This is a genomic window from Mesorhizobium sp. M0437 (assembly GCF_040321335.1).
Taxonomy (GTDB): domain Bacteria; phylum Pseudomonadota; class Alphaproteobacteria; order Rhizobiales; family Rhizobiaceae; genus Mesorhizobium.
In genome coordinates this window covers 1-56831 of sequence record NZ_JAMYRK010000001.1, presented here as the reverse complement: position 1 = coordinate 56831, position 56831 = coordinate 1, and the positions used below count along the sequence as shown (strand labels likewise).

Here is a 56831-nt window from a genome sequence, read left to right as displayed (position 1 = left end):
GCCTGATAGGCGTCCGCCATTTCCCGCAGCGCTGCCTGCGACAGCGGCCCGGCCTGCCGCGCAATGCCGTCCCGCGCGTTCGATGTATCGCGTTTGCCGAGGCGATCTTTATAGGGCGCGACGGTGGCGAATATCTGCTCGCTGAGGCTGTCGGGGAAGAACATCTGGCCGGTCATCACCGAGCGGTCGTCGGGGAAGATCTTGAAATGGATGTGGGTGGTGCGGCCACGATACCAGCCGGGATAGATGGTGGCGAAAGAAGCGATGCCGCTTTCATCGGTTCTCTGCCAGCCGCGGAGAAAGCTCTGGCCGGACGTGTCGATATCCTGCCCGTCGCCCTGTCCGGGATATCCGGAATAGGCGCCCTGGGCATCGCAATGCCAGATATCGACGCGTGCGCCGGGAAGCGGGCGGCAGGCGGCGTCGACGATTTGCAGCCGCACATTGAGGGCGATGCCCTTCTTGCCCTCGGTGATGTCGGCGCGTTCGAGCTTCGGGTCGAAATAGAACGGCCCTTCGGTGACCTCGGGCGTGATGGCGCAGACGCCGGCACCGGCCTCGAACAAAGCAAGCCCGGCATAGGGCGAAACCTGCCCGGCCCTTGCACCGGCGGGCAGGAATATGCCGCCAGCGGTAACCGCAACGAGACCGAGCGCCTGCCGACGGCTTAGTGGCAAGGACTTGTCGGACATCTGGCGCCTCTTCAACGCGAACAGCTCCGTAAATGACCCCGCCTATCTAGGGCCCGCTGTCAGGCGGCGCCAATGAAAGTTCGGTAATGTGAGGAAAGTTCGGCAATACCAGCCCCTCTTTGGCCCACCGGTTTGCCTCGTGCAAAAGCCGAGCACACATCCTATATGGAGCCGACAATCCCTATTCGAGGCACAATATGAGCGACGCACAGACGCAGATCCCCGTAACCGTCCTCACCGGCTATCTCGGCGCCGGCAAGACGACACTGCTCAACCGCATCCTTTCGGAAAACCATGGCAAGCGCTACGCCGTCATCGTCAATGAATTCGGCGAGATCGGCATCGACAACGAGCTGATCGTGGAATCCGACGAGGAAATCTACGAGATGAACAATGGCTGCGTCTGCTGCACCGTGCGCGGCGACCTGATCCGCGTCGTCGAAGGCCTGATGCGCAGGCCTGGCCGCTTCGACGCCATCCTCGTCGAGACCACAGGCCTCGCCGATCCCGTGCCGGTGGCGCAGACCTTCTTCATGGACGACGACGTGCGTTCGAAGACCAGGCTCGATGCGGTGGTGGCGCTGGTCGACGCCAAGCACTTGCCGCTGCGCCTCAAGGATTCCCGCGAGGCCGAGGACCAGATCGCCTTTGCCGATGTCGTCGTGCTCAACAAGACCGATCTGGTCACCCCCGAAGAGCTGAGCAAGGTGGAGGCGACGATCCGCGCCATCAACCCGGCGGCACGAATCCATCGCACCACGCGCGCCAGCGTGGCGCTGTCCGAGGTGCTCGATCGCGGTGCGTTCGACCTGTCCCGGGCGCTGGAGAACGATCCGCACTTCCTCGAGGCGCATGACGATCACGACCATCATGATCATGATCATGATCATGACCACCATCACCATGATCACGACGGCCATGATCACCACGATCATGACGGGCATCATCATGCGCACCCTTCCGACATCCATGACGTGACTGTGCAGTCGGTGTCGCTGCGCGGCGGCGAGATGGACCCGAAAAAGTTCTTCCCGTGGATCGAGAAGGTCACCCAAATGGAAGGCCCGAACATCCTGCGGCTGAAAGGGATCATTGCGCTGAAAGGCGATGACGAGCGCTATGTCATCCAGGGTGTGCACATGATCATCGAGGGCGACCACCAGCGCGCCTGGAAGGACAACGAGAAGCACGAGAGCCGGCTGGTGTTCATCGGCCGCGAACTCGACGCCGAGCGACTGAAGACAAGCTTCGAGGCCTGCCAGGCCGCTTGATTTAGCTGCCCTTTCTTCCTTCTGGGAGAAGTGCAGCCTAAACGCTGGCGGTCTCTCCTCACCACGATCCGAAGCACGGGTTGAGACCCGCAGCTCAACCCCTTAAGGGTGAGGCAGCAGAAATCTCGAACGGAATGATCTCTCATGCCGACAGTCGCCCCGCTCGATCTCGAAGGCCACTGCCTCGCCGCCGTGTTTCTCGGCGACGTGCCGCATTTTGCGCTGGCCGACGGCACAATCCATCGGCTCGACCACGGCCACAAGACGGTGCAGGCCAATGACGGAATGCTCGCCGCCTTCCATGATGCGGCAAACGACCGACTGATCACCGGTGGTGAGGACGGCAGGATCTTTGCCGTGACCCCAGGCGGCAATACAACGGAATTGGCGACCGCAGGCAAAAAATGGATAACCAGCGTCGCCGCCGGGCCGCAAGGCGCTGTTGCCTATGCTTCGGGCAAGATTGCCTATGTGCGCTTTGCCGACGGTAAAACCAGGGAATTCTCGCATCCGCGCTCAGTCGAGGGGCTTGCCTTCTCGCCCAAGGGCATGCGCTTCGGCGTTGCCCGCTACAATGGCGCGACGCTGCACTTCCCGGCTGCCGACGGCAGGCCGGTCGAGCTCGAATGGGCCGGCGCCCACACCGGCATCACCTTCTCGCCGGACGGCGGCTTCCTCGTCACCACCATGCAGGAAAACGCGCTACATGGCTGGAAGCTCGCCGACGGCAAGCACATGCGCATGTCCGGCTACCCCGGCAAGGTCAAAAGCCTGTCGTGGAGCGCCAAGGGCAAATGGCTGGCGAGTTCCGGCGCGCCGGCGGCGATCGTCTGGCCGTTTTCGGGCAAGGACGGGCCGATGGGCAAGGCGCCGCTGGAACTCGGCACGCGCGGCAATGCGATGGTCACCTCCGTCGCCTGTCACCCGAGCCAGGACGTCGTTGCTATCGGCTATGATGACGGGATGGTGATGGCGGTGCGCTTCGCCGACGCCAAGGAAGTGCTGTTGCGCCGGCCCGGCAAGGGCGCCGTCACTTCGATGATGTGGGACAAGGAAGAGCGCCGCGTCGCCTTTGGCAGCGCTGCTGGCGACTGCGGCGTCATCGATATTTCGGCGTAGCCTGTTACTTACTCGGCTCCGCAAGATACTTTGCCGGTCAATTCAGCCTGCTTGCCGTCCTTTTCGGCCTCAGCCGTTCCATCATAGATTGAGAGCAAATAGCGGCCGTCATAGACGCCTTCGTCGCTGGCCTTGGTCAGGATCGCCAGTTCGACGTAGCCGTAGGCGTTTTCGACCTGCCGTTCGTGGTTGACGAGCAGCCGCAATTCCTTGTTGTCGAGCCAATATTGCGTGAGGTTCTGATCCTCGAACACCGTCTTGCGCAGACTGTCGGCAGCCGGCCTGCCCAGAATCTCGAGCTCGCCGCTAAAATTGAAGGTCGGCCCATGCCTCTGGTGACCCCGGCACCGATCTGAAATTTGACGGCTGCATCCTCGGCGGAACACCAGATGCCGCCGGACGCCAGAGCCGCACCAACCGACGACAGCAACGTTGCTGCGCAGACGATCGCCCGCGCCATCTTATGCCCTCCAGCCGAAGTACCATTGGCGCCCGAAGGCGGCTCGCGGTCAAGCGCCTGATTTCATTCAAATGACCGCAGACCCAACACAGGGCAGCCGCCCGGCCAATTGCGGTAGCGGCCGCCGATTGTCTAATGTGCGACTGAGAGGGCCGCCATGAACGTCATGAGCCATGCAAAGACTTCCATCGGCGGCATCGGCCCGGCCCGGATCGCCGAGTTACGCGCGACCGAGGCAGAAGTCTTCTGCCGGGCGCGGCCGAAATCGATGGCGAAAATCGGCAATGGCCTGCCCGGCTTCTTCGGCGGCGTGCCGATGCATTGGATGAACGACTGGCCGACGCCGTTCCCGATCCTTGTCGATAGTGCCAGGGGCGCCATCATCAGAGATATCGACGGCAACCGGCTCGACGATTTCTGCCTTGGCGACACCGGCTCGATGTTCGGTCATTCGCCGCCGCCGGTCGCACGCGCCATCCGCAGGCAGGCCGGACGCGGCCTGACCTACATGCTGCCTGCCGAGAACGCCCTCGCCATCGGGCCGCTGCTGCAGCAGCGTTTCGGCTTGCCATTCTGGCAGATCGCGACGACGGCGACCGATGCCAACCGCTTCGCGCTGCGGGTTGCCCGCGCCGTTACCGGCCGGGAGAAGATACTGGTCTTCAACGGCTGCTATCATGGCTCGGTCGACGAGACGATGGTGCGGCTGGTCGCCGGGAAAGCGGTGAATCGACCGGGACTGGCCGGCGAGTTCCGCGACCTGACGCGGGCGACTGATGTCGTCGAGTTCAACGATCTGCCGGCGCTCGACGCGGCACTCCGGGGCAACGATGTCGCCTGCGTCATCGCCGAGCCGGTGCTGACCAATTCCTGCATGGTGCTGCCCGAAGCCGGCTTTCATGATGGCTTGCGGCGTCTCACCCGTGCGACCGGCACGCTGCTTCTAATCGACGAGACGCATACAATCTCGACCGGTCCCGGCGGCTATACAAGCAAATACGGGCTGGAGCCGGACCTGTTCGTGCTAGGCAAGCCGATTGCCGGCGGCGTACCGGCGAGCGTCTGGGGCATGAGCGAAGACGTTGCGGCCCGCTATGCCGCTTATATCAGCCGGAAAGAGCCCGGCTACTCCGGCATGGGGACAACGCTGTCGGCCAATCCGCTGCAATTCGCAGCGATGCGCGCCACGCTCGAATATGTCATGACCGACGAGAACTACAGCCATATGGACAATCTGGCGCGGCGGCTCGACGCCGGGCTGACCGCCGTCATCGATCGCTATCGTCTGCCCTGGCATGTTGCTCGCGTCGGTGCCCGTGTCGAGTTCATCTGCGCGCCGGGCCCGCTGAGGAACGGCGGCGAAGCGGAGGCTGCGCACGTGCCGGAGCTCGAGGCGGCAATCCATGTCGCGCTGGTCAATCGCGGCGTGCTGATCGCACCCTTCCACAACATGATGCTGATCTCTCCTGCGACCAGCGCCGCCCAGGTGAACCGGCTGATCACTGCCTTCGACGCGGTTGCGGCAAAGCTTACGGCGTGAGACAAGCTTGCGGCATGAAACAAGCGCCCAAGCAAAGTTTGAACCTGGTCACGGCATCCCCTTCGGGCTCGACGCCCGCCGAGGCGCTGGCCTTTCTCGACGCTCATCCCGAGATCGAAGCGTTCGACATCGTGCTGACCGACGCCAATGGCGTCGGGCGCGGCAAGATCGTGCGCCGGCATGAGTTGATGAGCATCTTCGAGGGGGGCCGGCACATGCCGATCTCGATCCTCGGCCTCGACATCACCGGCGAGGATGTTCACGAGACCGGGCTGATCTGGACGACGGGCGACGGCGACCTGCGGGCGTGGCCGATCCCCGGCACACTGGTGCCGCTGTTCGGCACCCAGCCGCCGCGCGGTCAGGTGCTGATGGCGATGTACCATCTCGATGGCCAGCCGATGTCGTCCGACCCGCGGCTGGCACTCGCCCGCCAGGTAGACATCCTCGCGGCCCAGGGCCTGCATCCGGCCGGCGCCTTCGAGCTCGAATTCTTCCTGCTCGCCAACGAGCGCGACGCCGAAGGCAAGGTGCAGCCGGCGCACGCGGTGCTTGACGGACGCCGCTCGGCCAAGACTGAGGTCTATTCCGTCGACCATCTGCACGGCATGGAGCCGCTGTTTTCCGACATCTACGCCGCAGCCAAGGTGCAAGGCATCCCGGCCGAGACGGTCATCTCGGAATATGCGCCCGGCCAGTACGAGCTGACGCTCAACTACCGCAAGGATGTGATGCGGGCGGCCGACGATCTCGTCATGCTCAAGCGACTGGTGCGGGCGCAGGCGCGCCGTCATGGTGTCACCGCTTGCTTCATGGCCAAGCCGATCGAGAAATATGCCGGCTCGGGCATGCATTTTCACGTCTCGCTGCTAGACGATGCCGGCAAGAATGTCTTTGCCGAAACCGGCGGCGAAAGCTGGTCGCTGCCGCTGCTGCGCGGCCTCGGCGGACTGATCCAGACGATGGCGGAATCGATGCTGGTCTTCGCGCCGCACGCCAATTCATGGCGGCGCTTCGTCTCGCAATCCTATGCGCCGGTGGCGCCGACCTGGGGCGTCAACAACCGTTCGGTGGCACTGCGTGTGCCGGCCGGCGATGCCAGGAACCGCCGCATCGAGCACCGGCCATCGGGCGTCGACGCGAATCCTTACCTGGTGGCGGCAACGGTGCTGGCCGGTGTCGTCAAAGGCCTCGACGAAGGCCTCGATCCCGGTCCCGAAACCACCGGCAATGGCTACGAATCAGCCGTCACGCGCACGACGATGCCGGTCGACTGGCGTGCCGCGATCGAGGCGGCAAGGGCGTCGACCTTCCTCAAGGGCGCATTGGGCGAAGACCTGCACCGGACGTTCGTGGCGATCAAGCAGTCGGAATATCTGCGCGTGGCGCGCACGGTCAGCGAACTGGATTATCACCTCTATCTGCACGAGGTGTAGGGCATCACATCGTCGGCCATCCGCCGGTGAAGGCCCATGCGGAATAATTTCAGCGGAACCTTCGGCGGGCTTTGCTCATTGCGTGTCTGATTGCAGGAGCGAGCAAGGCCGCCTTAGTCATGATCGCCAGGATGCAGACAACCCCGACGCCGCACCATGCCAAAGTGCAGGCAAGACGCTTGCCTGCAAGCAAGTCTCCGGAAACGACAGAAATCGACGCCAGGACGATTCCTGAACTGCGCGAAACGGCCAAGATCTGCCGCCGCTGTCCGCTATGGCACGACGCCACGCAGACCGTGTTCGGTGAAGGCCCTGATAAAGCCAAGGTGATCTTCGTCGGCGAACAGCCGGGCGACCAGGAGGACCTGGCGGGCAAGCCCTTCGTCGGTCCGGCGGGCAAGGTGTTCGACGCCATCCTGGACGATGCCGGCGTCGATCGGCTGAAAGTCTACGTCACCAACGCAGTCAAGCATTTCAAGTTCGAGCCGCGCGGCAAGCGGCGCATCCACTCCAAGCCGAACGCCGGCGAGGTGCAGGCTTGTCGCTGGTGGCTCGACAAGGAAATCGATCTGATCAAGCCCAATCTGGCGGTGGCGCTCGGCGCAACGGCGGCGCAGGCGCTGCTCGGCAAGGTGGTGCCGATCATGAAGATGCGCGGGGCCGTCGTGGAGCGTGACGATGGCTTGCGTGTCTTCGTCACCATCCACCCGTCTTTCATCCTGCGCATTCGCGAGCCGGCGGACAGGCAGGCAGAACGCGACCGGTTCCTGCAGGATATGAGAGCGGTGAAAAAGCTGATGGCCGCCTGAGCTATTTGATCAATATCGCCCTGAGATCGTTGACGTTTGTGCCGGTCGGACCGGGTACGAAAAGGTCATCTACGGCATTGAATGCCGTCCAGGCGTTGTTGCCGGCAAGCATGGCCTTGGCATCGATGCCCGCCTTATGCATCCGCGACACTGTCGAGCCGTCGGCGAAGGCGCCGGCATTGTCTTCCGAACCGTCTATGCCGTCGGTGTCGGCGGCCAGTGCGTGGACGCCCGCCAGGCCGCTGATCCCAATGGCGAAGGCGAGCAGGAATTCCGAGTTGCGGCCGCCTTTGCCTTTCGCGCGCAAGGTCACGGTCGTCTCGCCGCCCGACAGGATCAGCACCGGTTTTGCGAATGGCCGGTTGCGCGTCGCCACTTCGCGCGCGATTGCAGCGTGGACGCCGCCGACCTCACGCGCCTCGCCCTCGATGGAATCGGAGAGAATGACCGCTTCGATACCTTGGTACCTGGCTTCGGCCGCAGCCGCTTCCAGCGATACGCCGGCCGAGGCGATCAGATGTACCTCGTTGCGCGAAAAACGCGGATCATCGACGCGCGGTGCATCGGCGGCCGGCGAATTGATGTGCGCCATCACTGAAGCCGGTAGTTTCATGTCATAGGCGGCGATCGACGCTAATGCATCTTCGCGGCTGCCGGAATCGGGAACGGTCGGGCCGGAAGCGACCAGCGCCGGGTTATCGGCCGGAATGTCGGAGACCACCAGCGACACCACCTTGGCTGGATAGGCAGCGGCTGCCAGCCTGCCGCCCTTGATCGTGGAAACATGTTTACGGATGGTGTTCATTGCGGCGATCGGCGCGCCGGAGGCGAGCAGCGCCTCGTTGACGGCGATCTCATTGGCCAGCGTCAGACCTTCGGCAGGTGACGGCAGCAGCGCCGAGCCGCCGCCCGAAATGAGCGCCACGACGAGGTCGTCCGCAGTCAGTCCCTGGACCTTTTCGAGCAGCCGCCGGGAAGCTTCTAGCCCCGCGGCATCCGGCACCGGATGCGCCGCCTCGATGATCTCGATGCGCCGGCAGGCCGCGCCATAGCCGTAGCGGGTGACGACCAGCCCTTCGATCGGCCCGTCCCACACTTTCTCGAAAGCCGCCGCCATCTGCGCCGAGCCTTTTCCTGCACCGATGACGATCGTCCGCCCCTTCGGCCTTGCGGGCAAATGATCCTTGATCGTCCTCTGGGGATCGGCGGCGGCAACGGCGGCGTTGAAGATCGAAATGAGAAAGGACTTGGGATCGAGCGCGGTCATACTGAGCGACCACGGACGCTGTGCGAGCTTCTGCGGCGTTTGCGCTGCCCCTCACCCTTACCCTCTCCCCGTATAGAGACGGGGAGAGGGGATCGCCAGCGTTGGAGCGTTGCCCTTCTCCCCGTCACTACGCGGGGGGAAGGTGCCGGCAGGCGGATGAGGGGCAGCGCCAACGTCACGATGTTGCTTCCGGCGGCAGGACCAACTCCTGGCTATCGACGCCCAAGTAGCTACACAGCGTATCGACGACAACTCCGTGGTCCTCGCGCTCCGGTAGACCGGAGACGGCGATCACGCCGATGACGCCAGCGCCCTTGACAGTGATGGGAAAGCCGCCACCGGCCAGCACATAGTCGGCAATGTCCAGCCCTTCGCCGGGCTTGAAGCTGCGGTCGGGGCGCTGCTGCTCCAGCACCATGCGGTAGGTGCTTTTCAGGAACCGCCGCACGACGTTGATCTTGCGCCGCGCCCAGTCCGGATTGGAGGCGTTCGAGCCGGGCATTGCCGCATAGAACAGCGGCCGGTCGAAAGTTCTGATATCGACGATGATCGGCAGGTTTTCCTTGAGAGCCCGGTCGCGGATCGCCGAGCCGATCTCGAAAGCGACGGCTTCATCGAAGGCCGAAAAGACAAGCGTGGCTTCCTGTTTCTTGATCAGAGCGATGTCGTCCGCAACGGCCATGTCGTTCCCCTGTCGATCTCGCCTGTTGCTTTGGCGGATGGCTGCCGCCCGGTCAAGCCGGCCGCATACGACGGCTAAACCGCTATATCCGCCTTGGCCGCCCGGCCGGCGACATAGACCTCGCGCACGGCGCGGTCGTCGCCTAGCGTCTGCAGCAGAAACAACTCCTCGGCGAGCGTGTCCGCCGTCTCCACCCGCAGCCGCATCGCCGGCGTGGCGCGGGCGTCGAGCACGATGATATCGGCGTCGCTGCCTTCCTCCAGGGTGCCGATCTTTTCCGCAAGCGACAGCGCCTCGGCATTGCCGCGGGTCAGCTGCCAGAAGGACTGGAACGGATTGAGCTTCTCGCCGTTCAGCGCGATCACCTTGTAGCCCTCGTCCATGGTGCGCAGCATCGAATAGTTGGTGCCACCGCCGACATCGGTGGCTGCGGCGATGCGAAGCGGCTTCTCGCGGCGGCTATAGCGCTGATAATCGAACAGGCCCGAGCCGAGAAACAGGTTGGAGGTCGGGCAGAACACCGCCACCGAGCCGCTATCCGAAAGCGCATCCGCCTCGCGCTCCGACAGGTGGATGCAATGGCCGAACAGGCTTCTGCGCCCGAGCAGCCCATAGTGTTCGTAGATGTCGGTGTAGTCCCGCGTCTGCGGGTACAATTGCTGCGTGAAGGCGATCTCGGCGTGGTTTTCCGACAGATGCGTCTGCATGTGCAGATCAGGATATTCGCGGCAGAGCGCGCCCGCCATCTCCAATTGCTCGGGCGACGAGGTGATGGCGAAGCGCGGCGTGATGGCATAGTGCTGGCGCCCCTTGCCGTGCCACTCATCGATCAACGCCTTGCTGTCGTCATAGCCCGATTGCGGCGTGTCGAGCACGCCGTCCGGCGCGTTGCGGTCCATCATCACCTTGCCGGCGATGTTGAGCATGTTGCGGTCGTGCGACTCGGCAAAGAACGCCTCGGCAGATTCCTTGTGTACCGAGCAATAGGCCGCGACTGTCGTGGTGCCATGCCGCAATACTTCATCCAGGAACAGCCTGGCGATACGGCGGCCATGCTGGGCGTTCTGGAATTTTGTCTCTTCCGGAAAAGTGTAGGTGTTCAGCCAGTCGAGCAGCTCGGCGCCGAAGGAAGCGATGACCTGCATCTGCGGAAAATGCGCGTGCGCATCGATGAACCCGGGTAGCAGCAGATGCGGCCTGTGGTCGATTTTTTTTGTTCCCTCGCCCGCCTTTTTCTCGACCTCGGCATAGGCGCCCGCGGCAACGATCCTTCCGTCGCGCATCAGCAGGCCGCCATCTTGCTCGTAGCGCCAGGCGGAATGGTCGTCGATGGTTTCTGGCCAGCGCAAAAACGACAGCGTGCGGCCGCGCAGCAGCGTGCTGGTCATGCTATTTCCCCGCGCCTTCGAACCAGGCTACCAGCAGTGCCCGTTCCTTGTCGGTGATCTGGGTGACGTTGGCGGGCGGCATGGCGTGGCTGCGTCCGGCCTGCAGGTAGATCTCGCCGGCGTGCTCGGCGATGCCGGCATCGGTATCGAGCATCACGCCCTTAGGCGCGTGGTAAATGCCCTCGTAGGACGGCTCCGCCGCATGGCACATCGAACAGCGGCCAAGCACTGTATCACGCACGGCGGGAAAATGCGCCGAGGCGACGTAGACCTGTGCCGCCGAGGACGTTTTGACCTCGCCGGTCAGCAGCTTCGGTGCCGTCGACAGCCAGATGATGACGACGAACAGGACGGCGGCGGCCAGCCAGGTCCAGGTAGGATTGCCTTTGCGCGCATGCCTGGTGTTGAAATAGTGCCGGATCAGCACGCCGATGATGAACACCAGCGAGGCGATGACCCAGTTGAACTCTGTCCCGAACGCCAGCGGATAATGGTTCGACAGCATCAGGAACAAAACCGGCAGCGTCAGGTAATTGTTGTGCAGCGAGCGCTGCTTGGCGATCTTGCCGTATTTCGGATCGGGCTTACGGCCGGCGATCAGGTCGGCGACGACGATCTTCTGGTTGGGGATGATGACCATGAAAACGTTGGCCGACATGATCGTCGCGGTAATGGCGCCGAGATGCAGGAAGGCGGCGCGGCCGGTGAACAGGTGGGTCAGTCCCCAGGCCATGAATACCAGCACCCCATACAGCACCAGCATCAGGCCGGTGTCGCTGTTGCCGAGCGGCGAACGGCACAAGAGATCGTAGACCACCCAGCCGACGCCGATCGTCGCCAGCGACAGCAAGATGCCTGTAGGCACCGACATAGCAAGGACATTCGGATCGATCAGGAACAGGTCCGCCCCGGCATAGTAGACGACGCACAGCATGGCGAAGCCCGACAGCCAGGTGGCGTAGGATTCCCACTTGAACCAGGTCAGATGCTCGGGCATCTCAGCCGGCGCCACCAGATATTTCTGCACATGGTAGAAGCCGCCGCCATGCACCTGCCATTCCTCGCCGAAGGCTCCGGCAGGCATGCCCGGACGCTGGCGCAGCCCGAGATCGAGCGCGACGAAATAAAAGGACGATCCAATCCAGGCGATACCGGTGACGACGTGCAGCCAGCGCACGGCGAAACTCAGCCAATCCCAGAATATCGCGAAATCCATCATGAAAAAATCGTCCCTGCCGATCCACTGACTTTACGGACTGGAGCGCAAACGGAAAGGGCCGAGCTGCACGATGACTTTCAAAAAAAATTGGAAAATACTAGGCTGATCATACGCAGCCACATGAGAGCCACGGAAGCCGCATGGCCTATCTCGACAACATCGCCGTTTTCGTCCGCGTCGTCGAGCTCGGCAATTTGTCGGCGGCTGGGCGCGACATGCGCATTTCGCCCGCGGTCGCCTCTAACCGGATCAAGGAGCTCGAGAAGCACCTGGGCGTCAGGCTGTTCAACCGCACGACGCGACAATTGATGCCGACCGAGCACGGCACCGTGTTCTACTCTGGCGCCAAGCAGGTGCTGGAGGCGGTCACCGAGGCGGAAGCGGCGGTCAGCGCGCTATCCGGCCAGCCGCGCGGCACCATAAAGGTGACAGCGCCGCTCGGCCTCGGGCGGCGGCTGGTAGCATCCGGAATCCCGGATTTCCACGACAGGTACCCAGATATCGAGGTGCGGCTCCGGCTTTCCGATCACAATGTCGATATCATGAAGGAAGGCATCGACGTTGCGTTCCGGCTGGGCATCATCGAGGATTCCAGCCTCAGGATGCGCGGCATCATGGACTGCGAACGCGTGCTGGTAGCGGCTCCGCAATATCTGGACGTGCGCGGCGAGCCGACCGAGCCGCAGGAGTTGATCGGCAAGAAACACGATTGCCTGATGCTGCGCTATTCCGGCGCGCGCGAATATGTCTGGACACTGCAGACGCCGAATGGGCCGCAAAAGTTCGAGGTGCACGGCCCCTACGATACCGATGATGGCGACGTGCTGACCGGCTGGGCGCTGTCCGGCCGCGGCATCATCAACAAGCCGCGCTTCGAGGTCGAGCCGTTTATCCGCGACCAGCGGCTGAAGGTGATCCTGAGCAACACGCCGCCGACGCCGGTGCAGTTCGCCGCCGTCTACCCGCACAAGAAGCTGCAGGATCCGAAGGTGCGGCTGCTGCTCGATTTCATGGCCGAGCGCTGCCAGCGGCTGATCAGGGATATTCTGGCCGGCAAATGATCGTCGGCTGGCCGGTTGCTTTGCGTCCAGCCGGCGAGATAATTCTCAAGGAATCTCGCTCAACAGGGAAAAGCGATGGCCAACGGCGCCACAATGTGTCTCGCCGTTTCACTGTCTCCGGAAGCCGCCCCTTCCCATCCGCCCGACGCCGCCCCGGACTTCAGTCTGCTGACGCGGTTCGTGCAAGAAGCCGAAGCGGCCGGTCTGGACATGGTGTTGCTGGGCGATTCCGCACCGGTTGCAGGCTGGCCGAACCGGCAAATGCGCTTCGAAGCAACCACCTTGCTGGCGGCGCTGGCGACGGTGACAAGCAGGATCGGCCTCGTCGCCGCCGCGTCGACGGTCGCCCACCAGCCCTATAATCTCGCGCGCCGTTTCGCCTCGCTCGATATCATCAGCCATGGCCGCACCGGCTGGAACGCGAGCATGATGCCCGACCCGCGCGAGGCGGCCAATTTCAGCCGGCCGGAAGGGTTTTCCTGCGACGATTTCCGCCTGCGCGCTGATGAATTCATCGGCATCGTGCAAGGCTTGTGGAAAGGCTGGGACGCAGACGCGCTGCTGTTCGACAAAGTTGGCGGCCGCTTCTTCGATCCCGAGAAGATGCACCTTCTCGACCACAGGGGCGAATACTTTTCCGTGCGCGGGCCGCTCAACGTGGCGCGGTCGCCGCAGGACACGCCGGTGCTGGTCATGTCCGGCCTGTCCGAGCCCGCCATGTATATCGCCGCCCGCACCGCCGATGTCGTCCTGCTGGATGAGCCATCGATCGAGCCGGCGAAGGCTGGCGATCTGAAGCGCCGTGCGCTTGCCTTCGGGCGCAGGCCGGAGGCGCTGAAAGTGCTGATGAACGTTGTCGTGGTTGCCGAAATAGCCGCCGCCCCGGACCTGTTTGCGGATCGGCTCGAAGAGTGCTTTCGCTCCACAGCTTGTGACGGTTTTAACATTCTCATGCCGCGGATGGTAGCGCTCGACAATTTCGTTGATTGCGTGCTGCCGGGCCTTCGCCGCCGCGGCCTTGTCCGGTCCGGCTACAGCGCGGCGACACTGCGCGCCCATCTCGGACTTGCCGGGGAGGATCGGCAATGAGTACCGGTCTACGGCAGATGAAGCTCGGCGCCTTCCTGTGGGCGACAGGCCACCACATCGCCGCCTGGCGCCATCGGCAGGCGCATGTCACGGCCGGCATCGACATCGATCACTACATCCAGCTGGCGCGGACGGCGGAAGCGGCGAAGTTCGACATGATCTTCTGCGAGGACGCCGCCGGCGTGCGTGAGGCCAATGTCGATATCGCCAGCCAGACCTCACGCTCGATCGGCTTCGAGCCGATCAGCCTGCTTGCCGCGCTCGCGGTGCAGACGGAGCGCATCGGCCTCGTCTCAACGGCGTCGACGAGCTATAACGAGCCTTACGGGCTGGCGCGAACCTTCCTGTCGCTCGACCACCTGAGCGGCGGCCGTGCCGGCTGGAACCTTGTCACTTCCGCCAGCCAGATCGAGGCCGCCAATTTCGGCTCGACCGGTCTGCGCCCGCATGCCGACCGCTACGAACGCGCGCGCGAATTCGCTGCCGTGGTTGCTGGCCTTTGGCAAGGCCAGGGCGGACACGAAGGCAGAAGCTTTTCGGTGCGCGACCCGCTCGATCTGCCGCGCTCGCCCCAAGGTGCGCCGGTCATGGTTCAGGCGGGAGCGTCGGACGAAGGCCGCGATCTCGCCGCCCGGACCGCCGATGTGGTGTTCACTGCGGCGCAGACATTCGAGGAGGGGAAGGCTTTCTACGACGACCTCAGGGGACGGCTGGCGGCCTATGGGCGCGAGCCGGACGACCTCAAGATCATGCCTGGCGTCGCGCCGGTGGTTGCGGCAAGCGAAGCGGAAGCCCGGGCAAAACATGACGAACTGCAGGAGCTGATACCGGACGATATCGGTGCCGCGCTGCTTTCCAGCTATCTCAGCATATCCGATCTCGCGCGCTATCCCATCGACGGACCGCTGCCCGAGCTGCCGGCCAGCGAAGGCATGCAGAGCCGGCAGGCGCTCGTCATCGAGCAATCCCGCCGCGACAAGCTGTCCATTCGCCAGCTTGCCCGTCATTTCGCCGGCGCGCGCGGTCATTGGCGCGTCGTCGGAACTCCGGCCCAGATCGCCGACCAGCTCGAGGCACGCTTCGAGGGCGGCGCCGCAGACGGTTTCAACGTCATGCCATCCTATTTTCCCGGCCAACTCGAAGCCTTTGCCACGCTTGTCGTGCCAGAGCTGCAGCGGCGCGGGCTTTTCCGGAAGGATTATGAAGGCAGCACGCTGCGCGACCATCTGGGCTTGAAAACGCCGGCGTAAACGACGCGCGGAACGAAAGTCGGAGATCGCCGTTTTGGGATGCTGTGCCGCGGCGATGAGGGCGTCTGCGCGCATATTCGATTGACCATCCCAAACTTCGCCCTCTTTTCAAACCAAGCGGACGCAACCGCCACAGGAGCCGATCATGGATGCCATCGCCACCCGCAACGACCTGCAATCCAATGCCAAGAAAGAGTGTATCGATCTTCTCAATGCCCGCCTCGCCGACGCCATCGATCTGGCCTTGATCACCAAGCAGGCGCACTGGAACGTCAAGGGACCGCAATTCATCGCCATCCACGAGATGCTCGACACGTTCCGCGAGGAGCTCGACGGCCATGTCGACACCATTGCCGAGCGCGCCGTACAGCTCGGCGGGACGGCGCTCGGCACATCGCAAGAGGTGTCGAAGGCGACTATGCTCAAGGCCTATCCGACCGACATCCACAAGACCCGGGATCATCTGGCGGCGCTGATCGACCGCTATGCCGCAACCGCCAAGCGGGCACGCGCGGCGATCGACGAGGCGGCCGGCGCGGGCGATGCCGACACCGCCGACATCTTCACCGCCTATTCACGCTCGCTCGACAAATTGCTGTGGTTCCTTGAGGCGCACACGCAGGAGAACGAATAGCCAAAACGTCAGCCAGCCATCGCCTTGCGGTGAGGGGCTTTGGACTGAGCGGACGGTGCCGCCGCATGGCCGGCCAACGCCGTCATAATCTCGGCCGCGGCGAGCGCTGCAATGACTTGCGGGCGCTTGTCTTTCACCGCATCGCCGCCGATCGGCGAGACGAGGCGGGCAAATTCCGCCTCGCTTCCGTCCGCCGACTTAAGGAACCAGTTCCGGAAGGTCGCCTTCTTGGTCCTGGAGCCGATCATGCCGACATAGGCGGCATCGCGGCGTTTCAGCGCCTCGGCGACGATCAGGAAGTCCAGCGCATGGTCATGTGTCAGGACGACGAAGGCGGATCCAGCCGGGGCTTCGCGCACCATCGCCTCAGGCATCGGCGTCAGCTTGGTTTCGACCGCTTCCGGCATGCCTTTGAGCGCCTCGGCTCGCGTCTCGACAACGACGACATGCACCGGCAGCAAGGCCATCGCGGAGGCCAGCGCCTGGCCGACATGGCCGCCGCCGAGGATGTAGACATGCGGTCGCTGCGCTTCCTCGGTTTCCGCCGCCGCAACCAGCTTGGCTTCACGCGCGGGGTCGACTAGCTGGATCAGCAGCTCGACCCTGCCGCCGCAGCACTGCCCGATGTCTGGGCCGAGCGCGATGTCGAGGGTGGCGCGGATATCCCTCCCCCTTGAGGGGAGGGTGGCGGCGAAGCCGCCGGGTGGGGTCGCCGCGGCAGTGCTCGACGCGCTGGCGGTACCTTCTGAAACGACCCCCTCTGGCCGCTCCGCGGCCATCTCCCCCTCAAGGGGGGAGAAAAGCATCTGTCGCGCTTTGTCGATCGCCATGTATTCGAGCTGGCCGCCGCCGATCGTACCGAAAGTGGCCGATCCTGAGACGAGCATGAAGGCACCCGTCTCGCGCGGCGTCGAACCTTTTGTCCGGGCCACCTCAACGAAGGCGACCCGGCCGGCGCCGGCAAGAAAGGCTTTCAGGCTCTGCACTTTCGCGTTCATCATTTGCGTTCCCTATCGGGAAATATAGAGTTTTTCGGCCTGAATTGCACGTTTTCCGGGATTCAAGTGCCGGTTTTGGCTTCCCGCTTCAGCCGTTCGATCGCCATCAGCACACGCTCCGGCGTGGCCGGCGGGTCGAGGCGCGGGCAGATCTTGTGGCTGGCAACGCTCGCCACTGCGTCCGACAGCGCATGCAGCACCGACATTGCGAGCGGAAAGGGCGGCTCGCCGACCGCCTTGGAGCGGTACACCGTCGGCTCGCCTGCTTGCGCCCAGTCGGCCAAAGTCACATTAAAAATCTTCGGCCGGTCCGACGCGAGCGGGATCTTGTAGGTCGATGGCGCATGGGTGCGCAGCCGCCCCTTGTCGTCCCACCACAGTTCCTCCGTTGTCAGCCAGCCCATGCCCTGGATGAAGCCGCCCTCGATCTGGCCGAGGTCGATGGCGCGGTTCAGCGAGCGGCCGGTTTCGTGCAGGATGTCGGTGCGCTCGACGATATATTCGCCGGTCAGCGTGTCGACAGACACTTCCGAGCACGCGGCGCCGTAAGCGAAATAGTAGAAGGGATGGCCCTCGCCCTTGTCGCGGTCCCAATGGATTTTCGGCGTCTTGTAGAAACCCGCCGCAGAAAGCTGGATGCGCGCCATATAAGCCTGCCTGACGAGATCGGCGAAGGCGATCTCCTGGTTGCCGATGCGCACGCGGTTGGGCAGGAACAGCACCTGGTCGCGCGGCACCTGGTATCTCTCGACGGCAAAATTGGTCAACCGGTCCTTGATCTGGCGGGCGGCATTCTGCGCCGCCATGCCGTTGAGGTCGGAGCCGGAAGACGCGGCGGTGGCCGAGGTATTCGGCACCTTGCCGGTCGTCGTCGCGGTGATCTTGACCTGATCGAGGTCGATCTGGAACTCTTCCGCCACAACCTGCGCCACCTTGACATAGAGGCCCTGCCCCATCTCGGTGCCGCCGTGGTTCAGATGCACCGAACCATCGGTATAGACATGCACCAGCGCGCCGGCCTGGTTGTAATGGGTGGCGGTGAACGAGATGCCGAACTTGACCGGCGTCAGCGCCAGTCCGCGCTTGATGAAGCGGCTGTTGGCATTGAAAGCATCGATGGTGCGGCGGCGCCTCGCATAGTCGGAACTCGCCTCCAGCTCGGCGACGATGCGGTGGATGATGTTGTCCTCGACCGTCTGGTGGTAGGGAGTGATGTTGCGGTCGCTGGTGCCGTAGAAATTCTTCTTGCGGATTTCGAGCGGGTCCTTGCCGACGGCAAACGCGACTTCGTCGATGACGCGCTCGGCGCCGACCATGCCTTGCGGGCCGCCGAACCCGCGAAAGGCGGTGTTCGATACCGTATTGGTGTAGAGCGGCGCCGATTGCGCGTGCACCGCCGGCCAGAAATAGGTGTTGTCGCAATGGAACAGCGCGCGGTCAGTGACCGGGCCGGAGAGGTCGGCCGAGAAGCCGCAGCGCGCCGCGAACATGAAATCTACGCCCAGAATATTGCCTTCGTCGTCGAAGCCGACCTCGTAGTCGACGAGGAAATCGTGGCGTTTGCCGGTGGCGATCATGTCGTCGTCGCGGTCAGGCCGGATTTTCACGGCCCGATGATGTTTCTTCGCGGCGATAGCGGCCAATGCCGCAAACTGATTGCCTTGCGTTTCCTTACCGCCGAAAGCGCCGCCCATCCGGCGGATTTCCACCGTCACCGCATGGCTCGGCACACCCAGCGCATGGCTGACCATGTGCTGGATTTCGCTCGGGTGCTGGGTCGAGGAATAGATGGTGACGTCGTGGTCCTCGCCGGGGATGGCCAAGGCGATATGACCTTCGAGATAGAAATGCTCCTGGCCGCCTATGCGCATTTTTCCCTTCAGCCGGCGCGGCGCCGCATTGATCGCAGCCGCTGCATCACCGCGCCTCAGCGTCAGCGGCGGCGTGACCAGCTTATCTTTCCGGGGATCGAGCTCACCGACATCGGCGACGAACGGCAATTCCTTGTATTCGACCTTGGCCAGCCTCGTTGCACGGCGCGCCTGCTCGCGGGTTTCGGCAATGACGCAGAAGATCGGTTGGCCAAAGAATTGCACCTTGCCGTCGGCCAGCACCGGCTCGTCGTGACGGCCGGTCGGCGAAATGTCGTTCTCGCCTGGCACGTCGCTCGCCGTCAGCACGTCGATGACGCCGGGTGCGGCGCGCACCGCCGACAGGTCCATGCTGGTGATGGTGGCATGCGTCGCCGTCGAAAGCCCAAGGCAGCCGTGCAGCGTGCCGGCCGGTTCCGGCATGTCGTCGATATAGACGGCCGTGCCACTGACATGCTTGTGCGCGGAATCATGGCGCTGGTCGGTGGCGACGCCGCCGGCGATTTTTTGCGCCTTCAGGTTTGGCGTGGCGTGCTTGTTCATCATGCCGCCTCGTGCCGTGATACCTGGATCGGCGCCCGGGTGCCGGTGGTTTCGGCAAAGAAGCGCAGCAGCAGGTTGCGCGCCGCCAGCGCCCGGTATTCGGCGCTTGCCCGCATGTCGGTTAGCGGCGTGAAATCGCCGGCATACGCGGCCATCGCCGCCTCGACCGTCGCTTCCGTCCAGGGCTTGCCAAGCAATGCCTTTTCGACGCCAAAGGCTCGCTTCGGCGTTGCCGCCATGCCGCCATAGGCGATGCGCACATCCGCCACCGTGCCATGCTCGGCGAGCTTCAGGAAAAACGCGCCTAGCGCTGCTGTGATATCTTCGTCGCGGCGCTTGGTGATCTTGTAGACGGCAAATTTCGTCTCGCTGCCCGGCACCGGAACATGCACGGCCTCGACGAATTCGCCGGGCTGCCGGTCCTGCTTGCCATAGGCGATGAAAAACTCCTCGAGCGGGATCGTTCGACGCTTGTCGCCGCGGCGCAGCGTCAGGCGGGCACCGAGTGCGATCAGCGGCGGCGGCGTGTCGCCGATCGGCGAACCGTTGGCGATATTGCCGCCGATGGTGCCCATGTTGCGCACCTGATCGCCGCCGATGCGGTCGAACAGCGGGCCGAGCGCCGGGATGCGTTTCGCCAGCGTCGAGAAGGCTTCGCTATAGGTGACACCGGCGCCGATCGAGATGACGCCCTTGTCCTCGGAAATCCCGCACAGACCATCGAGATTGCCGATGAAAACCGCCGGCGCAATATCGCGCATGTGCTTGGTCACCCAAAGGCCGACATCGGTCGAACCCGCGACGATAGTGGCGCCCGGCTCCTTGACGAGTACGCTGGCCAGATCGTCGGCATTGGCCGGCACGATCAGCCGCTTGTTGCCGGAGCCGATCTCAATGCGCGAACCGTCCTTCATCGCTTCGAGCTTGGCCGTGACTGCCTTGCGCTCCGCCGCCAACGGATCCTTTGCCGCCGTGCCGTAGCTGGAGATGGCACGTGCGGCGCGCATGATCGCCTCGTAGCCGGTGCAGCGGCAGAGATTGCCTTGCAGCGCCTTTTCGATGGCGGCGTCCGACGGCTCCGGCGCCCGCATCCACAGAGCATAAAGCGACATGACGAAACCCGGTGTACAGAAGCCGCATTGCGAGCCGTGGAAATCGACCATGGCCTGCTGCACGGGATGCAGTTTTCCTGCGTCGCCGCGCAGATGCTCGACGGTCACGATATGCGTGCCGTCTAGCGAGCCAAGGAAGCGGATGCAGGCATTGACGCTTTCATAGACCAGTGTTCCACCGGAGAGCCTGCCGACCAGCACCGTGCAGGCGCCACAGTCGCCCTCGGCGCAACCTTCCTTGGTGCCGCGCAGCGAGCGGTCGAGCCGCAGCCAGTCGAGCAGGGTCTGGTCGGGTGCAATCGTGCCGAGCGCGACGTCCTCGCCATTGAGGATGAAGCGGATTTCGTTGCGTGTCTTGATCCCTGCCATCTCAGCTTCCCCGGTAGGTCGAATAGCCGTACGGCGACAGAAGCAGCGGCACATGATAGTGCATCGGCTCGGCCATACCGAAGCGGATCGGCACATGGTCGAGGAAGGCCGGTTCCGCCAGTTTTGTCCCTTGCCCGCGCAGATAATCGCCGGCCGCAAAGACCAGCTCGTATTCGCCGGTGCGGAATTCCGCGCCGGCAAGCAGCGGAGCATCGCAACGGCCGTCATGATTGGTGACGACCGTTTTCAGATGCGTCCGGGCCTGACCGTCAAGATGATAGAGCTCGATCGACAGACCGGCCGCCGGTTTGCCGGCCGCAGTGTCGAGGACGTGGGTCGTCAGGCGCCCGCCTTCGGCTTTCGACGTTTCCGCCACTGGCTGCTCCATTCCCTGAACGGTCGAACACTATTCATGAATTGTGCGCCAATTAAAGGCGATGCATAAGTCCCGGTCGAGCGGAGCGCGACAAAAACACTTTCAAAAATTTCGGGGGAATGCGCCGGCACTCCTTTCGACTATCCTGATCACAATTTCCGGCAGGAGCGAGAATGCGTTACGAACGAGACATGCGCGGCTACGGAGCCAATCCGCCGGATCCGAAATGGCCCGGCGGGGCGCATGTCGCGGTGCAGTTCGTCGTCAATTACGAAGAGGGCGGCGAGAATTGCGTCCTGCACGGCGACAAGGCTTCGGAGGCTTTCCTGTCGGAGATCGTCGGCGCCGCGCCCTGGCCCGGCCAGCGCCATTGGAACATGGAATCGATCTACGAATACGGCGCCCGAGCCGGCTTCTGGCGATTGCTGCGCCTGTTCAGCGAGGCACAGGTGCCGATCACCTGCTATGGCGTCGCCACGGCCCTGGCGCGTTCGCCCGACCAGGTTGCGGCGATGCAGGAGGCCGGCTGGGAGATCGCCTCGCACGGGCTGAAATGGATCGACTACCGCGACCATACCCCGGAAGACGAGCGCCGCGACATGGAGGCGGCGATCCGGCTGCATTATGAGGTGACAGGAGCGCGGCCGACCGGCTGGTACACCGGCCGCACCTCGATCAACACGGTGCGGCTGGCGGCGGAAGAGGGCGGCTTCGACTATGTGTCGGATACCTATGACGACGAGCTGCCCTACTGGTTCGAGCAAGTGGTGCCGGATGGCACGGCGAAACCGCAGCTGATCATACCCTACACGCTCGACGCCAACGACATGCGCTTTGCCACGCCGCAGGGCTTCAATTCGGGCGACCAGTTTTTTGCCTATCTCAGGGATAGTTTCGATACGCTCTATGCCGAGGGCAAGGCAGGGCGGCCGCGTATGATGAACATCGGCCTGCACTGCCGCCTGGTCGGCCGCCCGGGCCGGGTCGCGGCACTGAAGCGCTTCATCGACTACGTCAAATCGCATGACAAGGTCTGGCTGGCACGACGCATCGACATTGCAAAACACTGGCAGGAGACGCATCCGTTCCGGTTGCCGGCGCTGCGCCCGTCGAAAATGGAATTCGAGGCCTTCGTCCACACATTCGGCGGCGTCTTCGAGCATTCGCCGTGGGTTGCCGAGCGCGCTTATGAGCTGGAGCTCGGCCCGGCCCATGACAGTGCCGGCGGCCTGCACAACGCGCTCTGCCGCGTGTTTCGCGCGGCCAGCGAGGCCGAGCGGTTTGCCGTGCTCAATGCCCACCCCGATCTTGCCGGAAAACTGGCACAGGCCAAGCGGCTGACGGCGGAATCGTCGAGGGAACAGGCTTCGGCAGGGCTCGACGCGCTGACCGAGAAGGAGCGCGAGCTGTTCGCAAAACTCAATGCCGCCTACGTCACCAGTTTCGGTTTCCCCTTCATTATTGCGGTGAAAGCAAAGACCAAGGCGGAGATCCTGGCCGAGTTCGAGGCGCGTATCGGCAACAGCCACGACGTCGAATTCGAAACCGCCTGCAGACAGGTCGAGTGCATCGCGCTGCTTCGTCTCAAGGACATGCTTCCGCAATAGGCTTTGGCTGCCGCCATATGCCCTGGCTTCCGCAACAGGCTTGAATTTATGGATATGATGAAAATGGCCGAGCGAACCTATTATGCGCCGCAGGGCGGACATCCCGGCCAGAGTGAATTGCTGACCGGCCGCGCTGTGTTCACACAGGCCTATGCCGTGATCCCCAAAGGCGTGATGCAGGACATTGTCACCAGTGCTTTGCCGTTCTGGGATGGGACACGCGTCTGGGTGCTGTCGCGGCCGCTGTCGGGTTTTGCCGAGACGTTTTCGCAATATATCGTCGAGCTCGCGCCCGGCGGCGGCAGCGACCGCCCCGAGCTTGACGCCGCCGCCGAAGGTGCCCTGTTCGTAGTCGAAGGCGAGCTATGCGTTTCGCTTGCCGACAAGAAACATAGCTTAAGGCCGGGCGGCTTTGCCTACCTGCCGCCGGCGAGCGGGTGGACGGTGCGCAATGAAAGCGGTGCCGCCGTCCGCTTTCACTGGATCCGCAAGACTTATGACGCAGTCGACGGCATCGACCAGCCGCAAGCGTTCTTCGCCAACGAACAGGAAATCGCGCCGACGCCAATGCCGGGTACCGAAGGCCGATGGACGACGACGCGCTTCGTCGATCCGGCCGACATGCGCCACGACATGCATGTCACCATCGTCACGCTCGAGCCTGGCGCGGTCATTCCCTTCGCCGAGACGCACGTCATGGAACACGGGCTCTATGTGCTGGAGGGCAAGGCGGTCTACCGTCTCAACCAGGATTGGGTCGAAGTCGAAGCCGGCGACTATATGTGGCTGCGCGCCTTCTGCCCGCAGGCTTGTTATGCCGGCGGGCCGGGCAAATTCCGCTATCTCCTCTATAAGGACGTCAACCGCCACGCCAAGCTTGGCAGCGCCGGCGTCGTGAGACCCACACCATGACCCGCATCGTCGCGCGGCCGCTGACCCGCGAGAATTTCGCCGAATTCGGCGACGTCATCGATATGGGCGGCGACAACCATTATCCGATCAATGGCGGCAAGGCTGAGCGCTACCATGACCTCGCCACGGCGGAAGCACGAGGGCCGAATGCGCGCGTGCTGATCTCGATGGTGCGTGGCACGCCCTATGAGCTGCCGTTGAAGCTTACCATGGTGGAGCGCCATCCGTTTGGCAGCCAGGCCTTCATCCCGCTGTCACCACGGCCGTTCCTGGTCGTCGTCTGCCATGACGGCGAAGAGGGCCCGGGCGAGCCGCATGCCTTCATCACCGCGCCCGGGCAAGGCATCAACTATCCGCGCAATCTGTGGCACGGAGTGCTGACGCCGATCGGCGATGTCCAGGATTTTGTGGTCGTCGACCGCGGCGGCGACGGCTCCAATCTCGAAGAGTGCCATTTCTCGCACGCCTACGAGATCGATCTTCCCGACGGGATTAGATGATGACCGACATTTCGCTGATCGACCGACTGCTCGACGTCATCGAGCACGACATCGTGCCGAAGACCGTCGAAGGCGTCGCGCACGGCAATAAGCTGTTCGGCGCGGCCATTCTGCGCAAGGACGACCGCTCGCTGGTGCTTGCCGAAACCAACAACGAGACCGAAAACCCGCTCTGGCACGGCGAGGTGCATTGCCTGAAGCGCTTCTACGAAATGCCTAAAGCCGAACGCGTCGACACCAAGGACGCGATCTTTCTTGCCACGCACGAACCCTGCTCGCTCTGCCTGTCGGCGATCACCTGGACCGGCTTCGACAATTTCTTCTATCTGTTCAGCCACGAAGACTCGCGCGACAGCTTCGACATCCCGCACGATTTGAAGATCCTGAAAGAGGTCTTCACCCTCGATCCCGGCGGCTACAATGCCGAGAATGCCTATTGGAAGAGCTTTTCGATCCGCAAATTGGTGCGCTCGCTGCCCGATGCCGAGCGCGAGCGGCTGGAAGCGCGTATCGGCGCAATATCAGCGCGCTATGACGAATTGTCCGCCGCCTATCAAGCAAGCAAGGCCGAAAACGACATACCGCTGAATTGACGCGGATTGACCAGCCGAATTCGTTGACTGGCCCATGACGCGCTCTCACGGGCTCCATCATCTGGCGCTCCTGGAGTTCGCCCGCATGAAAATCGTCACTGAATTCCCACGAAAGATCGTCGAATTTCCGGATATGGGGATCATCATGCCGGACGGCTGCCGGCTGTCGGCGCGGGTGTGGATGCCGGCCGATGCTGCCGACGATCCAGTGCCGGCAATCCTCGAACACCTGCCCTATCGCAAGCGCGACGGCACGATCTATCGTGATCAGCTGACGCATCCCTATTTTGCCGGCCACGGCTACGCCTCGATCCGCGTCGACATGCGCGGCAATGGCGATTCCGAAGGGCTGATGGACGACGAATATTCCGAGCAGGAATTGCAGGACGCTTGCGACGTCATCGCCTGGGCGGCGGACCAGCCCTGGTGCAACGGCAATGTCGGCATGATGGGCATTTCGTGGGGCGGCTTCAACTGCCTGCAGGTAGCAGCCAAGCAGCCGCCGGCGCTGAAGGCGGTCATCAGTCTCTGTTCGACGGTCGACCGCTATGCCGACGACATCCACTACAAGGGCGGCTGCCTGCTGATCGAGAATTTCGGCTGGGCCTCGACCATGCTGTCCTATTCGTCAAGGCCGCCGGATCCGTTGCTGGCCGGCGACAACAGATGGCGCGACCTGTGGCTGACCAGGCTGGAGAACCAGCCATTCCTGGCACCGCTGTGGCTGAAGCACCAGCATCGCGATGCCTATTGGAAGCGCGGCTCGATCTGCGAGGACTATTCCGCCATCCATGCCGCGGTGCTGTCGATCGGCGGCTGGCATGATGGCTATCGCAATACGATTTCCCATCTCGCCGTCAATATCGAGGCGCCGGTCAAGGGCATCGTCGGCCCGTGGATCCACAAATACCCGCATTACGCCGCGCCCGAACCGCGCATCGGCTTCCTGCAGGAGGCCTTGCGCTGGTGGGACCGCTGGCTGAAGGACATCGACACCGGCGTCGAGGCCGACCCCGCCTACCGCGCCTATGTCATGGACAGCGTGCGTCCGGCGCGCTGGCATCCCGAGCGCCCGGGCCGCTGGGTCGCTGAATCGGAATGGCCGTCGCCCAACATCAAGACCCAAGAGGTTGAGCTTATCGCTGAAGGCAACCACGCTATCGTCGCTTCGCCGCAAAGCTGCGGCCTCGCCGGCGGCGAATATTTCCCCTTCACCTTCGGCCCGGAACTGCCGGGTGACCAGCGCCCCGACGATGCGCTGTCGGTGTGCTTCGACCAGCCGGTGCTGACCGAAACGGTCGACATTGTCGGTGCTCCCGAAGTTGTGGTCAGGGTCTCGTCGGACCGGCGCCAGGCGAACATCGCGGTTCGGCTGTGCGACGTCCATCCGGACGGGGCATCGGAGCTGATCTCGTACGGCGTGCTCAACCTGACGCATCGCAACTCGCACGAATTTCCCGAAGCGCTGGTGCCCGGCGAAACCGTCAGCGCCCGGGTGGTGCTCGACCAATGCGCCTATCGCGTGCCGGTCGGCCATCGCCTGCGCGTTGCCGTTTCGAACGCCTACTGGCCGATGATCTGGCCGTCGCCGGAGCCGGTCCGGCTGGAATTGTCGGCCGCGACATTGATGCTGCCGGTACGCCCGCCAGCGACAGGCGACGAGGTCACCTTCCCCGCTCCCGAAGGTGCTGCGCCCTGGGCAACGGAGACGCTTCGGCCCGCCAATTCCGAGCGTCATGTCGATCGCGACGAAAAGACCGGAATGATTACGGTTTCCATCGTCGACGATTTCGGTGAGGTGCGCGACCTGGAGCATGGCCTCGCCCACGGGAGCATCGCCAGGGAGACATGGGCGATCCATCCTGACAATCCGCTGTCAGCCTCGGGCAAGACGCATTGGAGCCAGACGCTGTCGCGAAATGGATGGTCGGTGCGCACCGAAACCTTCGCCGAAATGCGGTCCGACGCGCAAAGCTTCGTGGTTAGCGCCAGAATTGAAGCCTATGAAGGCGAGAAACTGGTCTTCGAGCGCAATTTCGAGGAGAAAATCCCGCGCGTGCTGCTTTGAGCGCTTATAGCGATTGGTCCAATTGCGACGCACGATTTACGCCACGGCATGTCGCATTCGGTCTTGCTTACCGCTTTCCCTTACGGTCATTATTCTCCCGATTGAAATGAGAAAAACGACCATAAGGTCGGACCAACAGAGTGAGGAACTCAACATGTCGAACGAACTGGAATATCTGAGCCGGCGCGTTGCGTCCGGCAAGCTGAGCCGTCGCGATTTTCTCGGCCGGGCAGCAGCGCTCGGCGTCACCGCAACCTTCGCCAATTCGCTGCTATCCAGCGCTTCCCGCGCGGCGGGTCCGGTCAAGGGCGGCACGCTCAAGGCCGGCCTGGTCGGTGGCGAGTCCACCAACAGTCTCGATCCGGCGCTGTTCATGACGCAGGTGCCGTTCGCCTTCGGCAAGATGTGGGGCGAACTGATCGTCGAACTGTCTCCCGAAGGCAAGCTCGAGAACCGCATTGCCGAGGAGATCGGCTCGTCGGACGACGCCAAGACCTGGACGCTGAAGATCCGCGATGGCGTCGAGTTTCACAACGGCAAGAAGGTGACCGCAGAGGACGTGGCCGCCACCCTCGAACGCCATTCGGACGAGAAGTCGAAGTCCGGCGCGCTCGGTTACATGAAAGGCATCGAGAGCATAAAGGCCAGCGGCAAGGAAGTGGTGCTGACGCTGAAGGAGCCGAATGCCGACCTGCCCTATCTGCTTAGCGACTATCACCTAATCATCCAGCCGAACGGCGGCAAGGACAAGGCCGATGCCGGTATCTCGGCGGGTCCTTACAAGGTCACCACCAACGAGCCCGGCGTGCGCCATGGCGGCGAGCGCTTCGCCAATTACTGGCAGGGCGACAAGATGGGCCATGCCGACCAGATAGAGATCATCGTCATCAACGACGCCACGGCCCGCACGGCGGCGCTGCAGGGCGGCCAGGTCAACATGATCAACCGGGTCGAGCCGAAGATCGTCGATCTGATCAAGCGCGTGCCCGGCGTCACCATCCGCAACCATTCGGGACCCGGCCACTACGTCTTCATCATGCACTGCGACACCGCGCCGTTCGACAACAACGACTTGCGGATGGCGTTGAAGCTGGCGATCGACCGCGAGGAGATGCTGAACAAGGTGCTGCGTGGCTATGGCTCGCTCGGCAACGACTTCCCGATCAATGCATCGTACCCGCTATTCACCGAGATCGAGCAGCGCAAATACGATCCCGATAAGGCCAAGTTCCACTACAAGAAATCGGGCCATGACGGTGCCGTCCTGCTCCGGACGTCGGACGTCGCCTTCCCCGGTGCCGTCGATGCCGCACAGCTGTTCCAGCAAAGCGCGGCCAAGGCCGGCATCAAGCTGGAGATCAAACGCGAACCGGGCGACGGCTACTGGTCGGAAGTCTGGAACAAGCAGCCCTTCTGCGCCTCCTACTGGGGCGGCCGGTCGACGCAGGACCAGATGTACTCTACCGCCTATCTGTCGACGGCCGACTGGAACGACACACGTTTCAAGCGTCCGGATTTCGACAAGATGGTGCTGGCGGCTCGCGCCGAGCTCGACGAGGCCAAGCGCAAGGCAATGTACCACGACATGGCTGTGATGGTGCGCGACGAGGGCGGCTTGATCCTGCCGATGTTCAATCAGTTCATCGACGCGACGGGCGCCAAGGTCGCCGGCTGGGTGGATGATCCGCATCAGGAGTTGATGAACGGATATGCTCTGGCGAAGTGCTGGCTCGAAGCCTGAGCCCGGCCTTGCGGATATGTCCTCACCCATCGTGAAACTGGTGGCCCAGCGCATCGCGCTGGGCATTCTGCTGCTCTTGGCCGTTTCGGTCCTGATCTTCGCCGGCACCCAAATCCTGCCCGGCGACGTCGCGCAAGCCATTCTCGGGCAGTCGGCGACACCGGAGTCGCTCGCCAATCTGCGCGAGCAGCTCGGCCTCAATGATCCCGCTTACATCCGTTATTTTCGTTGGCTCGGCGGCATCCTGACCGGTGATCTCGGCACGGCTATGTCGAGCGGTCAGGATATCGCAACCTCGATCAAGGGAAGGCTGTGGAACACGCTGTTCCTCGCCTTCTGGGCGGCGATCGTCGCGGTGCCGCTGGCGATCATCCTCGGCCTGATCGCGGTGCGCTACCGCAATGGCTGGGTCGACAAGCTGATCTCCGGGTTAGCGCTCGCCTCGACCTCGTTTCCGGAATTCTTCATCGGCTATGTGCTCGTCTTTTTCTTCGCGGTGCAACATCAATGGTTTCCCGCCATTTCCACGGTCTATGACGGGATGCCTTTCGGCGAACGCATTCAGGCCATAGCACTGCCGGCGGCAGCGCTGACCCTGGTGGTGCTCGCGCATATGATGCGCATGACGCGCGCTGCGATCCTCAATGTGATGCAGTCCGCCTATGTCGAGACCGCCGAACTCAAGGGGCTTTCGGCCTTCGCGGTCATCCGCAGGCATGCCTTCCCCAATGCCATCGCGCCGATCATCAACGTCGTGATGCTCAATCTCGCTTACCTGATCGTCGGCGTCGTCGTGGTCGAAGTTATCTTTGTCTATCCAGGCATGGGCCAATACCTCGTCGACCACGTCACCAAGCGTGACGTGCCGGTGGTGCAGGCGGTCGGGCTGATCTTCGCCGCCGTCTACATCAGCCTGAACATCATCGCGGACATAGCGGCGATCGTCGCCAATCCGCGCCTCAGACATCCGAAATGAGGGGGGCGGATATGCTCGTCATCAAACGCATCCCTATCCCGGCATTGGTCGGCATCGTGCTGACAGCGCTGTTCGTGCTGGCGGCGATCTTTGCGCCGTGGATCGCGCCGCACGGCAATGCCGAGATCGTCAGCGACGTCCCTTGGGAACCGATGTCGGCGGCGCATTGGCTGGGCACCGACAATCTCGGCCGCGATCTGTTGTCGCGCATGATCTACGGCGCCCGCATCACCCTGTTCATCGCGGTGCTGGCGACCGCGCTGTCCTTCTCGCTCGGCGCCATCCTCGGCTTTTCGGCTGCGGTTTTCGGCGGCTGGTTCGACACGCTTCTGTCGCGTCTCGTCGACCTCCTGATGTCAATCCCGACGCTGATCATGGCCCTTGTGGTGCTGTCGGTGCTGCCATCCAATCTGGTGACGCTGATCCTGGTCATGGGCGTTCTCGACTCGACCCGCGTCTACCGCCTGTCGAGGGCGGTCGCCGTCGATATCAACGTCATGGACTATGTCGAGGCGGCCAAATTGCGCGGCGAAGGCAGCGGCTGGATCATCTTCCGGGAAATCCTGCCCAATGCGCTGTCGCCGCTGGTTTCGGAACTCGGCCTGCGCTTCATCTATGCCGTACTGTTCCTGTCGACGCTGTCCTTCCTCGGGCTTGGCGTGCAGCCGCCGGACGCCGATTGGGGCGGCATGGTCAAGGAAAACAAGGATGGCATCGTCTTCGGCATAGGCGCCGCCCTCATTCCGGCGGCGGCGATCGCAGCGCTGGCGATTTCCGTCAATCTCGTCGCCGACTGGGTGCTCAACCGCACGACAAGCCTGAAGGGAGGACGCGGGTAATGGCTGACAAGCAACCGAAGCCCGGGCAACCGAAGCCCGGGCAACCAAAGTCCGGCGTGCTGCTCGACATACGCAATCTGCGCATCGAGGCCACGGTATATCCGCCTGGTGAGGCGCCGAAGAACATCGTGCTGGTGCACGATGTCTCGCTGACGCTCGAAAAGGGCAAGGTGCTCGGATTGATCGGCGAGTCCGGCGCCGGCAAATCGACCATCGGCCTGTCGTCGATGGGCTACGGCCGCGGCGGCGTGCGCATCACCGGCGGCGAGGTCATCCTCAATGGCCGCGACATCCTGAAGGGCGGCAACGAAGGGTTTCGCAAATTGCGCGGCCGCGAGGTCTGCTATGTCGCGCAATCGGCGGCAGCCGCCTTCAATCCGGCGCACAGGCTGATGGACCAGGTGGTCGAGGCAGCACTCCTGCACGGCACGGCGACGCGGGCCGAAGCCGAAAAGCGCGCCGTGGCGCTGTTCAAGAAGCTCAGCCTGCCGAACCCCGAAAGCATCGGCGAGCGCTTCCCCCACCAAGTCTCGGGCGGTCAGCTGCAGCGCGTCATGACGGCAATGGCGCTATGCTCGGAACCCGACCTGATCGTCTTCGACGAGCCGACCACGGCGCTTGACGTGACCACGCAGATCGATGTTCTGGCGGCGATCAAGGATGCCATCCGCGACACGCATGTCGCGGCGCTCTACATCACTCACGATCTTGCCGTCGTCGCCCAGGTCTCGGACGAGATCATGGTGCTGCGCCACGGCCGGCTGGTCGAATGGGGCGGCACCCGCCAGATCATCAAGGAGCCGCGCCAGGAATACACCAACGCGCTGGTTTCGGTGCATGAGATCGAACACCAGGAGCAGAAGCCCGGCACGAGCCCGTTCCTGTCGGTCAAGAACATCACCGCCGCCTATGGCCGCAGTCACATCAAGGTGCTGAAGAACGTCTCGGTCGATATTTTCGCCGGCCAGACGCTGGCGGTGGTCGGCGAGTCCGGCTCCGGCAAATCGACACTGGCGCGCGCCATCACCGGCCTCTTGCCGCCCGAACAAGGCACCGTCACCTTCGACGGACGGCCGCTCGCCAACCGGCTTGTCGACCGGCCGAAAGAGGATCTTCGCCAACTGCAGATGATCTACCAGATGGCCGACGTGGCGATGAACCCGCGCCAGACGGTCGGCACCATCATCGGCCGGCCGCTGGAATTCTATTTTGGGATGCGCGGGCGCGAGCGCGACAAACGCGTCGCCGAACTGCTCGACAAGATCGAAATGGGTAAAGGCTATGTCGACCGCTATCCGGCCGAGCTTTCGGGCGGCCAGAAGCAGCGCGTCTGCATCGCCCGTTCGCTCGCCGCCAAGCCGAAGCTGATCATCTGCGACGAGGTGACATCGGCGCTCGATCCGCTGGTCGCCCACGGCATACTGGAGCTGCTGCTCGAGCTGCAGAAAGAGGAAAACGTCGCTTATCTGTTCATCACCCATGATCTCGCAACAGTGAAGTCGATCGCCGATTCGATCGCCGTGATGTATCGCGGCGAAGTGGTGCGCTACGGGGCCAAGAGCAAGGTGCTGACGCCGCCCTTCGATGCCTACACCGATCTTTTGCTATCGTCGGTGCCCGAAATGGAGATCGGCTGGCTGGAAAAGGCGATCAAGGGACGGCGCATGGCCAGCGCGGGGAACTAGCGGGCCGCACTTTGCGCCCGACGATCCTGTCCGGGCGTGGATTGAACGGCAGGCCGGCCCTGACTTGTCCGATTAAGCCGCATGGAGGCGCCCTTGGCGCTCAACACAAAACTATTGCTCATCATCCTCGACGGCGTGCCTTACCGGAACTGGCGTCGGCTGATGGGCAATCTCGAAGGCTGGGTGCAATCAGGCGAAGCCCGCGTATGGAAAATGCGCTCCGTGCTGCCGTCGACCTCGGCATCCTGCTATGCCTCGATCCACACCGGCGTGCCGCCGCAAATGCACGGTATCCTGTCGAACGAGAACCGGTTTCGCGTCGAACAGCCGGACATCTTTTCCGAAGTCAGCAGGGCCGGCGGCAAGACCGGTGCGGTCACCCACTCCTACTGGTCCGAATTCTTCCGGGCCTATCCGTTCGATCTGGTCGAGGACATGGAGTTCGACCAGCCGGGCAGGCCGATCAGCCATGGCCGGTTTCACACCATGACCGGCTACAATGCCAGGAACCAGATGACACCGAGCGACGTCGACCTGTTCGCGACGTTGACCATGCTGACCGGGCGCTACGGCATCGACTACGGCATCCTGCACAGCTGTACTCTGGACTCGATGGGCCACCGCTTCGGCCATGACTGCCACGAGATGGATCATGCCGTCTATGCAATGGACGCCATGCTCGCCGGCTTCCTGCCGCGCTGGCGGGAAGCCGGCTACGAGGTGATCGTCACCGCCGATCATGGCCAGACCGATCGCGGCCATCATGGCGGCCACGACGAGGAGATGCAGGATTTCGCACTTTACTACTTCGGATCCGGCGAGGGTCCGGAAGCCAGTACGCTGCTCGATCAGTTGCAGCTCGCGCCGACGGTGCTTGCGCGCCTCGGCGTGCCGGTGCCGGCGACGATGAAGGCAAAGCCGTTCCTGAGTTGAGCGCGCGCCCTCTTCTCCCTCTGGCAACGCTCCCGCTCTTCAGTTAGCCTCCGCATATATACGGGCGGATGCGGTGAACCTTTTTGGGCCGATCAGCGACAGAGCAGGCAGGAGCCAGGCGGCTCGACCGGCGATGACGGCCGCGGAGACCGATCGCGCGCTTGTCGAGCGGGTCGCGAAAGGCGACCGTGCCGCCGTGCGGCTCCTGTTCATGCGCCACCACGCGCGGGTCTACCGCTTCGTGGCACGCCAGACGGGATCGGAACAGATGGCCGACGATATCGCGAACGAGGTGTTCCTCGAACTCTGGCGGCAGGCACCGGCCTTCGAGGGGCGCTCGGAGGTCTCGACATGGCTGCTCGGCATTGCCCGCTTCAAGGCGCTGTCCCTGCTGCGCAAGAAGAAGGAAGACTGGATCGACGACGATGACGCGGCCCAGGTCGCCGACGGCGCCGACACGCCTGAAGTCGTGACGATGAAGGAAGACAAGGCCGCCGCCTTGCGACGCTTTATCGATGCCATGCCGGAAGAGCACCGCACGGTGATCGACCTTGCCTATTATCACGGGCAATCGGTGAGCGAGATCGGCGTGGTACTCGGCATCCCGGTCGCAACGGTCAAGACCAGGATGTTCTACGCCCGCAAGAAACTCGGCGAAGCCCTCAAGGCCGCCGGTTACGACAGGGGGTGGCCATGAGCGCCGCTGAAAAGATGTCACGCCGCGACGAAATGGAAATGCTGCTGCCGTTTTATCTGAACGGCTCGCTGGAGGGCACCGAGCTCGAAGCCATCGAGGAATGGCTGGCGAGCGATCCGGCGGCGATGGCCGCACTAGGCGAGGCCGAGGCCGAATTCTCCGGCACCGCTGCCGCAAACGAGGCAATCCGCCCGCCGGCCGATGCGCTCAGCCGCTTTGCCAAGGCGCTCGACGCCGAGGCCGGCCCGTCCCGCGCGCCGGCGGCATCGTCCTGGCTGGCGCAGGCCTGGAGCCGCTTCATGGCGGTGCCCGCCGGCGTCGCCTGGGCCGCGGCCGCGGTGCTGCTGGCCCTGGTCGTCGCGCAATCCTTTGTGCAGACCGGCAACAGAGATGGCGATTTCGAGATTGCCGGATCGGAGGACGATCTGGCCAAAATGCCGTTTGCCCTTGTGAAGTTCAAGCCGGATGCGAAGCTGTCCGACATCATCGCTTTTCTCGACCAGAACCAGTTGAAGATCGCCGGCGGGCCGACCGCCGACGGCGTCTTCCGCGTCGGCGTCCCGGCCGAGACCGCTGCCGACTATCAGAAGCTGCTTGGCCTTATCGCCGCCCAGCCTTTCACCGAAGCTGCCCTGGAGGGAAGGAAACCGGCTGATGGCGGCTGAGGCGGTCATTCGATTGACGGCGGCGATGACAATCTTCGCCGCGTCCGCAATGGCGCAGACCAATGACCCGAACCTCACCCAGGCTGAGATCGACTGCCTGAACCGGGGAAGTGCTGCCAACGCCGACTGCGCCAAGGATGGCGGCGGCGTGAAGGATGGCGGCAAAGCGCCGGCTCATGGAACGACGGGCGCGGTGTTTCTTCCGGGCTTGATTGTCGACCTGTTCCCCAATCCTGCCGTAGTCACCGAGGCGCCGCTACCTCCTGGCAATACTGCAACCCCACCCGCCGTCGCGCCGGCAATACAGGCTGCGGTGCCGGGCGGTGCGGTGGTTGCGCCGACCGATCTTGTGGCAACCGAGCCGCCGCGCGCCGTGACCGGCGATTTCGTGCCCGACGAGGTGCTGGTCACCGTCAATGGCGATGCCGGCGCGGTCCAGCAGATCGCGGCCTCGTTCGGCCTCGAGATACGCTCGCAGCGGCAGTCGCGGCTGCTCGGCAACACGCTGGTGCGCTTCGGCATTCCCGATGGCCGCCCGGTCGGCGTCGTGCTGGCGCAGCTCGCCGCCGACGGCCGCACTTTGCGGCGTGAGGCCAACCATGTCTACTCGCTGCAGCAGGCGGCCAGCATCGCCAATTATGCGTTCGAGCGCATCGCGCTCGATGCCGACAAAGCCAGCGGCGAGAATGTGCGCGTCGGCGTCATCGACACCGGCATCGACGACGGCAATCCGGCGCTCTCCGGCGTCATCGCCGGGCAGTTCGATGCCATGCCCGACGTGCCGATCAAGGCGCGCGACCACGGCACTTCGGTCGATGGACTGATCGCCGGCACCGGCGCGTTCAAAGGCATGGCGCCGGGCGCCAGGATCTATCATGCCCGCGCCTTCGAGGGCGGCAAGTCGACCATGGACGTCATCCTTTCGGCGCTTGACTGGGCGGCGGAGCAGGATGTCCGCATCATCAATATGAGCTTCGTCGGCCCGAAGAACGACCTGCTCGGCATCGCCTGCCGCAATGCGCGTGCGCTTGGCATCGTGCTGGTTGCGGCCGCCGGCAATAACGGACCGAAGGCGCCCTATGGTTATCCGGCCGCCTTCGACGGCGTGATCGCGGTGACGGCCACCGATGCCAAGGACGGGCTGATGCCGCAGGCCAATCGCGGCGCCTATGTCTTCATCTCCGCTCCCGGCGTTGAGATGGTGGCGCCGAGCGGCGCCGGCTCGGACGTGGTGACCGGGACGTCCTTCGCCGCGGCGATCGTGACCGGCGCCGTCGCCAATCTGTTGCATGCCGCGCCCGACCGCTCCGCCGACTGGGTCGAGAAAGCACTTGCCGCCACGGCAAAGGATCTCGGCGCGAAGGGGCGGGACAATGACTTCGGCTACGGGCTTCTGAACACTAAGGCGGCCGAGGCGGCGAATGAATAGCCCGCTCAGGACGCGTTTTGCTGAGGACGTAGGAGAAAATAGAATGCGGCGACGTGCGTTATCATCAGCAGCGGTACGTAGATGATCGGGATCGCGTAGGTGGCGCCCAGTTCGCCTGCGCGTGCAGGAAGGCCGATCTGAATGGCGTGGTAATAGTCGACGATGAGGTCGACCGTCCCTGCGACGTTGAAGGCGACGACCAACGGCCAGAAGAGCGGGCGTATCCTCACCGTGAGCAGCGCCAGCATGGCCAGCACGCCGGTCGCGAAATCGCCGTAGGCGGCGAATACGGCGAAATCGGCGGGCAGATTGGGGCTTACGACGCCTGGAACGATGAAGACGAGCCCGAAGAATCGGAAGCTGTGCAGCGTAGCGATAGCGCGTTGCGCCGCGACCCGGTCCATCGACCTGAGCCACGGCAAACCGTACGCGCCGAAGCAAAGCAGCCACGCGACATAGCCGAGAACAAGATGGGTTTGGAACACCATTTCCGTGGACATTTGGCCTACTCTCAACAGTTGATGCTCGCGGCTTTAAGCCCGCTACCGCAATTCGACTATCCGGTGTAATCACAACAACCTATGAAGCAGAACTACACAGTCCGACATGGTGCGCTGGAGGGCGTCGAGGCGTTCCTGGCCGTCGCCAGGCGGCGTAACTTCCGCCGTGCCGCCGCCGATCTCGGCGTGACGCCATCGGCCGTGAGCCAAGCGGTGCGCGCGCTGGAAGCTCGCCTGGGCACGGCGTTGTTCGTCCGCACGACGCGGAGCGTTGGTTTAACCGAACCTGGCCAGCGGTTCCTCGACCGTGCCGGCCCGGCATTCGAGGAGCTCGTAGCGGCCGGCGAGGCTGCCCGCGATATCGGCCAGCGGCCGACCGGTCTGCTGCGCCTGTCTGTGCCTCGCGCTATCGTGCCGCTGATGTTGGAGCCGGTGCTCGCGTCGTTCTGCCAAGCCTATCCTGAGATCGAACTGGAGATCGCCGTGAGCGACCAGATGGTCGATCTCGCGACCGGCGGGTTCGACGCCGGCATCCGCCTCGGGCAACTCATCGCCGCCGACATGGTCGCGGTGCGGCTGACCCCGCCGTTCTCGTTCGTAGTCGTCGGCAGCCCTGACTATTTTGAGCGCTACGGCCGTCCCGAGCGTGTCGACGACTTGCGCCACCACGCCTGCTTACGCTTGCGCCGCTCGAATGGCGCCATCGCACCCTGGTCGTTCATCGATGGTAACGGTGCAATCGAAGCGATCGTCTCAGGCCCGCTGATTGCGCACGACTATTCGACATTGGTCGGGGCCGCGATGCGGGGCGTCGGGTTGGCGCAGACGCCGCGACCACTCGCCGAAGGTCCGATAGCCGAAGGAAAACTCCAGTCGGTGCTCGACGGCGTCGCCACGACGACGCCGGGTGTCTTCCTTTATCATCCCGGCAAGCGCCAAGTCCTGCCGAAGCTGCGCGCCTTCATCGATCACCTCAAATCCGCGGCCTGAGACCAGGACGCACCCGCTGGTGCTGGCCAACAGCCGCCAAGAGTCGACCTCGGCCGTTCAGAGTGATTGCCTCTAGGCCGGCGCGCCGGCGACCGATCCCCTGACCACCAGGTCGACCGGCCAGACTTCGCCGCGAGCGCCCTCCTCCAGGCCGGAAATCCGCGCCGCCAGCCGTTCGGCGATGCGCGCGCCGGCGAGGCGGATCGACGAACGCGTCGTCGACAATGGCACCGAAAAATTTTCCGGCTTCAGCCAGGGAAAGACGTCGTCATGGGCGATCAGCGACAGGTCGCCCGGAATGGTCAGGCCGAGATCGCGCACCGCGCGCACCACGCCGAGCGCCATGATCAGGCTGGAGCAGGCGATCGCCGTCGGCGCGTCGCTTTGTTCCAGCAAGCGCCGGGCGGCGCGATAGCCGTTCTCCTCGGTCATGGTCAGCGAACAGACATGCTGATCACGAAGCACCAGGCCGCTCGCCGCAAGCGCGCGGCGCACGCCGCGCTCGCGATGAATGGCGAAGGTCTCGCGATCGTCGCCGTTGATCAGCGCCAGACGCCTGTGACCGAGCTGAACGAGTAGCCGTGCCGCCTCGTGGAAGGCGCCCTCATTGTCGATGTCGGTGAACGGATAGTCGAAATCGAAGCCTTCGCTGCGGCCATGGACGATGAAGGGAATGCCGAGCGTGTTGACGAGTGCCACCCGCCGGTCGGCCGGCCTCGGCGACGAGATATAGACCGCGTCGACCTGCCGGTTGGCGACAATGCGGCGGTAGGTCGTCTCCTGGTCGTCGGCATCGGCCGGTGACAGCACCAGGTCGAGCTCGTGCGAACGCGCATAGTCGCCGAGGCCGGACAGGAACTCGACGAAATGCGGGTCGATGTCGACGGTCGTTCCCGTCGGCAGCACATAGCCGATCATGCCGGTCTTGCCGGTCGCCAGCCGGCGGGCGCTCGGATTGGGGCGATAGCCGTGACGCTTGGCGGCATCGACCACCCGCCGGCGCGTTTCCTCGTTGACTTCCGGGTAGCCGTTCAATGCGCGGCTCACCGTAGTCTGCGAAAGCGCCAGCATGTGGGAGAGCTGCTTGAGGTTCACCGGAGGCCTCCAACCTCAAAGCGCTTTTAATCTGAATCGAGCTAGCCGCTACGAACCGCGTTGCCGAGCGCACTGACCATACGCACGGTTCGGACCGGTTTGAAGCCGAATTTGCTGCTGCACCGCCAGAAAACTGTGCTGCAGCGCACTTTCGCCGGCACCCGGCCGCAGAAATTAAATCGATTAATCTGGCTTTCTCTTGACTCCGGACCAATTCAGTGGCGTGATCAAAATCACCAAAGCGCTTTGGAAGACTCTACGAAAGGTTGCAGTTCCTTTCCGACTGAGTCACAGTCCTGCAGCGCCGGCGGACGGAATGGAGGTTTCGTTCGGTGTTTGTCACCACTGGGAGGGAATACCGATGAAGAAAATGCTTCTGCTGGGCGCTGCGTTTGCCACGCTTGCGCTCGCCATGCCGGCGCAAGCCGAACTGAAGTTCAAGCCGGGCGAAGATCCCCGTTTCAACTGGGCGAACTACGAAGATCTCAAGAAAGTCGACCTCAAGGGCGAGACGCTGACGATCTTCGGGCCGTGGCGCGGCGAGGACGAAGGGCTTATCCGCACCGTCCTCGATTACTTCTCCGAAGCCACCGGCGCCGAGATCAAGTACTCCTCGTCGGAGAATTACGAGCAGCAGATCGTCATCGACACGCAGGCCGGCAGCCCGCCCAACATTGCCGTGCTGCCGCAGCCGGGCCTGATCCAGGATCTGGCATCGAAGGGCCTTTTGACGCCGCTCGGCGACGATACGGCCAACTGGGTCAAGGACAATTACGGCGCCGGCCAATCCTGGGTCGACCTCGGCACCTTCAAGGACAAGGACGGCAAGCCCGGCTTCTTCGCCTTCCCATACAAGGCCGACGTGAAGTCGCTGGTCTGGTACTCGCCGGACAATTTCGAGGAAGCCGGCTACAAGGTGCCGAAGACGCAGGAAGAGCTTGCCGAGCTCGAAAAGAAGATCATCGCCGACGGCGGCACGCCATGGTGCATCGGGCTTGGTTCGGGCGGCGCCACCGGCTGGCCGGCGACCGACTGGGTCGAAGACATCATGCTGCGCACCCAGACGCCCGAGACCTACGACAAATGGGTGAAGAACGAAATTCCGTTCAACGATCCGGCAGTGGTCAACGCCATCGACATTTTCGGCAAGATCGCCACCGACGACAAGATGGTCGAGGGCGGCGCCAAGGCGGTTGCGGCGACCGATTTCCGTGACAGCCCGAAGGGCCTCTTCTCGGTGCCGCCAAAATGTTATCTGCACCATCAGGCATCGTTCATCCCGACCTTCTTCCCGCAAGGCACCAAGATCGGCGAGGATGCCGACTTCTTCTACTTCCCGCCTTACGCTTCCAAGCCCGAGCTCGGCACTCCGGTGCTCGGCGCCGGCACGCTCGCCATGATCACCAAAGACAGCAAGAGTGCCCGCGCGTTCATCGAATTCCTGAAGCTGCCGCTCGCTCATGAGATCTGGATGGCACAGGGCGGCTTCGTGACGCCGTTCAAGTCGGTCAACAAGGACGCCTATGCCAGCGACGCGCTGAAGAAGCAGGGCGAGATCCTGGCCAACGCCTCGACCTTCCGCTTCGACGGGTCCGACCTGATGCCGGGCAAGATCGGCGCCGGTGCGTTCTGGACCGGCATGATCGACCTGGTCGGCGGCAAGTCCGCCCAGGACGTCGCCACCGACATCCAGAAAAGCTGGGACGCGATCAAGTAAGCGGCCGGCTTGAGTTCCAAATGTGATGTGGTCCGGGCCTCAAACGGCCCGGACCTTATCCGGTGCTTGGCGTCGCGTCGATTGTCGTGAGCACAACGCATTCCGGCATGACGCGCGCCCAGTGACCTGCTTTCCGGCTGGTCGCGCTCCAGACAACTGAATCGGCGCATGATCCCGTCGCCAAAGCCATTCTCGACTGGCGGATCCGTGCGCAGGGGGAGGGACCCATGGCGGCTCAGATTTTCTCGGCGATATTCGTCATCATCATCGGCGTGGGCGGCTGCGTCGCCTATTTCTGGGGCGCCAACAAGGCACTCGACACGATCTTTCCGGCACGCGGCGTTTCCGGCAAGGCGGCGATCAACAATCTGCGCCGGCAGGGGGTGATCCGACCCTGGCTGTTCGTCGGCCCGGCGATGATCATCCTCACGATCTACCTGATCTACCCGGTAGTGGAGACGCTGAGGCTGTCGTTCCTCGATCGCGGCGGCGCCCATTTCGTCGGCTTGGCCAACTATCAATGGGCGTTCGGCGACCGCGAGTTCCGCAACTCGATCCTCAACAACATCATCTGGCTGGCGGTGGTGCCGGCCGCCTGCACCTTCCTCGGGCTGATCATCGCCGTGCTCACCGACAAGATCTGGTGGGGCACCATCGCAAAAAGCCTGATCTTCCTGCCGCTCGCCATCTCGTTCGTCGGCGCCAGCGTCATCTGGAAATTCATCTACGAATATCGCGGCGAGGGCCAGACGCAGATCGGCCTGCTCAATGCCATCATCCAGTATTTCGGCGGCCAGCCGCAGGTCTGGATCTCGCTGCCGTTCTGGAACAACTTCTTCCTGATGGTCATCCTGATCTGGATCCAGACCGGCTTTGCCATGGTCATCCTGTCGTCGGCCTTGCGCGGCATTCCGGAAGAGACGCTGGAAGCCGCCGTCATCGACGGCGCCAACCCTTTCCAGATCTTCTGGAAGATCATGGTGCCGCAGATCTGGGGCACCATCGCCGTCGTCTGGACCACCATCACCATCCTGGTGCTGAAGGTTTTCGACATCGTGCTGACCATGACCAACGGCCAGTGGAACAGCCAGGTGCTGGCCAATCTGATGTTCGACTGGATGTTCCGCGGCGGCGGCGATTTTGGCCGCGGCGCCACCATCGCCATCATCATCATGATAGCGGTCATTCCGATCATGGTCTGGAACATCCGCCAGGCAAACAAAGAGACGGAAGGGCATTGAGATGGCCGTGGCGACCGGAAAGTCCTTTGTCAGCCGTTTCGGCGTCCATATCGCCGTCTTCATCTTCGTTGCGATCTGGACGATCCCGACGCTCGGCATTCTGGTCTCGTCGCTGCGCGACAAGGACCAGATCATCGCTTCGGGCTGGTGGAACTCGTTCACCAGTTCCAGCCAGACGGAGGCCGGACGGCTGCCGCCCGCCTCGGCGCAAGTCGAGAAGGACGGCAAGTTCATCCTGCAAGGCAATATTTTCGGCGACGGTCCGGCCCGCAACATCAGCGCCTTCGGCGTCAAGTCGGCAGCGCCGACGCAATATCCCGCCGGCACGACAGCCGATCTCGGCGACGGCGTGACCCTGCAGCTCAATGCCGACGGCAGTTTCGTCATGACCTCGCCGAAGGCTTTCGAAGGCGAGCGCGGCCAGCGCGTCTATTACGCCTCGTCGGCGCCGCCGAAATTCACCACCGACAATTACGACACGGTGCTGTTTTCGGAGGGCATCGGCCGCTCCTTCATGAACTCGCTGACCGTCACCATTCCGGCGACCGTCATCCCGATCCTGATCGCCGCGTTCGCCGCTTACGCGCTGGCCTGGATGCGCTTTCCCGGCCGGGCGCTGCTCATCGCCGTCATCATCGGCCTCCTGGTCGTGCCGCTGCAGATGTCGCTGATCCCGCTATTGAAGCTCTATAACGGCGTCGGCAGCTTCTTCGGCGTGCCGTCGAAGACCTATCTCGGCATCTGGCTGGCGCATACCGGCTTCGGCCTGCCTTTCGCCATCTATCTGTTGAGGAGCTATATCGCCGGCCTGCCACGCGAGATCATGGAGTCGGCACGCATCGACGGGGCCAGCGATTTCGAAATCTTCGTCAAGATCGTGCTGCCATTGTCGTTCCCGGTGCTGGCCTCGTTCGCCATCTTCCAGTTTCTCTGGGTGTGGAACGATCTGCTGGTGGCGATGGTTTTCCTCGGTACCGAGGGCGACCAGATCGTACTGACCGCCAAGCTCAATGCATTGCTCGGCTCGCGCGGCGGCGACTGGGAGATCCTGACGACATCGGCCTTCGTCACCATCATCGTGCCGCTGATCGTGTTCTTCTCGCTGCAGCGCTATTTCGTCCGCGGGCTGCTTGCCGGCTCGGTGAAAGGAGGTTGAGATCATGCAATCCGCTTTGAAGGCGACCCCGAAGCCAGATCTCGCTATCGATCGCGACTGGTGGCGAGGTGCCGTGATCTACCAGATCTACCCGCGCAGCTATCAGGATTCGAACGGCGACGGCATCGGCGATCTCAGGGGCATGATCGGCCGGCTGGCCTACATCGCCTTGCTCGGCGTCGACGCCATCTGGATCTCGCCGTTCTTCAAATCGCCGATGAAGGATTTTGGCTACGACGTGTCGGATTATTGCGACGTCGATCCGATGTTCGGCACGCTGGCCGACTTCGACGCACTGACCGCAGAGGCGCACCGGCTTGGCCTCAAGGTGATGATCGACGAGGTGCTCTCGCACACCGCCGACATCCATCCGTGGTTCAAGGAAAGCCGGTCGAGCCGCAGCAATCCAAAAGCCGACTGGTATGTCTGGGCGGATGCCAAGCCGGACGGCACGCCGCCCAACAACTGGCTGTCGATCTTCGGCGGCTCGGCCTGGCAGTGGGACACCAGCCGCCAGCAATATTATCTGCATAATTTCCTGGCCGAGCAGCCTGACCTCAACTTCCACAGCCGCGCGGTCCAGGACGCGCTGCTCGACGTCACCCGCTTCTGGCTGGAGCGCGGCGTCGACGGTTTTCGCCTCGATACCATCAATTTCTACTTCCACAGCCAGGGCCTGGAAGACAATCCGCCGCTGCCGCCCGAGCAGCGCAACGACCAGACGGCGCCGACCGTCAACCCCTACAACTACCAGGACCATCTCTACGACAAGAGCCGGCCTGAAAACCTCGGCTTCCTCGAACGCTTCCGCGCCTTGCTCGACGAATACCCGGCGACGGCCGCGGTTGGCGAGGTCGGCGACTCGCAGCGTGGGCTGGAAGTGGTGGCGGCCTATACGGCCGGCGGCAAGCGCGTGCATATGTGTTACTCCTTCGACTTCCTGGCGCCGGAGAAGATCAGCGCGGCAAAGGTACGCTCGGTGCTGGAAACCTTCGGCAAGGTGGCCAGCGACGGCTGGTCGTGCTGGGCCTTCTCCAACCATGACGTGATGCGCCCTGCCTCGCGCTGGGCAGCCGGCGAGCCCGACCCGACCGCCTACCTCAAGGTCATCTCGGCGCTGCTGATGTCGTTGCGCGGCTCGGTCTGCATCTATCAGGGCGAGGAGCTCGGGCTCAGCGAGGCCGAGCTCAGCTTCGAGGATCTGCAGGACCCATACGGCATCCGCTTCTGGCCTGAATTCAAGGGACGCGACGGCTGCCGTACGCCGATGGTTTGGGACGGCGCTGCCCGCAATGGCGGCTTCTCGACGGCAAAGCCCTGGCTGCCGGTGCCCAGCAAGCACCTTGCGCAAGCCGTCAATGTGCAGCAAGGCGACGACGGCTCGCTGCTCGAGCACTACCGGCGCTTCCTGGCTTTCCGCCGCGCCCATCCGGCACTGGCCAAGGGTGATATCGAGTTCATCGAAAGCGAGGGCGACACCGTCGCCTTCACGCGCCGTGAAGGCAACGAGCAGATCGTCTGCGCCTTCAATCTCGGAGCAAAGCCGGCCGAAGTCGATCTTGGCGGCCGCTCATTGCAGCCCTTGCCGGGACACGGGTTTTCGGGACAGACTGGCGCCGGCACGATCCGCCTCGGCGGCTACGGCGCCTGGTTCGGGCGTATCGACTGAATTCAAGGAAGAACTGGAGGGTACCATGGCCGATGTCACGCTAAGGCAAGTGAGGAAATCATATGGCAATCTCAACATTCTGCACGGCGTCGACCTCGACATAAAGTCGGGCGAATTCATCGTCTTCGTCGGTCCCTCTGGTTGCGGCAAGTCGACCTTGCTGCGCTGCATCGCCGGGCTGGAGGAGATCACCTCGGGCGAGCTCAAGATCGACGGCGAGATCGTCAACGACGTGCCGCCGTCAAAGCGCGGCATCGCCATGGTGTTCCAGTCCTATGCGCTTTATCCGCACATGACCGTCTACGACAACATGGCCTTCTCGATGAAGATCGGCAAGGAAAGCAAGGCCGAGATCGACAAGCGGGTGCGCCAGGCGGCCGAGATCCTGCAGCTGACCAAATATCTCGACCGCCTGCCCAAGGCGATGTCGGGCGGCCAGCGCCAGCGCGTCGCCATCGGTCGCGCCATCGTGCGCAATCCCAAGGTTTTTCTGTTCGACGAACCGCTATCCAACCTCGACGCGGCGCTGCGCGTCGCCACCCGCATCGAGATCGCCAAGCTCAAGGAGTCGATGCCGGCCACGACGATGATCTACGTCACCCACGACCAGGTCGAGGCGATGACGCTGGCCGACCGCATCGTCGTGCTGAAGGAAGGCCATATCGAACAGGTCGGCACGCCGATGGAGCTCTACAAGCGGCCCGGCAATCTGTTCGTCGCCCAGTTCATCGGCTCGCCGGCGATGAACATCCTGCCGGCGACGATCGACAAGACCGGCAACCCGACGGTCGTCAGCCATGTCGGCGGCCGCAAGGCAACGGTGCCGATCGCAACGCCTGCGTCGGCGAAAGGCGCAGCGGTGAGCTTCGGGGTGAGGCCGGAGGATCTGATGATTGCCACCGGCGCCGACTATTTGTTCGAAGGGACGGTCGATTACGTCGAGCAGCTCGGCGAGGTCCAGCTCGTCTATGTCGACATCGGCCGCGCCGACCTGCCGCTGGTGACCAAGCTGCCGGGCAATGTCGAGATCAAGCGCGGAGCGACACTGCGGCTGACGGCGGACGCCGGAGACCTGCATATTTTCGACGCGGACGGGCGCTCTTTCGCGCTCCATGAAGCAGAAGCAAAGGCGGCTTGAAGCAGGCGTTCTTCCGCCATGCAAGAGACAAGTGCGGCGGGCATGGTCCGCCGCTCTTGTCTGGAATTCCAGTTCGGCCGTTAGAGCGGTTCATCGTTTCACGGAACGCCGAACCGCTCTATCTCCTTGTTTTGACGCAATTCCCAAGGGAAAGCGCTACACGCTTTTCCCGGGAAAACCGTTTCACACTTTTCCTGGAATTGCTCTAGTTGTTGCCGAAGAGGTTGCGGTCGGCGCCCTGAGGCGCGGACTTGGGCACATCGCCAGACGAATTCAGCAGCTTGTAGATCGGCGAGTTGCTGTCACGTACCGAATACGTCTGCGTGTTGTCGACGTTGACGGTCGACTGCTTGTTGATGTCGGTCCCGCCAACATTGTCGTTGCGGGCATAAGCGCTGCCGGCGGCAATCAAGAGCGCGGCGGCAGTAAGAACAATCTTTTTCATTTTGGGTCTCCTGGATTTTCGAAATCAAGCGGCGGGCATGCCGCCGCCTTGATGGTGGGATCGGCTGTTAGTTGTTGCCGAAGAGGTTACGGTCGGCGCCCTGGACAACCGGCTGCTTTTCAGCCTGGTCCGACGTCTTGACGGAAGCCGTGTAGGAGCTATCGACCGAGACAGCAGGCGGGTTGGCTCCGTTGGAACCAAAGTTGTCGCTGCCGGCGAAGGCGCTGCCGGTGATGGCCAAAACGGCGGCGGCAGCAAGAACGATCTTTTTCATCTTAATACTCCTGAATTTTTCAGATCCCCGGACGGCGGATATGCCCGCCGCCCTGATGCTGGGATCGGCTGTTAGTTGTTGCCGAAGAGGTTACGGTCGGCGCCCTGGACAGCCTGCTGGTCAGCATGAGCCGGCTTCTGAATGGAAGCCGTATACGAGCTGTCGACCGCAGCGGCAGGCTGGTTCGCACCCTTGGAACCAAAGTTGTCGCTGCCAGCGAAGGCGCTGCCGGTGATGGCCAAAACGGCGACGGCGGCAAGAGCGATCTTTTTCATTTTTTAGTACTCCAGTATCTTAGTTTTCCGTCCGTCTAGCGGCGTGCCTTGGGAGGAATTCGCGTCGTTCGGACAGCCCCGATGTGGGAAAGCCAATGGCCAGTTTCCAATCACGAAGTTTTTTGGTGTGGACCAAGAATCTACACCTTGAAATTGTGCCAGAGATTCCCTTCGCCACATTTTTATCATTTAATGTCAAGCAGATAGCCTATCGCCTCGGTCTGACTGCAAGGCGACTTGGGAGGCAGCGTTCACAGCGTCCTGCACGCATTGTCAACAGAAACGAACCGTTCGGTTCGATTTTTTAAACCGATAAAAGTCGCAGCCGAGGTTCTTTGTCGAATCGTTAACCATTTCGGCCGAATGCGGCGTCGGCGTTGCGGCTGCTTTTGGCCTGCCTTATGCCGCCCAACGAAGGCAGCAACCGGGCAAGCAGAACCGGGTCAGACCCCGTAACGTTCGGTGCGGATGAGTGCCGCAGGCACCCCGGCATCGATCAGTGCCTCGGCGGCGGCCGTCACGAATGCGTTCGAGCCGCAGACAAAGGCGAGCTTCGGCGGCGCCGGCAGCCTGGTCATGGCTTGCACCATCATCGCGGCGTCGACCCGCCGCGCATAATCCGCCGGACGGCGGGCCGGCTCGCGCGTCAGCGTCAGCACCAGGTCGAAGCCATCCCTGCGCTCGGCGAGGTCGATCAGTTCGTCGCGAAAGATCACCTCGTCCCAGACCCGCGCCGAAAACACCAGGGCGGCGGCGACCAGCGATCCCCGCATCGCCCGGTGACGGAGCATCGACATCAGCGGCACCACGCCCGACCCGCCGCCGACGAGCAGGAGCGGGCCGCCATCGCCGTCGGACCAGACGAAATGGCCGCCGAGCGGCCCGCGCAATTCGACCTCGTCGCCCACCGCCGCTATCTCGTGAAAGAACGGCGAGACCTCGCCGTCCTCGAGTTTTTCAATCGCCAGCTCGATGGTCTCGCCGGTCTCCGGCGCCGAGGCGATGGAGTAGGAGCGGCGCGCCTGATAGCCGTCCGGCGCCGTCAGCCTGACATCGACATGCTGTCCGGCACGATAGACGAAGGGCCGCGACGGCTGCAGGAAAAAGCTGGTGACGCGCGGCGTGCGCTTTTGGATGCGGGTGATGGTGACCGTCTGCCAGGGCGACTGCGCCGCCGGTGCGTCGCTCATGGATCGTTCGTGTAGCGCTGCTCGCGCCACGGATCGCCATAGATGTGATAGCCTCGCAACTCCCAGAAACCCGGCTCGTCACGCTCTGTGAACTGCAGCCCGTTCAGCCATTTGGCCGATTTCCAGAAATAGAGATGCGGAACGAGCAGCCGGGCCGGGCCGCCATGGTCGGGAGTGATCGGCTTGCCCTCGTAAAGCAGTGCCACCATCGCCTTGCCGCCGGTGAGATCCTTCGTCGGCACGTTGGTGGAATAGCCGTCGAAACCCAACGCCAGCGTGAAGGCGGTGGGCGGCTCGATGCCGGCGTCGGCAAGGATGTCGTCGACGAGCACGCCCTGCCACGCCGTGTCGAACTTGGTCCATGCGGTGACGCAATGGATGTCGCGCGTCATCTTGGTCAAGGGCAGCGCGTTGAACTCGGCCCAGTTCCACTTCTTGATCGGCCGCGGCCCGTGCTTAAGCGTGAACGACCAATCCTCGGTGCGGACATGCGGCGTCGGGCCGGCCGACAGGACCGGGAAACCTTGCTCGAGATATTGCCCCGGCGGGATACGTGCATCCGTATCCGTCGGCGGCTTTCGTCCGGAAGAGAAGCCTCGGGTAACCATCGAGAATATCCGTTTGCGCAAGGTCCAATCGAGCTTTGTCAGTTTTCTCGAAGACGCGAGCGCGGGCAACCGAAATCTTGGCTCCGGCCTGGCGGCAATGCTCTACATTGATCTTGGCAGCGCGGCGCCCGCTTCAGCCGCTGGCGAAGGGGACGGCGACGAACATCTGGGCGTCGCCGCGCTCGACAAGCAGCAGCACCGATTTCTTGCCGGATTTGGCAGCCTGCACAATCGCCTGATTTGCCTGCCTGGCGCTCCTCACCGGAGTCTGGTCGACGCCGACGATGATGTCGCCGGGCTGGATGCCGGAAGCCGACGCCGCCTTGTTCGGGTCGACGCGCTCGACCAGTGCGCCGTGCTGGTTTTCCGGCAGGTTCATTGCCTGGCGCACATCAGGAGTGACGTCCATCAGGCCGAGACCGAGCGCCGGTGCGCGAAGGCCCTGCCCCGTCGACGGCTGACCTGAATCGCCGGTCACCGATCCCGTCGCCGTGTCGTCTTCGTTGCGCCCGATCTCGACGGAGATCTGCAGGCTTTTCCCCTTGCGCCAGACATTGAGGGCTTCCCTCGTGCCAGGCGCAACGTCAGCGACGGCGCGCGACAGATCCCTCGGATCCTTTATGTCCTGGCCGGCGAAGCTGGTAATGACATCGCCGGTCTCGATGCCGGCCTTGGCGGCCGGCGATCCGTCGCTGACCTGCGCGACCAGCACGCCGGTAGGGTGATCGAGGCCGATGGCGCTCGCCACATCAGGCGTCACCGGCTGAATCTGGACGCCGAGATAGCCGTACTGGATGGAGCCGCCCTTCATCAGCTTGGCGACGACCTTTTGCGCCTGGTCCGAGGGGATGGCGAAGCCGACGCCGACGCTGCCGCCATTCGGCGAAAAGATCGCGGTGTTGATGCCGACGACATCGCCGTACACATCCGTCAGCGGGCCGCCGGAATTGCCCCGGTTGATCGGTGCGTCGATCTGGATGAAGTCGTCAAACGGGCCGCTGTGCAGATCGCGGCCGCGCGCCGAGACAATGCCGGCGGTGACCGTGGTGCCAAGGCCGAAAGGATTGCCGAAGGCGAGCACCTGGTCGCCCGGCATGAGCTTGTCCGAATCGCCCCATTTGACGGTCGGCAAGGCCTTGCCGGCGTTGACCTTGAGCACGGCAAGGTCGTTCTTCGTGTCATGGCCGATCAATTTGGCGGGAAGCTCGGTGCCGTCGTCGAGCATCACCTTGACCGACTGGGCGCCGTCGACGACGTGATTGTTGGTGACGATCATGCCGTCGGCACCGACGATGAAGCCTGAGCCGAGGGCCTCGGTGCGCGGCGCCTGTTCCGGCGGTGTCTTGGGGGCGGGCAGTCCCTGGTCACCGAAGAAACGGCGGAAATAGTCGTCGAAAGGCGAGTTGCCACCGAACTCGTTGCCACCGAATGGGGAGGCCTCGCTCGTGGTGTCCGACTGCGCCGATTTCATGAGGGTGGTGATCGTCACCACTGCCGGTTTGTCGGCCGCCACGACCGGAGCGAACGAGCCGCGGGGCGCCGTCATGCCGGTGACAGGTGGGGTCACTGTTGCCGCCAGGACATCATTCAGCCTGGGAGCGAAGGACAGGGCGAAGGGGCTGACGATCAGCGCGGCGCCCAGCAGAGCGGCGACGCGATGTCTGCGAAGGGTCTGGATTGGTGACATGGCCGTTGTCCGGGCGAGAGATTGGTCTTGCGCCGCGACGTTCCGTCACCGGAACAATTCATCGGCGCGTCGGTCGTCGGCCTTGCCTGTCTCGCCTGTCACGGCAGCCGACCGGATCGACAGCCCCGCATCTAGGGCGCCGATTATGGTTTCCAGATAATATTACGAAGATTTAATTTCCAGCCGGCAACCGCCTCGCGGCGTTGCCGCCGAAACCCGAAAATACAAAACCCGCCTCGGGAGGGGCGGGTCGGTTGGGGCGAATCAGCACCATACCGATATTAGTAGCATAGCTGCCGGCACAAAGCAAGAACAAAATAGCTGCCCAAGACAAATCGCCTCAGATTTGCGCCGCCTCAGCCGAGGCCTCCTATTCGCCTTTCCGGTCGGTCCGGCTGAGATAGGTGGTGGCGATCTCGCGCATCCGCCTGCCATCGAAGCTCGGTCCATGGCCGCCATGGCCGATCCGGATCGGCAGCTCGAGCAGGCGCTGCATCGTGCGGCGATAGGCGGCACGATCCGAATCCGGCAGGTCGTCGATCAGCATGGCGTCGTAGATGGCGTCGCCGGCGAAGAACAGGCCGTCAGCCTCGTCGAACAGCGCGATCGAATCCGGAGAGTGGCCGGGCAGATGCAGGACGCGGAATTGGCGGTCGCCGAGGTCGATCCTATCGCCCTCGTCCAGGGTCCGGGCCAGAGGCGCCGGCTGAATCCTGTAATCGGCCGCCTTCCAGCCCTTTGCCGGCAGCCTGGAGACGGCGCCTTCCAGATCATGGAACATGTAGGCGTAGGTCACCGCTTCATCCATGCTGTCGAACTGTGCGGCGCTGTGGCGCGGCCCTGCCCGCAGCGGAAACTCGTGCAGCGAGCCGACATGATCGAGATGGATATGCGTGGCGACGACGAGCAGCGGCTTGCCGGACGGCGTGTCGATCTGCGGCGCCAGCGGGCAGATCCCCATGCCGGTGTCGACCAGCAGGTCGACATCGCGGCCGCGCAGATGCCAGATGTTGGCGCGCACGAATTCGTGCACGAAGGGCTCGGTCAGCACCGTCGTATTGGCGTTGACGATGGTTTTGCTGAACCAGCTGTCCATCAGATCAAGGCCGGCATCAGACGAACGGCTTGCCGACCTTGTACTTTTGCGGGACCAGCCGCTTCAGATAGGCCATCCCCGCATCGGACAGCCGGTTGACATCCGGCAGCATGAAATCATCCGGCATATGGCGCGTCTTGCCGGCGACGTTCTTCAGCGGCACCTTCTTCAGCACGGTTTTCTTGCCGTCATATTGCAGCGCCACCGAACCGCCGCCCTCGTCGGCCACCGTGACCGCGAAGGCACCGGCATCGAAGGCCTCCTGCGCGTCCACCGCGCTGATGGCGCCGACATAGCCGCGCGGCATATAGCCGAGCGCATCGACGCGCGCCCGCTTGCCCGGCAGTCCTTCGGCGAGCGCGCGCTCCAAGGCTGCCGGCAGGTCGCTGCCCGACAGCTTGACGTTGCCGTGCTGGTCGCGCTCCAGCCTTTCCGGCGGCACCAGGCTTTCGACCAGCGCTTTGCCGTCGGCGGTGCTGACGCCTTCGGAGACGGCAACGATGCAGCGCTTGTGGCGATCGAGCGTTGCACGAACGTCGTCGATGAAGCCCGCCGCGGAGAACGGCCGCTCCGGCACGTAGACGAGATGCGGGCCGCTGTCCTGATCGAGCTGCCAGGCCGCGGACGCGGCCGTCAGGAAACCGGCATGCCGCCCCATGACAATGCCGACATAGATGCCCGGCAGAGCCCGGAAATCGAGATCGACCGAAAGGAATGCTCCCGCGACGAACTCGGCCGCCGACATGAAGCCGGGCGTGTGGTCGTTCTCCTCGAGATCGTTGTCGATGGTTTTCGGCGCATGCACGAAGGCGATCTTGCCGCCGGCAGCGTCGGTGAGGATCTGCTGCGTGCCCGAGGTGTCGTTGCCGCCGATATAGATGAAGGCATCGGCGCCGGCTTTCTTCAAGCCGTTGAGGATGAGGTCGCAATAGGCGGCATCCGGCTTGTCGCGCGTCGAACCAAGCGCGGCGCTCGGTGTCGCCGCGATCAATCGCAGGCGGTCCTCGGGGATGGCCGAAAGATCGACGTAATTGCCGTCGCGGATGCCGCGCACGCCGTGGATGGAACCAAGCACCTTGGCGCCGAGATGCCGCTTGCGGATTTCGAGCGCGGCGCCAACCACCGTCTGGTTGATGACGGCGGTAGGGCCGCCGCCTTGCGCGATGACAAAAGTTCCGGCCATTGTTCACGTCTCCCGGGCGATGAAATCGCAGGCACATTCGCCTGTCTTGCGGCATCGCGCAACGGCAGAGTGATCGCTGAAGGCGAAGCCGCCGTTCAGACGACGACGACCGGGTTTTTCTTGGAGACGCGGCTGTAGAGGTCGATGATGTCCTGGTTGATCAGGCGCACGCAGCCCGACGACATCGCCTGGCCGATGCTCCACCATTCGGGCGAGCCGTGGATGCGATAGCCGGTGTCGCTGCCGTTCTGATAGATGTAGAGGGCACGCGCGCCGAGCGGATTGTCGAGGCCGCCCGGCTGTCCGCTTTGCCATTTCACCAGTTCCGGCCTGCGGGCGATCATCTCGGGCGGCGGGGTCCAGACCGGCCATTCCTTGCCGTACTGGATGTTGGCGCGGCCGGACCAGCGGAATCCGTCCTTGCCGATGCCGACGCCGTAACGGATCGCCTCGCCGCCGGGCTGCACCAGATAGAGCAGCCGTTCCTGCGAGTGAACGACGATGGTGCCGGGTTGCTCGCCGGTCGGATCGACGACGATCTGGCGGCGGAACTCCGGCTTGACCTTGAGGTAGGGCACTTCCGGCACATTGAAGCCACCGTCGGTGAGCGAAGCGTACATCACGTCGGGGCTGGTAATGTTCTTGTCGACGCTGATACTCGGACGGATGGGCCGGATCGAGCCGGTGGTGACGTCGTCGAGCTGGAGCGACGGCAGATCCAGCGTCTGGCTGCAGCCGGCGACGCCGAGCAGCGCCAGCGCACCGGCGCCGGACAGCACCGTGCGACGGGAAAGCTGTATTTCGGTTTCGATTGCGTCGCCATTGTGCGGCAGCGACAGACCGTGCGGCAACTCACGCATTTACCCAAACCCTACGCTGTCGGCGGGAAACACGCTCCGGCCGTATAGCAGGCATTTTCGCCAATCATGGTTGAAAAAGCGTGAAGGCCGGCCGCCTGGCATTAACGAGAGGCTTTTTCGACTTTGCCTCTTTACATCTGCGCGAGGCCAAGGATTTATCCTCTTCTTTGAGCTCAAGGAGAAGAAAATGTCCTTCGAAAACTGGGCCGCCTTTGCCGCCGCCTCGGCAGTCCTTCTTGTCATTCCGGGCCCGACCATCATGCTGGTGGTTTCATATGCGCTCGGCCAGGGCTGGCGCACCGCGCTGCCGATGGCAGTCGGCGTGGCGCTCGGCGACTTCACCGCGATGACACTGTCGATGCTGGGTATCGGCGCGCTGCTGGCGGCGTCCGCCACCGTATTCACCGTGCTGAAGGTGATCGGCGCCGGCTATCTGATCTATCTCGGCATCAAGCTGTTTCGCGCCGGCGGCGCGCTCCGGGCCGAACCGCGTACCGATGCGGTGTCATCGGCGAAAATGACGACGCACGCCTGGCTGGTTACCGCGCTCAATCCGAAAAGCATCACCTTTTTTGTCGCCTTCCTGCCGCAGTTCCTCGACCGGCATGCGGATTTCTGGACACAGATGCTGATCTTCGAGACGACCTTCCTGGCGCTCGCCTTCGCCAATGCCTTCGGTTATGCGCTGATCGCGGCAAGGGCGCGCAACGTGGTGCGCAATCCAAAGGCGATCCGCATCTTCAACCGCACTGGCGGCACGCTGCTGGTCGGCGCCGGCATCGCCACAGTGGCGATGCGCTCGGGCAACTGAGGGACAGACCATGGCGGTGAGCGATGCATTCGGCCTGACACTGTCTGGCGCGACGGAGGCCGGGCTCTCGACCTACAGCCGGGCCGTTCGCGAATTGCAGTGCTTCATCGGCGATCCGGTCGGTTCCATTGACCAGGCAATCGCCGAAGATCCCGGCTTCGTCATGGCGCAGGTGTTCAAGGGTTATCTCTTTGGCCTTGCCACAGAGCGTGAGGCGACGGCGGTGGCCAAGGCATGTCACGAGGCGGCGCTGCCGCTTGCCGCGACAACGCGCGAGCAGGCGCATGTCGCCGCCCTTGGCCACCTTGCTGATGGACGCTGGCACGAGGCCGCCCGCGTGCTGGAGGATATCGCCATCGAGTTTCCGCTCGATGCGCTGGCGCTGCAGACCGGCCACCAGATCGACTTCTTCACCGGCAATGCGCGCATGCTGCGCGACCGCATCGGCCGCGCGCTGCCGTCCTGGCAGCGCGACATGCCGGGCTATCACGCCATACTCGGCATGCAGGCCTTTGGCCTGGAGGAAATGGGCGATTACGCGCGCGCCGAAAAACTTGGCCGCACGGCGGTCGATATCGAGCCGCGCGACGGCTGGGCCCAGCATGCGGTGGCCCATGTCATGGAGATGCAGAGCCGGCAGAAGGACGGCATTCTGTGGATGCGCGCCAATCCCGAAGCGTGGACGCGGGAGAGCTTCCTGCAGGTGCACAATTGGTGGCATCTGGCACTGTTCCACTATGATCTCGGCGAAATCGACGAGGTGCTGGCGCTCTATGACGGGCCGATCTATGGCGAACGCTCGATGCTGGCGCTCAACATGGTCGATGCCTCGGCGATCCTGTGGCGGCTGCATCTCGGCGGCGTCGATGTCGGCGAGCGCTGGGCGACACTCGCCGCCAACTGGTTGCCCATGGCCAGCGCCGGCCACTATGCCTTCAACGACGCCCACGCGATGATGGCGTTTGTCGGTGCCGGCCTCGAAGCGCCGGCCCGCAACTTGCTCGAGGCGCAGCGCGAGGCGATGCGCGGCAAGGACGACAACGCCGGTTTCACCAGGGATGTCGGCCATCCCCTGACGCTCGCCATCAAGGCATTCGGCGAGGGCAATTATGCCGGGACGATACGCCTGATCCGGCCGATGCGGGCAATCGCCCATCGCTTCGGCGGCAGCCACGCACAACGCGACGTCATCGACCTGACACTGATCGAAGCGGCATTGCGTTCCGGTGATGGCGCGCTGGCGAGGGCGCTTGCGGCGGAACGCGCGCTGGCACGGCCGGACAGCCCGTTGTCGGCACTGTTTTCACGGCGTGCAAACGCTCCCGCGGCGAATTGACCACGGCCACATCTTGCCTTAAAAACTGCCCCGGCCTGATTTTTTCGAGCGTCGAAAAAATCTTCGCGTGTTGACCGGGGTGCGTTTCCGGCGGCACGATTGCCGGGATATCTTCGCCGCCCGTGTCACAGGACTGGGCAGCGAAGCAAGAAAGACCGTCGCCGCCAGGCATGACGGACATGGGAGGAAACATGTATCTCGGCCTCGATCTCGGCACGTCGGGCGTCAAGGCGCTGCTGATCGATGCAAGGCAGAGCATCGTCGGTTCCGGCCATGCGCCGCTCGACGTGTCGCGCCCGCATCCCGGCTGGTCCGAGCAGAACCCGGCCGACTGGATCCGCGCCTGCGAAGCGGCGGTCGGCGAGTTGCGGTCAATGCATGCGAAGGAACTCGCGGCAGTCAAAGGCATCGGCCTTTCCGGCCATATGCATGGCGCCACCCTGCTCGATGCCGCCGACCAGGTGCTGCGCCCCTGCATTCTATGGAACGACACACGCAGCCACGCCGAGGCGGCCGCGCTCGATGCCGACCCGCGCTTTCGCAAGCTGACCGGCAACATCGTCTTTCCCGGTTTCACCGCGCCGAAGCTGGCCTGGGTGAAAAACAACGAACCGGCTGTTTTCGCCAAGGTGGCAAAGGTCCTGCTGCCGAAGGACTTTTTGCGGCTCTGGCTCGCCGGCGAGCATATTTCGGAAATGTCGGATTCGGCTGGCACGTCGTGGCTCGATGTCGGCAAACGCGCCTGGTCCTCCGAACTGCTCGCTGTCACGTCGCTCGACGAAAGCCAGATGCCGTCGTTGGTCGAAGGCACGGCCAAGGCCGGTGCCTTGCGCGCCGAACTGGCCGCCAGATGGGGCATGCAGGCGGGCATCCCGATCGCCGGCGGGGCCGGCGACAACGCGGCCTCGGCCTGCGGCATGGGCACGGTCGGCGCCGGGCAGGCGTTCGTCTCGCTCGGCACGTCGGGCGTGCTTTTTGCCGCCAACGCGTCCTATCTGCCCAATCCGGAAAGCGCAGTGCACACATTCTGCCACGCACTGCCCGGCACCTGGCACCAGATGGGCGTCATCCTGTCGGCAACCGATTCGCTCAACTGGCTGTCGGGGATCGCTGGAAAAAGTGCCGGCGAGTTGACCGCCGAACTCGGCGATTCGCTGCAGGCGCCGAGCGGTGTCTCTTTCCTGCCGTACCTGTCAGGCGAGCGGACGCCTCACAATGATTCCGTCATTCGGGGCGCCTTTACCGGGCTTGCCCACGAGTCCGGCCGCGCGGCGCTGACCCAGGCCGTGCTCGAAGGCGTCGCCTTCGCTTTCCGCGACAGCCTCGAAGCCCTGGCCAAAGCCGGTACGACGCTGACCCGGGTGACGGCGATCGGCGGCGGCTCGCGTTCGCGCTACTGGCTGAAGGCCATCGCCACAGCGCTTGGCCTGCCAGTCGATATCCCAGCCGACGGCGATTTCGGCGCCGCCTTCGGAGCGGCCCGGCTTGGCCTGATCGCGGCGACAGGCGCCGATCCGCGCGCCGTGTGCACGGCGCCGGCGACGGACGCCACGGTCGAGCCGGTCGCCGCACTAAGCGATGCCTATGCAGATGCCTATCAGCGCTACCGCCAGCTTTACCCGGCGATCAGGAGCGCCCCCGCGGGGGGCGGTTTCCCCCCACCCCCGGGGCCCCCCCGGACGCCGACCAGGTCCCGGCCCATTGGGGGGAAGCACGGGAGCCGCTGGGG

Annotated in this window: 52 protein-coding genes (1 of these 52 running past the window's edge); 31 read left to right on the top strand and 21 right to left on the bottom strand. The window is 63.6% G+C overall.

The window, feature by feature from the left end; translation table 11 throughout:
* A protein-coding gene (locus NKI72_RS00260) for an intradiol ring-cleavage dioxygenase (protein WP_352830267.1) crosses the window boundary here: on the bottom strand, positions 1 to 692 show its 5' portion. It extends 31 nt beyond the left edge of the window; only the first 692 of its 723 coding nucleotides appear in the window; it begins with the start codon at positions 690 to 692; its stop codon lies beyond the left edge, outside the window.
* Between the two features lie 197 nt (positions 693 to 889).
* On the opposite strand from NKI72_RS00260, the gene NKI72_RS00255 reads away from it, so the two are divergent.
* Positions 890 to 1963 (top strand): CobW family GTP-binding protein, encoded by a 1074-nt coding sequence (locus tag NKI72_RS00255; RefSeq protein WP_352818669.1) that lies wholly within the window; start codon positions 890 to 892, stop codon positions 1961 to 1963.
* A 144-nt stretch (positions 1964 to 2107) separates the two neighbouring features.
* Positions 2108 to 3082, top strand: coding sequence for a WD40 repeat domain-containing protein (locus NKI72_RS00250; RefSeq protein WP_352818672.1), 975 nt, complete (start codon positions 2108 to 2110; stop codon positions 3080 to 3082).
* Between the two features lie 8 nt (positions 3083 to 3090).
* Here the strand turns inward: NKI72_RS00250 and NKI72_RS00245 are convergent, their stop codons facing one another.
* The gene (locus NKI72_RS00245; RefSeq protein WP_352830263.1) at positions 3091 to 3336 is read right to left on the bottom strand and encodes a hypothetical protein; all 246 of its coding nucleotides are present in this window, start codon (positions 3334 to 3336) and stop codon (positions 3091 to 3093) included.
* A gap of 363 nt (positions 3337 to 3699) precedes the next feature.
* Here NKI72_RS00245 and NKI72_RS00240 point away from each other — a divergent pair, with 363 nt between their 5' ends.
* The 3 genes from NKI72_RS00240 to NKI72_RS00230 all read left to right on the top strand — a co-directional run bounded on the left by NKI72_RS00240 (position 3700) and on the right by NKI72_RS00230 (position 7327).
* On the top strand, positions 3700 to 5082 hold the full coding sequence (locus tag NKI72_RS00240) for an aspartate aminotransferase family protein (protein WP_352830260.1): 1383 nt from the start codon (positions 3700 to 3702) through the stop codon (positions 5080 to 5082).
* A gap of 14 nt (positions 5083 to 5096) precedes the next feature.
* Positions 5097 to 6518, top strand: coding sequence for a glutamine synthetase family protein (locus NKI72_RS00235; RefSeq protein ID WP_352540365.1), 1422 nt, complete (start codon positions 5097 to 5099; stop codon positions 6516 to 6518).
* A gap of 86 nt (positions 6519 to 6604) precedes the next feature.
* On the top strand, positions 6605 to 7327 hold the full coding sequence (locus tag NKI72_RS00230) for a UdgX family uracil-DNA binding protein (RefSeq protein ID WP_352470171.1): 723 nt from the start codon (positions 6605 to 6607) through the stop codon (positions 7325 to 7327).
* A gap of 1 nt (position 7328) precedes the next feature.
* Here NKI72_RS00230 and NKI72_RS00225 read toward each other — a convergent pair whose 3' ends face one another.
* The 4 genes from NKI72_RS00225 to NKI72_RS00210 form a co-directional block, all read right to left on the bottom strand.
* Positions 7329 to 8594: a glycerate kinase type-2 family protein gene (locus tag NKI72_RS00225; protein ID WP_352830257.1), complete on the bottom strand. Its 1266-nt coding sequence runs from the start codon at positions 8592 to 8594 to the stop codon at positions 7329 to 7331.
* A gap of 175 nt (positions 8595 to 8769) precedes the next feature.
* Entirely contained in the window at positions 8770 to 9276 is a 507-nt protein-coding gene (locus NKI72_RS00220) for a heme-degrading domain-containing protein (RefSeq protein WP_352813880.1), read from the bottom strand.
* A gap of 74 nt (positions 9277 to 9350) precedes the next feature.
* Positions 9351 to 10664 carry a guanine deaminase gene (gene guaD / locus NKI72_RS00215; protein ID WP_352830253.1) on the bottom strand — a complete coding sequence of 438 codons (1314 nt, stop codon included), beginning with the start codon at positions 10662 to 10664 and terminating at the stop codon, positions 9351 to 9353.
* A gap of 1 nt (position 10665) precedes the next feature.
* Positions 10666 to 11883, bottom strand: a complete 1218-nt coding sequence (locus NKI72_RS00210; RefSeq protein ID WP_352614357.1) for a urate hydroxylase PuuD — start codon at positions 11881 to 11883, stop codon at positions 10666 to 10668.
* A gap of 140 nt (positions 11884 to 12023) precedes the next feature.
* Between NKI72_RS00210 and NKI72_RS00205 the strand changes: the two genes are divergently transcribed.
* The 4 genes from NKI72_RS00205 (at position 12024) to dps (ending at position 15917) form a co-directional block, all read left to right on the top strand.
* Positions 12024 to 12944 carry a LysR family transcriptional regulator gene (locus tag NKI72_RS00205; RefSeq protein ID WP_352452229.1) on the top strand — a complete coding sequence of 307 codons (921 nt, stop codon included), beginning with the start codon at positions 12024 to 12026 and terminating at the stop codon, positions 12942 to 12944.
* Between the two features lie 75 nt (positions 12945 to 13019).
* The gene (locus tag NKI72_RS00200) at positions 13020 to 14033 is read left to right on the top strand and encodes an LLM class flavin-dependent oxidoreductase (RefSeq protein ID WP_352830249.1); all 1014 of its coding nucleotides are present in this window, start codon (positions 13020 to 13022) and stop codon (positions 14031 to 14033) included.
* Entirely contained in the window at positions 14030 to 15283 is a 1254-nt protein-coding gene (locus NKI72_RS00195; protein ID WP_352830246.1) for an LLM class flavin-dependent oxidoreductase, read from the top strand. Before NKI72_RS00200 ends, NKI72_RS00195 begins: the two co-directional genes overlap by 4 nt.
* 145 nt (positions 15284 to 15428) lie before the next feature.
* Positions 15429 to 15917 carry a DNA starvation/stationary phase protection protein Dps gene (gene dps / locus NKI72_RS00190; RefSeq protein ID WP_352830244.1) on the top strand — a complete coding sequence of 163 codons (489 nt, stop codon included), beginning with the start codon at positions 15429 to 15431 and terminating at the stop codon, positions 15915 to 15917.
* Positions 15918 to 15925: 8 nt separating this feature from the next.
* On the opposite strand, the gene xdhC is transcribed toward dps, so the two are convergent.
* The 4 genes from xdhC to uraH form a co-directional block, all read right to left on the bottom strand.
* Positions 15926 to 16915 carry a xanthine dehydrogenase accessory protein XdhC gene (gene xdhC / locus NKI72_RS00185; protein WP_352830584.1) on the bottom strand — a complete coding sequence of 330 codons (990 nt, stop codon included), beginning with the start codon at positions 16913 to 16915 and terminating at the stop codon, positions 15926 to 15928.
* A gap of 62 nt (positions 16916 to 16977) precedes the next feature.
* Positions 16978 to 19329, bottom strand: a complete 2352-nt coding sequence (xdhB, locus tag NKI72_RS00180) for a xanthine dehydrogenase molybdopterin binding subunit (protein WP_352767441.1) — start codon at positions 19327 to 19329, stop codon at positions 16978 to 16980.
* Positions 19329 to 20810, bottom strand: a complete 1482-nt coding sequence (gene xdhA / locus NKI72_RS00175) for a xanthine dehydrogenase small subunit (RefSeq protein ID WP_352830241.1) — start codon at positions 20808 to 20810, stop codon at positions 19329 to 19331. The genes xdhB and xdhA overlap by 1 nt, the downstream gene beginning before the upstream one ends.
* 1 nt (position 20811) lies before the next feature.
* On the bottom strand, positions 20812 to 21186 hold the full coding sequence (uraH, locus tag NKI72_RS00170) for a hydroxyisourate hydrolase (RefSeq protein WP_352469857.1): 375 nt from the start codon (positions 21184 to 21186) through the stop codon (positions 20812 to 20814).
* A gap of 173 nt (positions 21187 to 21359) precedes the next feature.
* Here uraH and puuE point away from each other — a divergent pair, with 173 nt between their 5' ends.
* The 13 genes from puuE (at position 21360) to NKI72_RS00105 (ending at position 35831) form a co-directional block, all read left to right on the top strand.
* Positions 21360 to 22793, top strand: coding sequence for an allantoinase PuuE (puuE, locus tag NKI72_RS00165; RefSeq protein ID WP_352830238.1), 1434 nt, complete (start codon positions 21360 to 21362; stop codon positions 22791 to 22793).
* A 63-nt stretch (positions 22794 to 22856) separates the two neighbouring features.
* Positions 22857 to 23705, top strand: coding sequence for a bifunctional allantoicase/(S)-ureidoglycine aminohydrolase (locus tag NKI72_RS00160; RefSeq protein ID WP_502898520.1), 849 nt, complete (start codon positions 22857 to 22859; stop codon positions 23703 to 23705).
* Positions 23702 to 24205 (top strand): ureidoglycolate lyase, encoded by a 504-nt coding sequence (locus NKI72_RS00155; RefSeq protein ID WP_352767343.1) that lies wholly within the window; start codon positions 23702 to 23704, stop codon positions 24203 to 24205. The genes NKI72_RS00160 and NKI72_RS00155 overlap by 4 nt, the downstream gene beginning before the upstream one ends.
* Positions 24205 to 24798 (top strand): nucleoside deaminase, encoded by a 594-nt coding sequence (locus NKI72_RS00150; protein ID WP_352540356.1) that lies wholly within the window; start codon positions 24205 to 24207, stop codon positions 24796 to 24798. The genes NKI72_RS00155 and NKI72_RS00150 overlap by 1 nt, the downstream gene beginning before the upstream one ends.
* Positions 24799 to 24883: 85 nt before the next feature.
* Complete coding sequence (locus NKI72_RS00145) at positions 24884 to 26866, top strand: CocE/NonD family hydrolase (RefSeq protein ID WP_352830233.1); 1983 nt, start codon at positions 24884 to 24886, stop codon at positions 26864 to 26866.
* A gap of 154 nt (positions 26867 to 27020) precedes the next feature.
* A complete protein-coding gene (locus NKI72_RS00140; RefSeq protein WP_352849757.1) occupies positions 27021 to 28607 on the top strand; it encodes an ABC transporter substrate-binding protein in 1587 nt (528 codons plus the stop codon).
* Positions 28608 to 28623: 16 nt separating this feature from the next.
* Positions 28624 to 29583 (top strand): ABC transporter permease, encoded by a 960-nt coding sequence (locus tag NKI72_RS00135; RefSeq protein WP_352469849.1) that lies wholly within the window; start codon positions 28624 to 28626, stop codon positions 29581 to 29583.
* 11 nt (positions 29584 to 29594) lie between these two features.
* Entirely contained in the window at positions 29595 to 30422 is an 828-nt protein-coding gene (locus NKI72_RS00130) for an ABC transporter permease (RefSeq protein ID WP_352469848.1), read from the top strand.
* Positions 30422 to 32107, top strand: a complete 1686-nt coding sequence (locus NKI72_RS00125; RefSeq protein WP_352830224.1) for an ABC transporter ATP-binding protein — start codon at positions 30422 to 30424, stop codon at positions 32105 to 32107. Before NKI72_RS00130 ends, NKI72_RS00125 begins: the two co-directional genes overlap by 1 nt.
* A 93-nt stretch (positions 32108 to 32200) precedes the next feature.
* Positions 32201 to 33040, top strand: coding sequence for an alkaline phosphatase family protein (locus tag NKI72_RS00120; RefSeq protein WP_352830222.1), 840 nt, complete (start codon positions 32201 to 32203; stop codon positions 33038 to 33040).
* A 133-nt stretch (positions 33041 to 33173) separates the two neighbouring features.
* Positions 33174 to 33737, top strand: coding sequence for a sigma-70 family RNA polymerase sigma factor (locus tag NKI72_RS00115; RefSeq protein WP_352830219.1), 564 nt, complete (start codon positions 33174 to 33176; stop codon positions 33735 to 33737).
* On the top strand, positions 33734 to 34402 hold the full coding sequence (locus tag NKI72_RS00110) for an anti-sigma factor (protein WP_352830216.1): 669 nt from the start codon (positions 33734 to 33736) through the stop codon (positions 34400 to 34402). The genes NKI72_RS00115 and NKI72_RS00110 overlap by 4 nt, the downstream gene beginning before the upstream one ends.
* Positions 34392 to 35831: a S8 family serine peptidase gene (locus NKI72_RS00105; RefSeq protein ID WP_352830212.1), complete on the top strand. Its 1440-nt coding sequence runs from the start codon at positions 34392 to 34394 to the stop codon at positions 35829 to 35831. Before NKI72_RS00110 ends, NKI72_RS00105 begins: the two co-directional genes overlap by 11 nt.
* A gap of 5 nt (positions 35832 to 35836) precedes the next feature.
* On the opposite strand, the gene NKI72_RS00100 is transcribed toward NKI72_RS00105, so the two are convergent.
* Positions 35837 to 36331: a DUF8737 domain-containing protein gene (locus NKI72_RS00100; protein WP_352830210.1), complete on the bottom strand. Its 495-nt coding sequence runs from the start codon at positions 36329 to 36331 to the stop codon at positions 35837 to 35839.
* Positions 36332 to 36412: 81 nt separating this feature from the next.
* Here NKI72_RS00100 and NKI72_RS00095 point away from each other — a divergent pair, with 81 nt between their 5' ends.
* On the top strand, positions 36413 to 37321 hold the full coding sequence (locus NKI72_RS00095; RefSeq protein ID WP_352469841.1) for a LysR family transcriptional regulator: 909 nt from the start codon (positions 36413 to 36415) through the stop codon (positions 37319 to 37321).
* 72 nt (positions 37322 to 37393) lie between these two features.
* Here the strand turns inward: NKI72_RS00095 and NKI72_RS00090 are convergent, their stop codons facing one another.
* Positions 37394 to 38416 carry a substrate-binding domain-containing protein gene (locus tag NKI72_RS00090; protein ID WP_031213013.1) on the bottom strand — a complete coding sequence of 341 codons (1023 nt, stop codon included), beginning with the start codon at positions 38414 to 38416 and terminating at the stop codon, positions 37394 to 37396.
* 361 nt (positions 38417 to 38777) lie between these two features.
* Between NKI72_RS00090 and NKI72_RS00085 the strand changes: the two genes are divergently transcribed.
* The 5 genes from NKI72_RS00085 (at position 38778) to NKI72_RS00065 (ending at position 45337) form a co-directional block, all read left to right on the top strand.
* Positions 38778 to 40133 carry an ABC transporter substrate-binding protein gene (locus NKI72_RS00085; protein WP_352813908.1) on the top strand — a complete coding sequence of 452 codons (1356 nt, stop codon included), beginning with the start codon at positions 38778 to 38780 and terminating at the stop codon, positions 40131 to 40133.
* A 227-nt stretch (positions 40134 to 40360) separates the two neighbouring features.
* Positions 40361 to 41374, top strand: a complete 1014-nt coding sequence (locus tag NKI72_RS00080) for a carbohydrate ABC transporter permease (protein WP_352540346.1) — start codon at positions 40361 to 40363, stop codon at positions 41372 to 41374.
* A gap of 1 nt (position 41375) precedes the next feature.
* Positions 41376 to 42530: a carbohydrate ABC transporter permease gene (locus NKI72_RS00075; RefSeq protein ID WP_352767362.1), complete on the top strand. Its 1155-nt coding sequence runs from the start codon at positions 41376 to 41378 to the stop codon at positions 42528 to 42530.
* Between the two features lie 4 nt (positions 42531 to 42534).
* On the top strand, positions 42535 to 44199 hold the full coding sequence (gene bglA / locus NKI72_RS00070) for a beta-galactosidase BglA (protein ID WP_352830206.1): 1665 nt from the start codon (positions 42535 to 42537) through the stop codon (positions 44197 to 44199).
* A 25-nt stretch (positions 44200 to 44224) separates the two neighbouring features.
* A complete protein-coding gene (locus NKI72_RS00065) occupies positions 44225 to 45337 on the top strand; it encodes an ABC transporter ATP-binding protein (RefSeq protein ID WP_352469836.1) in 1113 nt (370 codons plus the stop codon).
* A gap of 205 nt (positions 45338 to 45542) precedes the next feature.
* Here the strand turns inward: NKI72_RS00065 and NKI72_RS00060 are convergent, their stop codons facing one another.
* The 9 genes from NKI72_RS00060 to NKI72_RS00020 form a co-directional block, all read right to left on the bottom strand.
* Positions 45543 to 45782, bottom strand: a complete 240-nt coding sequence (locus tag NKI72_RS00060; protein ID WP_023680225.1) for a DUF680 domain-containing protein — start codon at positions 45780 to 45782, stop codon at positions 45543 to 45545.
* A 67-nt stretch (positions 45783 to 45849) separates the two neighbouring features.
* Positions 45850 to 46056, bottom strand: a complete 207-nt coding sequence (locus tag NKI72_RS00055) for a DUF680 domain-containing protein (protein WP_352743858.1) — start codon at positions 46054 to 46056, stop codon at positions 45850 to 45852.
* A gap of 71 nt (positions 46057 to 46127) precedes the next feature.
* Complete coding sequence (locus NKI72_RS00050) at positions 46128 to 46331, bottom strand: DUF680 domain-containing protein (protein ID WP_352472527.1); 204 nt, start codon at positions 46329 to 46331, stop codon at positions 46128 to 46130.
* Positions 46332 to 46774: 443 nt separating this feature from the next.
* Positions 46775 to 47521, bottom strand: coding sequence for an FAD-binding oxidoreductase (locus NKI72_RS00045; RefSeq protein ID WP_352818738.1), 747 nt, complete (start codon positions 47519 to 47521; stop codon positions 46775 to 46777).
* Positions 47518 to 48129, bottom strand: coding sequence for a molybdopterin-dependent oxidoreductase (locus NKI72_RS00040; protein ID WP_023680229.1), 612 nt, complete (start codon positions 48127 to 48129; stop codon positions 47518 to 47520). Before NKI72_RS00040 ends, NKI72_RS00045 begins: the two co-directional genes overlap by 4 nt.
* Positions 48130 to 48262: 133 nt before the next feature.
* Complete coding sequence (locus NKI72_RS00035; RefSeq protein ID WP_352818741.1) at positions 48263 to 49816, bottom strand: DegQ family serine endoprotease; 1554 nt, start codon at positions 49814 to 49816, stop codon at positions 48263 to 48265.
* Positions 49817 to 50186: 370 nt separating this feature from the next.
* Entirely contained in the window at positions 50187 to 50912 is a 726-nt protein-coding gene (locus NKI72_RS00030) for an MBL fold metallo-hydrolase (RefSeq protein ID WP_352818744.1), read from the bottom strand.
* Positions 50913 to 50928: 16 nt separating this feature from the next.
* Positions 50929 to 52095 carry a diphosphate--fructose-6-phosphate 1-phosphotransferase gene (locus NKI72_RS00025; RefSeq protein ID WP_352818747.1) on the bottom strand — a complete coding sequence of 389 codons (1167 nt, stop codon included), beginning with the start codon at positions 52093 to 52095 and terminating at the stop codon, positions 50929 to 50931.
* 95 nt (positions 52096 to 52190) lie between these two features.
* Complete coding sequence (locus NKI72_RS00020) at positions 52191 to 52955, bottom strand: L,D-transpeptidase (protein WP_352743868.1); 765 nt, start codon at positions 52953 to 52955, stop codon at positions 52191 to 52193.
* Positions 52956 to 53142: 187 nt separating this feature from the next.
* On the opposite strand from NKI72_RS00020, the gene NKI72_RS00015 reads away from it, so the two are divergent.
* The 3 genes from NKI72_RS00015 to xylB all read left to right on the top strand — a co-directional run.
* Positions 53143 to 53766 carry a LysE family translocator gene (locus NKI72_RS00015; protein WP_352830200.1) on the top strand — a complete coding sequence of 208 codons (624 nt, stop codon included), beginning with the start codon at positions 53143 to 53145 and terminating at the stop codon, positions 53764 to 53766.
* 10 nt (positions 53767 to 53776) lie between these two features.
* Positions 53777 to 55102 (top strand): tetratricopeptide repeat protein, encoded by a 1326-nt coding sequence (locus tag NKI72_RS00010; protein WP_352830197.1) that lies wholly within the window; start codon positions 53777 to 53779, stop codon positions 55100 to 55102.
* Between the two features lie 191 nt (positions 55103 to 55293).
* Positions 55294 to 56831, top strand: a 1538-nt coding sequence (xylB, locus tag NKI72_RS00005; RefSeq protein ID WP_352849810.1) for a xylulokinase, incomplete at its 3' end; no start/stop codon positions are given.

What these genes read in the sequence shown, in the direction of transcription:
- NKI72_RS00105 (WP_352830212.1), top strand. Translation starts at nt 34,392, where the DNA reads ATGGCGGCTGAGGCGGTCATTCGATTGACGGCGGCGATGACAATCTTC.
- NKI72_RS00025 (WP_352818747.1), bottom strand. Translation starts at nt 52,095, where the DNA reads ATGGCCGGAACTTTTGTCATCGCGCAAGGCGGCGGCCCTACCGCCGTC.
- dps (WP_352830244.1), top strand. Translation starts at nt 15,429, where the DNA reads ATGGATGCCATCGCCACCCGCAACGACCTGCAATCCAATGCCAAGAAA.
- NKI72_RS00125 (WP_352830224.1), top strand. Translation starts at nt 30,422, where the DNA reads ATGGCTGACAAGCAACCGAAGCCCGGGCAACCGAAGCCCGGGCAACCA.
- NKI72_RS00100 (WP_352830210.1), bottom strand. Translation starts at nt 36,331, where the DNA reads ATGTCCACGGAAATGGTGTTCCAAACCCATCTTGTTCTCGGCTATGTC.
- NKI72_RS00050 (WP_352472527.1), bottom strand. Translation starts at nt 46,331, where the DNA reads ATGAAAAAGATCGCTCTTGCCGCCGTCGCCGTTTTGGCCATCACCGGC.
- NKI72_RS00085 (WP_352813908.1), top strand. Translation starts at nt 38,778, where the DNA reads ATGAAGAAAATGCTTCTGCTGGGCGCTGCGTTTGCCACGCTTGCGCTC.
- NKI72_RS00015 (WP_352830200.1), top strand. Translation starts at nt 53,143, where the DNA reads ATGTCCTTCGAAAACTGGGCCGCCTTTGCCGCCGCCTCGGCAGTCCTT.
- NKI72_RS00135 (WP_352469849.1), top strand. Translation starts at nt 28,624, where the DNA reads ATGTCCTCACCCATCGTGAAACTGGTGGCCCAGCGCATCGCGCTGGGC.
- NKI72_RS00155 (WP_352767343.1), top strand. Translation starts at nt 23,702, where the DNA reads ATGACCCGCATCGTCGCGCGGCCGCTGACCCGCGAGAATTTCGCCGAA.
- NKI72_RS00250 (WP_352818672.1), top strand. Translation starts at nt 2,108, where the DNA reads ATGCCGACAGTCGCCCCGCTCGATCTCGAAGGCCACTGCCTCGCCGCC.
- NKI72_RS00130 (WP_352469848.1), top strand. Translation starts at nt 29,595, where the DNA reads ATGCTCGTCATCAAACGCATCCCTATCCCGGCATTGGTCGGCATCGTG.
- NKI72_RS00110 (WP_352830216.1), top strand. Translation starts at nt 33,734, where the DNA reads ATGAGCGCCGCTGAAAAGATGTCACGCCGCGACGAAATGGAAATGCTG.
- NKI72_RS00045 (WP_352818738.1), bottom strand. Translation starts at nt 47,521, where the DNA reads ATGAGCGACGCACCGGCGGCGCAGTCGCCCTGGCAGACGGTCACCATC.
- NKI72_RS00010 (WP_352830197.1), top strand. Translation starts at nt 53,777, where the DNA reads ATGGCGGTGAGCGATGCATTCGGCCTGACACTGTCTGGCGCGACGGAG.
- NKI72_RS00055 (WP_352743858.1), bottom strand. Translation starts at nt 46,056, where the DNA reads ATGAAAAAGATCGTTCTTGCTGCCGCCGCCGTTTTGGCCATCACCGGC.
- NKI72_RS00205 (WP_352452229.1), top strand. Translation starts at nt 12,024, where the DNA reads ATGGCCTATCTCGACAACATCGCCGTTTTCGTCCGCGTCGTCGAGCTC.
- guaD (WP_352830253.1), bottom strand. Translation starts at nt 10,664, where the DNA reads ATGACCAGCACGCTGCTGCGCGGCCGCACGCTGTCGTTTTTGCGCTGG.
- xdhB (WP_352767441.1), bottom strand. Translation starts at nt 19,329, where the DNA reads ATGAACAAGCACGCCACGCCAAACCTGAAGGCGCAAAAAATCGCCGGC.
- NKI72_RS00030 (WP_352818744.1), bottom strand. Translation starts at nt 50,912, where the DNA reads ATGGACAGCTGGTTCAGCAAAACCATCGTCAACGCCAATACGACGGTG.
- NKI72_RS00255 (WP_352818669.1), top strand. Translation starts at nt 890, where the DNA reads ATGAGCGACGCACAGACGCAGATCCCCGTAACCGTCCTCACCGGCTAT.
- NKI72_RS00235 (WP_352540365.1), top strand. Translation starts at nt 5,097, where the DNA reads ATGAAACAAGCGCCCAAGCAAAGTTTGAACCTGGTCACGGCATCCCCT.
- NKI72_RS00040 (WP_023680229.1), bottom strand. Translation starts at nt 48,129, where the DNA reads ATGGTTACCCGAGGCTTCTCTTCCGGACGAAAGCCGCCGACGGATACG.
- NKI72_RS00145 (WP_352830233.1), top strand. Translation starts at nt 24,884, where the DNA reads ATGAAAATCGTCACTGAATTCCCACGAAAGATCGTCGAATTTCCGGAT.
- NKI72_RS00160 (WP_502898520.1), top strand. Translation starts at nt 22,857, where the DNA reads ATGGCCGAGCGAACCTATTATGCGCCGCAGGGCGGACATCCCGGCCAG.
- NKI72_RS00220 (WP_352813880.1), bottom strand. Translation starts at nt 9,276, where the DNA reads ATGGCCGTTGCGGACGACATCGCTCTGATCAAGAAACAGGAAGCCACG.
- NKI72_RS00095 (WP_352469841.1), top strand. Translation starts at nt 36,413, where the DNA reads ATGAAGCAGAACTACACAGTCCGACATGGTGCGCTGGAGGGCGTCGAG.
- xdhC (WP_352830584.1), bottom strand. Translation starts at nt 16,915, where the DNA reads ATGAACGCGAAAGTGCAGAGCCTGAAAGCCTTTCTTGCCGGCGCCGGC.
- puuE (WP_352830238.1), top strand. Translation starts at nt 21,360, where the DNA reads ATGCGTTACGAACGAGACATGCGCGGCTACGGAGCCAATCCGCCGGAT.
- NKI72_RS00115 (WP_352830219.1), top strand. Translation starts at nt 33,174, where the DNA reads ATGACGGCCGCGGAGACCGATCGCGCGCTTGTCGAGCGGGTCGCGAAA.
- NKI72_RS00035 (WP_352818741.1), bottom strand. Translation starts at nt 49,816, where the DNA reads ATGTCACCAATCCAGACCCTTCGCAGACATCGCGTCGCCGCTCTGCTG.
- NKI72_RS00080 (WP_352540346.1), top strand. Translation starts at nt 40,361, where the DNA reads ATGGCGGCTCAGATTTTCTCGGCGATATTCGTCATCATCATCGGCGTG.
- bglA (WP_352830206.1), top strand. Translation starts at nt 42,535, where the DNA reads ATGCAATCCGCTTTGAAGGCGACCCCGAAGCCAGATCTCGCTATCGAT.
- NKI72_RS00195 (WP_352830246.1), top strand. Translation starts at nt 14,030, where the DNA reads ATGAGTACCGGTCTACGGCAGATGAAGCTCGGCGCCTTCCTGTGGGCG.
- NKI72_RS00060 (WP_023680225.1), bottom strand. Translation starts at nt 45,782, where the DNA reads ATGAAAAAGATTGTTCTTACTGCCGCCGCGCTCTTGATTGCCGCCGGC.
- NKI72_RS00150 (WP_352540356.1), top strand. Translation starts at nt 24,205, where the DNA reads ATGACCGACATTTCGCTGATCGACCGACTGCTCGACGTCATCGAGCAC.
- NKI72_RS00140 (WP_352849757.1), top strand. Translation starts at nt 27,021, where the DNA reads ATGTCGAACGAACTGGAATATCTGAGCCGGCGCGTTGCGTCCGGCAAG.
- NKI72_RS00075 (WP_352767362.1), top strand. Translation starts at nt 41,376, where the DNA reads ATGGCCGTGGCGACCGGAAAGTCCTTTGTCAGCCGTTTCGGCGTCCAT.
- NKI72_RS00200 (WP_352830249.1), top strand. Translation starts at nt 13,020, where the DNA reads ATGGCCAACGGCGCCACAATGTGTCTCGCCGTTTCACTGTCTCCGGAA.
- NKI72_RS00065 (WP_352469836.1), top strand. Translation starts at nt 44,225, where the DNA reads ATGGCCGATGTCACGCTAAGGCAAGTGAGGAAATCATATGGCAATCTC.
- NKI72_RS00210 (WP_352614357.1), bottom strand. Translation starts at nt 11,883, where the DNA reads ATGATGGATTTCGCGATATTCTGGGATTGGCTGAGTTTCGCCGTGCGC.
- NKI72_RS00240 (WP_352830260.1), top strand. Translation starts at nt 3,700, where the DNA reads ATGAACGTCATGAGCCATGCAAAGACTTCCATCGGCGGCATCGGCCCG.
- NKI72_RS00020 (WP_352743868.1), bottom strand. Translation starts at nt 52,955, where the DNA reads ATGCGTGAGTTGCCGCACGGTCTGTCGCTGCCGCACAATGGCGACGCA.
- NKI72_RS00225 (WP_352830257.1), bottom strand. Translation starts at nt 8,594, where the DNA reads ATGACCGCGCTCGATCCCAAGTCCTTTCTCATTTCGATCTTCAACGCC.
- xdhA (WP_352830241.1), bottom strand. Translation starts at nt 20,810, where the DNA reads ATGGCAGGGATCAAGACACGCAACGAAATCCGCTTCATCCTCAATGGC.